The organism is Pseudomonas sp. SD17-1 (genome assembly GCF_029201585.1).
GTDB lineage: Bacteria > Pseudomonadota > Gammaproteobacteria > Pseudomonadales > Pseudomonadaceae > Aquipseudomonas > Aquipseudomonas palmensis.
Genome location: NZ_CP104044.1, coordinates 1,419,543 through 1,473,624 on the forward strand (window position 1 = coordinate 1,419,543; position 54,082 = coordinate 1,473,624).

The 54,082-nt window shown below is 62.5% G+C and carries 61 protein-coding genes and 2 tRNA genes (2 of these 63 only partly in view); 46 read left to right on the forward strand and 17 right to left on the reverse strand.

What is annotated here, in order from left to right:
* On the reverse strand, positions 1 to 466 hold the 5' portion of the coding sequence (gene mutS / locus N0B28_RS06305; protein ID WP_054914991.1) for a DNA mismatch repair protein MutS. 2,102 nt of this gene lie to the left of the window's left edge; only the first 466 of its 2,568 coding nucleotides appear in the window; it begins with the start codon at positions 464 to 466; its stop codon lies beyond the left edge, outside the window.
* 169 nt (positions 467 to 635) lie between these two features.
* Here mutS and N0B28_RS06310 point away from each other — a divergent pair, with 169 nt between their 5' ends.
* From N0B28_RS06310 to recX, 24 genes are all read left to right on the forward strand, one after another.
* Entirely contained in the window at positions 636 to 1,370 is a 735-nt protein-coding gene (locus N0B28_RS06310) for an XRE family transcriptional regulator (RefSeq protein WP_078480062.1), read from the forward strand.
* A 542-nt stretch (positions 1,371 to 1,912) separates the two neighbouring features.
* Positions 1,913 to 2,296: a phage holin family protein gene (locus N0B28_RS06315; protein ID WP_058541493.1), complete on the forward strand. Its 384-nt coding sequence runs from the start codon at positions 1,913 to 1,915 to the stop codon at positions 2,294 to 2,296.
* 58 nt (positions 2,297 to 2,354) lie between these two features.
* Positions 2,355 to 3,374: a hypothetical protein gene (locus N0B28_RS06320; RefSeq protein WP_146094991.1), complete on the forward strand. Its 1,020-nt coding sequence runs from the start codon at positions 2,355 to 2,357 to the stop codon at positions 3,372 to 3,374.
* Positions 3,375 to 3,447: 73 nt separating this feature from the next.
* Complete coding sequence (locus tag N0B28_RS06325) at positions 3,448 to 3,966, forward strand: hypothetical protein (protein WP_100633084.1); 519 nt, start codon at positions 3,448 to 3,450, stop codon at positions 3,964 to 3,966.
* A complete protein-coding gene (locus tag N0B28_RS06330; protein WP_043864286.1) occupies positions 3,963 to 4,523 on the forward strand; it encodes a phage baseplate assembly protein V in 561 nt (186 codons plus the stop codon). Before N0B28_RS06325 ends, N0B28_RS06330 begins: the two co-directional genes overlap by 4 nt.
* A gap of 80 nt (positions 4,524 to 4,603) precedes the next feature.
* The gene (locus tag N0B28_RS06335) at positions 4,604 to 4,930 is read left to right on the forward strand and encodes a GPW/gp25 family protein (RefSeq protein WP_043864285.1); all 327 of its coding nucleotides are present in this window, start codon (positions 4,604 to 4,606) and stop codon (positions 4,928 to 4,930) included.
* A complete protein-coding gene (locus tag N0B28_RS06340; protein ID WP_104572111.1) occupies positions 4,927 to 5,808 on the forward strand; it encodes a baseplate J/gp47 family protein in 882 nt (293 codons plus the stop codon). Before N0B28_RS06335 ends, N0B28_RS06340 begins: the two co-directional genes overlap by 4 nt.
* 1 nt (position 5,809) lies before the next feature.
* Complete coding sequence (locus N0B28_RS06345; protein ID WP_054914988.1) at positions 5,810 to 6,412, forward strand: phage tail protein I; 603 nt, start codon at positions 5,810 to 5,812, stop codon at positions 6,410 to 6,412.
* Positions 6,412 to 8,328, forward strand: a complete 1,917-nt coding sequence (locus tag N0B28_RS06350; protein WP_100633087.1) for a phage tail protein — start codon at positions 6,412 to 6,414, stop codon at positions 8,326 to 8,328. The genes N0B28_RS06345 and N0B28_RS06350 overlap by 1 nt, the downstream gene beginning before the upstream one ends.
* Before the next feature lie 2 nt (positions 8,329 to 8,330).
* On the forward strand, positions 8,331 to 8,768 hold the full coding sequence (locus tag N0B28_RS06355; RefSeq protein ID WP_100633088.1) for a phage tail assembly chaperone: 438 nt from the start codon (positions 8,331 to 8,333) through the stop codon (positions 8,766 to 8,768).
* Between the two features lie 67 nt (positions 8,769 to 8,835).
* Complete coding sequence (locus tag N0B28_RS06360) at positions 8,836 to 9,021, forward strand: Com family DNA-binding transcriptional regulator (RefSeq protein WP_080922947.1); 186 nt, start codon at positions 8,836 to 8,838, stop codon at positions 9,019 to 9,021.
* Positions 9,022 to 9,031: 10 nt separating this feature from the next.
* Positions 9,032 to 9,364 (forward strand): hypothetical protein, encoded by a 333-nt coding sequence (locus N0B28_RS06365; RefSeq protein ID WP_088514470.1) that lies wholly within the window; start codon positions 9,032 to 9,034, stop codon positions 9,362 to 9,364.
* Positions 9,365 to 9,473: 109 nt separating this feature from the next.
* Positions 9,474 to 10,640 (forward strand): phage tail sheath family protein, encoded by a 1,167-nt coding sequence (locus N0B28_RS06370; RefSeq protein ID WP_088514471.1) that lies wholly within the window; start codon positions 9,474 to 9,476, stop codon positions 10,638 to 10,640.
* Between the two features lie 12 nt (positions 10,641 to 10,652).
* Positions 10,653 to 11,162 carry a phage major tail tube protein gene (locus N0B28_RS06375; protein ID WP_123752976.1) on the forward strand — a complete coding sequence of 170 codons (510 nt, stop codon included), beginning with the start codon at positions 10,653 to 10,655 and terminating at the stop codon, positions 11,160 to 11,162.
* A gap of 9 nt (positions 11,163 to 11,171) precedes the next feature.
* The gene (locus tag N0B28_RS06380) at positions 11,172 to 11,471 is read left to right on the forward strand and encodes a phage tail assembly protein (RefSeq protein WP_043864277.1); all 300 of its coding nucleotides are present in this window, start codon (positions 11,172 to 11,174) and stop codon (positions 11,469 to 11,471) included.
* Between the two features lie 140 nt (positions 11,472 to 11,611).
* A complete protein-coding gene (locus tag N0B28_RS06385) occupies positions 11,612 to 12,994 on the forward strand; it encodes a hypothetical protein (RefSeq protein ID WP_123752977.1) in 1,383 nt (460 codons plus the stop codon).
* A gap of 9 nt (positions 12,995 to 13,003) precedes the next feature.
* Positions 13,004 to 13,849: a phage tail protein gene (locus tag N0B28_RS06390; protein ID WP_123752978.1), complete on the forward strand. Its 846-nt coding sequence runs from the start codon at positions 13,004 to 13,006 to the stop codon at positions 13,847 to 13,849.
* A complete protein-coding gene (locus N0B28_RS06395; RefSeq protein WP_078480052.1) occupies positions 13,824 to 14,030 on the forward strand; it encodes a tail protein X in 207 nt (68 codons plus the stop codon). Before N0B28_RS06390 ends, N0B28_RS06395 begins: the two co-directional genes overlap by 26 nt.
* A gap of 63 nt (positions 14,031 to 14,093) precedes the next feature.
* Positions 14,094 to 15,137 (forward strand): contractile injection system protein, VgrG/Pvc8 family, encoded by a 1,044-nt coding sequence (locus tag N0B28_RS06400; protein WP_275730966.1) that lies wholly within the window; start codon positions 14,094 to 14,096, stop codon positions 15,135 to 15,137.
* A gap of 26 nt (positions 15,138 to 15,163) precedes the next feature.
* A complete protein-coding gene (locus N0B28_RS06405; RefSeq protein ID WP_054914982.1) occupies positions 15,164 to 15,715 on the forward strand; it encodes a glycoside hydrolase family 19 protein in 552 nt (183 codons plus the stop codon).
* Positions 15,712 to 16,206: a lysis system i-spanin subunit Rz gene (locus tag N0B28_RS06410; protein WP_104572116.1), complete on the forward strand. Its 495-nt coding sequence runs from the start codon at positions 15,712 to 15,714 to the stop codon at positions 16,204 to 16,206. The genes N0B28_RS06405 and N0B28_RS06410 overlap by 4 nt, the downstream gene beginning before the upstream one ends.
* A gap of 59 nt (positions 16,207 to 16,265) precedes the next feature.
* A complete protein-coding gene (locus N0B28_RS06415; protein ID WP_275730971.1) occupies positions 16,266 to 16,748 on the forward strand; it encodes a nicotinamide-nucleotide amidohydrolase family protein in 483 nt (160 codons plus the stop codon).
* Positions 16,749 to 16,854: 106 nt separating this feature from the next.
* Entirely contained in the window at positions 16,855 to 17,937 is a 1,083-nt protein-coding gene (recA, locus tag N0B28_RS06420; protein WP_043864269.1) for a recombinase RecA, read from the forward strand.
* A 14-nt stretch (positions 17,938 to 17,951) separates the two neighbouring features.
* Entirely contained in the window at positions 17,952 to 18,419 is a 468-nt protein-coding gene (gene recX / locus N0B28_RS06425; RefSeq protein WP_275730975.1) for a recombination regulator RecX, read from the forward strand.
* A 53-nt stretch (positions 18,420 to 18,472) separates the two neighbouring features.
* Here recX and N0B28_RS06430 read toward each other — a convergent pair whose 3' ends face one another.
* Positions 18,473 to 19,591, reverse strand: a complete 1,119-nt coding sequence (locus N0B28_RS06430) for an LOG family protein (protein WP_275730978.1) — start codon at positions 19,589 to 19,591, stop codon at positions 18,473 to 18,475.
* A gap of 345 nt (positions 19,592 to 19,936) precedes the next feature.
* Entirely contained in the window at positions 19,937 to 20,359 is a 423-nt protein-coding gene (locus tag N0B28_RS06435; protein ID WP_275730980.1) for a quorum-sensing-regulated virulence factor family protein, read from the reverse strand.
* A 246-nt stretch (positions 20,360 to 20,605) separates the two neighbouring features.
* On the opposite strand from N0B28_RS06435, the gene N0B28_RS06440 reads away from it, so the two are divergent.
* The 3 genes from N0B28_RS06440 (at position 20,606) to N0B28_RS06450 (ending at position 22,671) form a co-directional block, all read left to right on the forward strand.
* A complete protein-coding gene (locus tag N0B28_RS06440) occupies positions 20,606 to 21,316 on the forward strand; it encodes a tRNA-uridine aminocarboxypropyltransferase (protein ID WP_043864265.1) in 711 nt (236 codons plus the stop codon).
* Positions 21,317 to 21,580: 264 nt separating this feature from the next.
* On the forward strand, positions 21,581 to 22,231 hold the full coding sequence (gene erdR, locus N0B28_RS06445; protein ID WP_043864264.1) for a response regulator transcription factor ErdR: 651 nt from the start codon (positions 21,581 to 21,583) through the stop codon (positions 22,229 to 22,231).
* A 77-nt stretch (positions 22,232 to 22,308) separates the two neighbouring features.
* Positions 22,309 to 22,671, forward strand: a complete 363-nt coding sequence (locus N0B28_RS06450) for a diacylglycerol kinase (RefSeq protein ID WP_054914977.1) — start codon at positions 22,309 to 22,311, stop codon at positions 22,669 to 22,671.
* Here the strand turns inward: N0B28_RS06450 and N0B28_RS06455 are convergent.
* Positions 22,668 to 23,594: a LysR family transcriptional regulator gene (locus N0B28_RS06455; protein WP_043864262.1), complete on the reverse strand. Its 927-nt coding sequence runs from the start codon at positions 23,592 to 23,594 to the stop codon at positions 22,668 to 22,670. The genes N0B28_RS06450 and N0B28_RS06455 overlap by 4 nt on opposite strands.
* Before the next feature lie 120 nt (positions 23,595 to 23,714).
* On the opposite strand from N0B28_RS06455, the gene fpr reads away from it, so the two are divergent.
* Complete coding sequence (gene fpr / locus N0B28_RS06460; protein ID WP_043864261.1) at positions 23,715 to 24,494, forward strand: ferredoxin-NADP reductase; 780 nt, start codon at positions 23,715 to 23,717, stop codon at positions 24,492 to 24,494.
* 111 nt (positions 24,495 to 24,605) lie between these two features.
* Here fpr and tsaA read toward each other — a convergent pair whose 3' ends face one another.
* The 5 genes from tsaA to rimO form a co-directional block, all read right to left on the reverse strand.
* A complete protein-coding gene (tsaA, locus tag N0B28_RS06465; RefSeq protein WP_058541503.1) occupies positions 24,606 to 25,301 on the reverse strand; it encodes a tRNA (N6-threonylcarbamoyladenosine(37)-N6)-methyltransferase TrmO in 696 nt (231 codons plus the stop codon).
* A gap of 7 nt (positions 25,302 to 25,308) precedes the next feature.
* On the reverse strand, positions 25,309 to 25,770 hold the full coding sequence (locus N0B28_RS06470; protein ID WP_043864260.1) for a DUF1456 family protein: 462 nt from the start codon (positions 25,768 to 25,770) through the stop codon (positions 25,309 to 25,311).
* Between the two features lie 41 nt (positions 25,771 to 25,811).
* Complete coding sequence (locus N0B28_RS06475; protein WP_043864303.1) at positions 25,812 to 26,522, reverse strand: rRNA pseudouridine synthase; 711 nt, start codon at positions 26,520 to 26,522, stop codon at positions 25,812 to 25,814.
* A 130-nt stretch (positions 26,523 to 26,652) separates the two neighbouring features.
* Positions 26,653 to 27,120, reverse strand: coding sequence for an acetyltransferase (locus N0B28_RS06480; protein ID WP_054914976.1), 468 nt, complete (start codon positions 27,118 to 27,120; stop codon positions 26,653 to 26,655).
* An 89-nt stretch (positions 27,121 to 27,209) separates the two neighbouring features.
* Complete coding sequence (rimO, locus tag N0B28_RS06485) at positions 27,210 to 28,547, reverse strand: 30S ribosomal protein S12 methylthiotransferase RimO (RefSeq protein WP_275730989.1); 1,338 nt, start codon at positions 28,545 to 28,547, stop codon at positions 27,210 to 27,212.
* Between the two features lie 267 nt (positions 28,548 to 28,814).
* Between rimO and N0B28_RS06490 the strand changes: the two genes are divergently transcribed.
* On the forward strand, positions 28,815 to 30,713 hold the full coding sequence (locus N0B28_RS06490) for a potassium transporter Kup (protein ID WP_275730992.1): 1,899 nt from the start codon (positions 28,815 to 28,817) through the stop codon (positions 30,711 to 30,713).
* A 74-nt stretch (positions 30,714 to 30,787) separates the two neighbouring features.
* On the opposite strand, the gene N0B28_RS06495 is transcribed toward N0B28_RS06490, so the two are convergent.
* From N0B28_RS06495 to N0B28_RS06510, 4 genes are all read right to left on the reverse strand, one after another.
* Complete coding sequence (locus N0B28_RS06495) at positions 30,788 to 32,080, reverse strand: AcvB/VirJ family lysyl-phosphatidylglycerol hydrolase (protein WP_043864256.1); 1,293 nt, start codon at positions 32,078 to 32,080, stop codon at positions 30,788 to 30,790.
* On the reverse strand, positions 32,080 to 34,722 hold the full coding sequence (gene mprF, locus N0B28_RS06500) for a bifunctional lysylphosphatidylglycerol flippase/synthetase MprF (RefSeq protein ID WP_275730996.1): 2,643 nt from the start codon (positions 34,720 to 34,722) through the stop codon (positions 32,080 to 32,082). Before mprF ends, N0B28_RS06495 begins: the two co-directional genes overlap by 1 nt.
* A gap of 224 nt (positions 34,723 to 34,946) precedes the next feature.
* A tRNA-Met gene (locus N0B28_RS06505) sits at positions 34,947 to 35,023 on the reverse strand.
* A gap of 132 nt (positions 35,024 to 35,155) precedes the next feature.
* Positions 35,156 to 35,232: transfer RNA gene (locus tag N0B28_RS06510), tRNA-Met, on the reverse strand.
* A 213-nt stretch (positions 35,233 to 35,445) separates the two neighbouring features.
* Here N0B28_RS06510 and dinB point away from each other — a divergent pair.
* Positions 35,446 to 36,510, forward strand: coding sequence for a DNA polymerase IV (dinB, locus tag N0B28_RS06515; protein ID WP_043864254.1), 1,065 nt, complete (start codon positions 35,446 to 35,448; stop codon positions 36,508 to 36,510).
* 45 nt (positions 36,511 to 36,555) lie between these two features.
* Here the strand turns inward: dinB and N0B28_RS06520 are convergent, their stop codons facing one another.
* The 3 genes from N0B28_RS06520 to N0B28_RS06530 all read right to left on the reverse strand — a co-directional run bounded on the left by N0B28_RS06520 (position 36,556) and on the right by N0B28_RS06530 (position 40,680).
* Complete coding sequence (locus N0B28_RS06520; RefSeq protein ID WP_078480043.1) at positions 36,556 to 37,503, reverse strand: hypothetical protein; 948 nt, start codon at positions 37,501 to 37,503, stop codon at positions 36,556 to 36,558.
* Between the two features lie 20 nt (positions 37,504 to 37,523).
* Positions 37,524 to 39,239: a proline--tRNA ligase gene (locus N0B28_RS06525; RefSeq protein ID WP_043864252.1), complete on the reverse strand. Its 1,716-nt coding sequence runs from the start codon at positions 39,237 to 39,239 to the stop codon at positions 37,524 to 37,526.
* 166 nt (positions 39,240 to 39,405) lie between these two features.
* The gene (locus tag N0B28_RS06530; RefSeq protein WP_043864251.1) at positions 39,406 to 40,680 is read right to left on the reverse strand and encodes an OprD family porin; all 1,275 of its coding nucleotides are present in this window, start codon (positions 40,678 to 40,680) and stop codon (positions 39,406 to 39,408) included.
* 771 nt (positions 40,681 to 41,451) lie between these two features.
* Between N0B28_RS06530 and N0B28_RS06535 the strand changes: the two genes are divergently transcribed.
* Together N0B28_RS06535 and N0B28_RS06540 are read left to right on the forward strand one after the other, a co-directional pair.
* Entirely contained in the window at positions 41,452 to 41,877 is a 426-nt protein-coding gene (locus N0B28_RS06535) for an HIT domain-containing protein (protein WP_078480040.1), read from the forward strand.
* A gap of 3 nt (positions 41,878 to 41,880) precedes the next feature.
* Positions 41,881 to 42,087 carry a SlyX family protein gene (locus N0B28_RS06540; protein WP_043864249.1) on the forward strand — a complete coding sequence of 69 codons (207 nt, stop codon included), beginning with the start codon at positions 41,881 to 41,883 and terminating at the stop codon, positions 42,085 to 42,087.
* 122 nt (positions 42,088 to 42,209) lie between these two features.
* Here the strand turns inward: N0B28_RS06540 and N0B28_RS06545 are convergent, their stop codons facing one another.
* Entirely contained in the window at positions 42,210 to 42,797 is a 588-nt protein-coding gene (locus N0B28_RS06545) for a cold-shock protein (protein WP_043864302.1), read from the reverse strand.
* Positions 42,798 to 43,100: 303 nt separating this feature from the next.
* Between N0B28_RS06545 and N0B28_RS06550 the strand changes: the two genes are divergently transcribed.
* The 14 genes from N0B28_RS06550 to pal all read left to right on the forward strand — a co-directional run.
* Positions 43,101 to 43,571: a Dps family protein gene (locus tag N0B28_RS06550; protein ID WP_043864248.1), complete on the forward strand. Its 471-nt coding sequence runs from the start codon at positions 43,101 to 43,103 to the stop codon at positions 43,569 to 43,571.
* 275 nt (positions 43,572 to 43,846) lie between these two features.
* The gene (locus N0B28_RS06555) at positions 43,847 to 44,176 is read left to right on the forward strand and encodes a ribbon-helix-helix domain-containing protein (protein WP_043864247.1); all 330 of its coding nucleotides are present in this window, start codon (positions 43,847 to 43,849) and stop codon (positions 44,174 to 44,176) included.
* Positions 44,177 to 44,286: 110 nt separating this feature from the next.
* A complete protein-coding gene (locus N0B28_RS06560) occupies positions 44,287 to 44,508 on the forward strand; it encodes a zinc ribbon domain-containing protein (RefSeq protein WP_043864246.1) in 222 nt (73 codons plus the stop codon).
* A 96-nt stretch (positions 44,509 to 44,604) separates the two neighbouring features.
* On the forward strand, positions 44,605 to 46,380 hold the full coding sequence (gene aspS, locus N0B28_RS06565; protein ID WP_043864301.1) for an aspartate--tRNA ligase: 1,776 nt from the start codon (positions 44,605 to 44,607) through the stop codon (positions 46,378 to 46,380).
* Between the two features lie 121 nt (positions 46,381 to 46,501).
* Positions 46,502 to 47,248 (forward strand): YebC/PmpR family DNA-binding transcriptional regulator, encoded by a 747-nt coding sequence (locus N0B28_RS06570; protein WP_043864245.1) that lies wholly within the window; start codon positions 46,502 to 46,504, stop codon positions 47,246 to 47,248.
* Positions 47,249 to 47,364: 116 nt separating this feature from the next.
* The gene (ruvC, locus tag N0B28_RS06575) at positions 47,365 to 47,889 is read left to right on the forward strand and encodes a crossover junction endodeoxyribonuclease RuvC (protein WP_043864244.1); all 525 of its coding nucleotides are present in this window, start codon (positions 47,365 to 47,367) and stop codon (positions 47,887 to 47,889) included.
* Between the two features lie 108 nt (positions 47,890 to 47,997).
* Entirely contained in the window at positions 47,998 to 48,606 is a 609-nt protein-coding gene (gene ruvA / locus N0B28_RS06580; RefSeq protein WP_043864300.1) for a Holliday junction branch migration protein RuvA, read from the forward strand.
* Positions 48,607 to 49,662, forward strand: coding sequence for a Holliday junction branch migration DNA helicase RuvB (ruvB, locus tag N0B28_RS06585; RefSeq protein WP_043864243.1), 1,056 nt, complete (start codon positions 48,607 to 48,609; stop codon positions 49,660 to 49,662). It abuts the gene before it with no gap.
* Positions 49,663 to 49,787: 125 nt separating this feature from the next.
* Positions 49,788 to 50,243, forward strand: coding sequence for a tol-pal system-associated acyl-CoA thioesterase (gene ybgC / locus N0B28_RS06590; RefSeq protein ID WP_043864242.1), 456 nt, complete (start codon positions 49,788 to 49,790; stop codon positions 50,241 to 50,243).
* 2 nt (positions 50,244 to 50,245) lie between these two features.
* A complete protein-coding gene (gene tolQ, locus N0B28_RS06595) occupies positions 50,246 to 50,941 on the forward strand; it encodes a protein TolQ (protein WP_043864241.1) in 696 nt (231 codons plus the stop codon).
* 14 nt (positions 50,942 to 50,955) lie between these two features.
* The gene (gene tolR, locus N0B28_RS06600) at positions 50,956 to 51,408 is read left to right on the forward strand and encodes a protein TolR (RefSeq protein ID WP_043864240.1); all 453 of its coding nucleotides are present in this window, start codon (positions 50,956 to 50,958) and stop codon (positions 51,406 to 51,408) included.
* Positions 51,408 to 52,493 carry a cell envelope integrity protein TolA gene (tolA, locus tag N0B28_RS06605; RefSeq protein WP_043864239.1) on the forward strand — a complete coding sequence of 362 codons (1,086 nt, stop codon included), beginning with the start codon at positions 51,408 to 51,410 and terminating at the stop codon, positions 52,491 to 52,493. The genes tolR and tolA overlap by 1 nt, the downstream gene beginning before the upstream one ends.
* A gap of 47 nt (positions 52,494 to 52,540) precedes the next feature.
* A complete protein-coding gene (tolB, locus tag N0B28_RS06610; protein WP_213085823.1) occupies positions 52,541 to 53,791 on the forward strand; it encodes a Tol-Pal system beta propeller repeat protein TolB in 1,251 nt (416 codons plus the stop codon).
* A 52-nt stretch (positions 53,792 to 53,843) separates the two neighbouring features.
* Positions 53,844 to 54,082 carry the beginning of a peptidoglycan-associated lipoprotein Pal gene (gene pal / locus N0B28_RS06615; protein ID WP_042121796.1) on the forward strand. Its footprint extends 259 nt past the window's final position, so only the first 239 of its 498 coding nucleotides appear in the window; it begins with the start codon at positions 53,844 to 53,846; the stop codon falls past the right edge of the window.

Genomic DNA, 54,082 nt, shown 5'->3' on the forward strand with positions numbered 1-54,082 from the left:
CCTGCACGGTGAAGTTGCCGCTGGTGATATCCAGCACGGCCAGGCCGAACAGGCGTTCGTCACCCAGTACGGCGGCGATCAGGTTGTCGCGGCGCTCGTCGAGCAGGGCTTCGTCGCTGACCGTGCCTGGGGTGATGATGCGCACCACCTGGCGTTCCACCGGGCCCTTGCTGGTGGCCGGGTCGCCGATCTGCTCGCAGATCACCACCGATTCGCCCAGCTTCACCAGCTTGGCCAGGTAGCCTTCGGCGGCGTGGTAGGGGATACCGCACATGGGAATCGACTGGCCCGCTGACTGCCCGCGGGCGGTCAGGGTGATATCCAGCAGTTTGGCGGCCTTCTTCGCGTCTTCGTAGAAGATCTCGTAGAAATCGCCCATGCGGTAGAACATCAGCTGGTCCGGGTGCTGGTTCTTCAGCTTCCAGTACTGCTGCATCATCGGGGTGTGTGCGGAAAGATCGCTCATTACAGAAACTTGGCTCGCAGTGTCGTTTAGACCAAAGGCAGCGGGCAATGGTACAGGGATTTTTTCCCCGTTGCCGGGCCTAACGCTGCGCAGCGACCTTTTGCCCCTGGCATTGTGTTAATGCATATTTGAATTTGCATTTGCGCACGAGATGAGTACTATGCACGTTATGCAAAAACGCAACGTAGCTACCGTCTTGAGAGCATTGCTCGACCGCCACGGGATCTCCCCCACGGAGCTTCACCGTCGCACCGGCGTGCCCCAATCCACCCTGTCGCGGATTCTCAGCGAGAAGATCGTCGATCCTTCCGACAAGCATGTGTCGAAGATCGCCGAGTACTTCGGCGTGAGCACCGATCAGTTGCGCGGCCGTGCCGACCTGGGCGATACCCGCCCGGCGAACGCGCCGCGCGCCGACGTGCAGCTGCAGGACATCAGCCTGTGGGATGACGACACCCCCGTCGAGGACGACGAAGTGTCCATTCCGTTTCTTCGTGAGGTCGAGTTGGCAGCAGGATCAGGACGATTCGTCATCGAGGAAAGCGAGAAGGCCAGCCTGCGCTTCGGCAAGCGCAGCCTGCGTCACAACGGCGTGCAGTTCGACCAGGCCAAGTGCGTGACGGTGCGAGGCAACAGCATGCTGCCGGTGCTGCGTGATGGCGCCACGGTGGGGGTGAATGCGGGCAAGAGCGGCATCGGCGACATTGTCGATGGTGACCTGTATGCCATCAACCACAATGGCCAGTTGCGCGTGAAACAGCTGTATCGCCTGCCCACGGGTATCCGCCTGCGCAGCTTCAACCGCGACGAGCACCCGGACGAGGACTACACCTTCCAGCAGATGCAGGAGGAGCAGATCAGCATCCTCGGGCATGTGTTCTGGTGGGGCATGTACGCCCGCTAGGTTCTGTCGCTACATCAAACCCGCCTCGGCGGGTTTTTTTGTGCCTGCAAATGCCTGCAGGGGACGGCCTTGCCGGCGAATGATCGCACCAAATATTTGCGGCAATCCCACCGAATCCTTCACCGGCAAGGCCGGTTCCTGCAAAAAATCTACCCCTCAAGACAGCACTGCAGCGCAAGCAGGGCAAGGCTTTCATGCGTTAGCGCAAAACTGCGTGCATAAATATTTCCAAAAATGCATTGACTGCATATGCATTGATGCATAACCTTTGTCTCAAGCCGGTCAGACACCGGCAGTGGCAAAGGCAGCGATGAACAGGCCTGAACTGTTCAGAGGGTTGGCAACTGACCCGGGTGTGCAGCGTAAAGCACCGTAAGCAGTTATCCGGCGGGCAGGCGGCCGCGGTCGGAGGAACAATTTGAGGCGGGATCGCACGGCGCACCAGCAGTGGCCGGCGGTCCGACAACGCATTACTGAAAAGCCTGGGCGACCGGGCTTTTTGGAATGCCGAGTGATCGGCTGTTCAACAAGGGAGCACGAGCATGACAAACGAGCAACAGACGTTGCTGGAAATGCCGATCTGGCTGGTGATCGTCCTGGCATTGCTGGGCGGTCTGTCTGGTGAGATGTGGCGCGCAGACAAGGAGGGCGCCCGCGGCTGGGGCCTGTTCAGGCGACTGCTGCTGCGCTCCGGGGCCTGCATGGTCTGCGGCGTATCGACCGTGATGCTGCTGTATGCCAGCGGGCTGTCGATCTGGAGCGCCGCAGCCTTTGGTTGCCTGACCGCCATGGCGGGCGCCGACGTGGCCATCGGGCTTTACGAGCGCTGGGCTGCGAAGCGGCTGGGTGTGGCACAGGGCGTGCCGCCCCTGGCATCGGATGCGCCACTGCATCGCGACCTGCGTGAGCGCGACCAGGAGCAATGATCGTCGCAAACACTATCGAAAGCCGCTTGCAGCGGCTTTTTCATGTCCGGAGAAACCTATGTCTGATAACACCCGCTTGTACGAGAATGCCGGCTACGTCGGCCTAACCCTGGCCCAGGGGCCGCGCGACGCGGTGATCTACGGCTCTGCCACGTCGGTCAGGCTGAGCAGGAGTTTTGTTGCGATGGGCGGTTTTCGCTTTCGCGGCCAATACACACGGGGCATGGTTCCGACCTTCGCGATGGCTGACAAGGTCGCCAGCGTGGCGCCAGCCGGTCTCGGTGCCGAACGCAGCAACTGCAAAGAGAGCTGGTACGCCGCCTTTGCCTGTGCCAATGAAGGTGACGCCAGTGCCGTGGTGAAAACCATGCCGTTCCTGCGCGTGGGCAGTATCAGCGGCAACGTGATCACGCTGAACAAGGCCGGCGAGGGTACCCACGATATCGCTGAAAAAAGCTACGACTGGATGGCCGACAACAATCTTGCCGGTGTGCAGTGCCTGGTCATCAGTGAGGGCGGGCAGTGGTCCGGCCGGGTAGCGACCGTCGTCGCTAACACTGCAACCACCCTTACGCTCGACAATATAGGGGCGCTGTCCTTCGGCGCATTTTTGTTGCCCGCGCCCCCCGGGTTCGCACATTTCTGCTACCTGGCGTCGTTCTATCTGGACACCCATGAGGTGCGCAACATCTACGACACCGGCACCGAGGTGGTGTCCAGAGGCATTTACCTGCTACGACCCGAAACGCCCGGTGCAAGTCCAGGCCCTGTCGGCACCTTGATGGACTGCTCCGGGTATATCGCACCCTTGGCTACCGGCGTTCGAATGGACTCCAGGTGCGTCATGAGCACCTCTGCCACCGGTGACTACGCCGAGTACTTCTCGCCCGACAGCGGAAACCACGATGTACGTACCAATTACGACCTGAAGGACAACAGCGGCTCGCGCAGCTTCGTGTTCGGTGGCGTATCGCTGGCGTTCCTGTACCCGCAGACCTTCAACTTCAAGAATGCCGGCACGCTGGCAGCCAAGCGCTCCGAGGGTCGGATTGCGCCGACCGGCTGGTTCGAGCCGTAGTCGCCGCAGTGAACGCAACGCCTGCTGCAACCGCAGTGGGCGGCTTGTCGAAGAAGACACGAAAGGAGGGCTTGTGAACGAACTCAAGCTATTGAGCCAGGCCATTACCGCAACATTCCAGGCGGGTGTACCTGATTTCGCGACGGTTGAAGCGTTCAGCGCAGTCAACGAGCACACTCCGCAACCGGCACTGTGTCACACCATCACCGCTATGGAGGCAAGCGTTGACCCCGGCGATGGACGCTTGTGCATCCTGGCGCGTTTCGAGGCACGCATCCTGGTGGATGCACAGCAGCAACACGCAGCCCTGCAAGCCGCCACATTGGCGGCGAAATCAACGCTTGTGCTGCACAAGCAGTTCTGGGGCGTGGATTTCGTCGCGGCGACCCTCAATGTGAAGGCGCAGACGGCCATACCTGCCGAAGTACCCGGCACCCTGGAATGGCGGGTGCAATGGCAGCAGCCCGTTTATCTTGGCGACCTGCAGTGGCCCTGGCCAGACCAGCCACCCGGCTCGCTGCTGTTCGCCTTCAGCCCGGACACAGGGCCCGCGCACAAGGACAGCTACCAGGCACCGGAGGACATGGCATGAGTTACGCCAGCTCCATGCATGACCGCATGCTGGCGGCGTTGGTCATTCCATGTCGGGTGGTCGGCATCGACCTGGCAGCAGCGCGGGTACGGGTCTCCGATGGCGCCGGCTGGACCAGCGCCTGGGTGCGCTGGCACAGCCACGCGGCAGGCAAGGCCCGCCACTGGCGTGCGCCGAGCCTGAACGAGCAGGGCGCACTGCTCAGCCCCAGCGGTGAGCCGGCGCAGGGCACCTTCGTACCGGGCCTGTACGGCAATGCCGGCGCGCCACCCGACAACCGCGAGCACGTCGAGGTATGGCGCTTCGATGACGGTGGCTCGCTGGTCTACGACTGGCAGGCCCGCAGCTACAGCATCGAGCTGCCCGGTGGCACCGTCAGCCTAAAGGTGGCCGGCAGCTCGCTGCTGGTCACCGACAACGCAATCACCCTGAACGCCGCCAACATTGCCCTGACCGGTGAGGTGAGCATCAACGGTGGCCTGCGTGTGACCGGTGACATCCTGGGGGCCGGCAAGATCATCGACACCGGCGGCAACACCGCCAATCACAAGCACTGAACCCCGCCCGCCGACGCGGGCTTTTTTATGCCTGGAGACAACATGGCTAGTGAATGCATTCAGGCCAGGGAGGTACCGCGATGATCGGCATGAGCCGCCACGGCGGGCAGACGCTGTCCGGCATCGGGCACCTGCGCCAGTCCATCGAAGACATCCTCACCACCCCGCTGGGCAGCCGGCGCATGCGCCCCGACTACGGCAGCAAGCTGCGCCGTTTCGTCGACCTGCCAGTCAACGAGGGCTGGAAGAGTGCGGTGCAGGCCGAGGTCGCCCGCGCCCTGACCCGCTGGGAACCACGCCTGAAATTGCAGCGGGTGCGCGTGGTGGCGGTAGTGGGCGGGCAGATCAGCCTGCAGCTGAGCGGGCAGTACCTGGGCGACAGCCAACTGCTGGAGATAACGGCATGAGCAACGTGGAACTGTCGGCGCTGCCCGCGCCGCAGGTGCTGGAAGACCTCGACTTCGAGGACATCTTCCAGGATGACCTGGCGGCCTTTCGGTCGCACATGGGCGAGAACTGGGACGCGCTGCTGGAAAGCGACCCGGTGACCAAACTGCTGGAGGTGGGCGCGTACCGCAAGCTGCTCAATCGGGCGCGGGTCAACGATGCCGCCAAGGCGCTGCTGCTGGCCTATGCCCAGGGCAGCGACCTGGACCAGCTGGCAGCCAACGTGCAGCTCAAGCGGCTGGTGGTACAGGCCGAAGACGCGAACAGTGTGCCACCGACCCTCGAAGTGCTTGAGGAAGACGATGCACTGCGCGAGCGGGTGCAACTGGTGTACGAGGGCCTGACCACCGCCGGCCCGCGCAACAGCTACATCCTGCATGCACGCAATGCCTCGGGGCAGGTGGCCGATGCCTCTGCAGAAAGCCCGTCACCGGCAGTGGTGGAGGTGACGGTGCTGAGCCTGGAGGAGAACGGCATCGCCAGTGCGCAGTTGCTGGCCGAAGTGGCCGCCTACCTCAACGACGACGATGTACGCCCGGTGGCGGACCGCCTGGAAGTGCGCAGTGCCGAGGTGATTCCTTATCGCATCGATGCCGTGCTCTACATGGCCGGGACGGGGCCGGAGAACGAAGCGACCCTGGCCGAGTGCCAGCGGCGCCTGCAGGCCTGGGTCAACCCCCGACGACGTCTTGGCGTGGAGGTCTCGCGCTCGGCCATCGATGCGCAACTGCACATCGCCGGTGTGAGCCGGGTGGAGCTGCGCAACTGGACCGACATCCGACCGAGCAAGGCGCAGGCGGCCTGGTGCACCGGGTTCGAACTGACGCGGGGGGGCTGACATGCACAGCCTCCTGCCGCTCAACAGCACGCCGCTGGAACGGGCCGTCGAGGCGGCCTCCAGCGAAGACCTCAAGGTCACCCTGCGCACCCTGTACAACCCCGATACCTGCCCGGCGAACCTGTTGTACCAGCTGGCCTGGGCCTGGTCGGTGGACCGTTGGGACGACACCTGGCCCGAGGCGATCAAGCGCTCGGTGATTCGCTCCTCGTTCTACGTGCATGCCCACAAGGGCACGATCGGCGCATTGCGCCGCGTGGTGGAGCCGTTTGGTTATTTGATCGAAGTGATCGAGTGGTTCAAGGCCACGCCCCCGGCGGTGCCCGGCACGTTCGCGCTGAAGATCGGCGTGTCCGAGGCGGGGATCAGCGAACAGACGTACCAGGAACTGACCTGGCTGATCGACGACGCCAGGCCCGTCAGCCGACACCTGAGTGGCCTGGTCATCAGCCTGGAAACCGCTGGGTCGCTTTACCTCGGCGCCGCGCTGCAAGACGGCGACGAACTTGACATCTACCCGCCTGCGCCGGCCGACCTCACGGTCATGGGGGCCATCGGGCGTGGTGGGCGAGAACACACCATTGACTATCTGGACATTTACTAATGGTTGATCAGAACTCCCAGTTCTACGCGATCCTGACCAAGGTGGGGGCCGCGAAACAGGCCAATGCGGATGCCCTGGGCATTCCTTGGAAAATCACACACATGGCCGTCGGTGACGCCAGTCCGGCAGGGCTGGACAACCCGCCGCTGCCAATGCCCGACGCGAGCTGGACCAGCCTGCTCAACGAGTGGCGGCGGGCGCCGCTGAACCAGCTCAAGGTCGACGAAAAGGACAGTGCGGTCATCGTCGCCGAGCAGGTGATTCCGGCCGAGATCGGCGGTCGCTGGATTCGCGAGGTGGGGCTGTACGACGCCGACGGCGACCTGGTGGCGGTGGCCAACTGTGCGCCTACCTACAAGCCGCTGCTCAACCAGGGCTCGGGTCGTACCCAGGTGGTGCGCATGAACCTGGTGGTCAGCAGCGCCAGCAATGTGCAACTCAAGATCGATCCGGGTGTAGTGCTGGCGACCCGCGAGTTCGTGACCGAGGAACTGGCCAAGCGCGACTTCAAGCACTCGGTGCTGGCTGCGACCACGGCCGCGATCACCTTGAGCGGGTTGCAGACGATGGATGGTGTTGCGCTACAGGCGGGCGCGCGCGTGCTGGTGAAGAACCAGGCCGCTGCCAAGGACAACGGCCTGTATCTGGTTGCCAGTGGAGCGTGGACACGTTGCCCGGATGCGGACAGCAGCGCCAAGGTCACGCCCGGCCTGCTGGTGCTGGTGGAGCGGGGTACGGCCAACGGTGACAGCGCCTGGCAACTGACCACGGATGCCCCCATTACTCTGGGCGTAACGGCGCTGGCGTTTGAAATGGCGTTCGGGCGCAGCGGGGTCGCCGCTGGCACCTATCGCAGCGTCAAGGTGGATGCTTACGGCCGCGTTGTCGCCGCGACGAATCCGACCACGCTGAGCGGGTATGGCATCACCGACAGTTACACCAAAGCGCAGATTGAAGAGATGATCGCCGAGGCCTCGGCGATGCCGGTGGGAGTCATGGCAGCACTGCCGGTGAACAAGATCCCGCCAGGCTGGCTTGAGGTCGATAACAGTGCGAAGAGTATCGCTGCTTATCCCGACTTGGCTGCGTTCCTTGGCGGCGCCTACAACAACGGCACAGAACCGGCGGGTTACTTCCGTTTGCCGGAGTCGCGCGGCGCTGCATTGCGGGGCTGGGATCATGGCCGTGGTATCGACGTCGGCCGTGCGCTGGGTGACGAGCAGCTTGATGCGATGCAGCGGATTACTGGCAAATTTGGCATCCGTGGTGCCTATCAGGGCGGCGTTATGGTTGCCGATCAGGAAGGGGCTTTCAAAGCGTCCTCAACTACTACCGCCGGCTTTTATGTTGCAAATGGCAGCACCAGTGGAGCATTTCAGGGTACTGAGTTCGATACGGGGCTTGTAGCCCGTACTGCCTCTGAAACCCGCATGCGCAACGTTTCTGTGGTCTGGTGCATCAAGGCCTGGAGTGCGCCGATCAATCAAGGAAACATTGATATTGCTGCGTTGGCCGCGTTGGCCGCTCAAGCGACCGAAACCAATTTGGGTATGGTGAGAATCGCCACCCAAGCGCAGGTCAACGCAGGCTTGGCCGATGATGTGCTCGTTACACCAAAAAAACTGCGCTGGGGGCTCACGGCCAGCTTCACTACCAATGGCTACCTGGTTTTCCCTTCCTGGCTTGGTGGGTTCACTGTGCAGTGGGGCGCGCTGTCAGGTAACGCGGGAGTGCGTGACCTCAACTTCCCTCTTGAATTTCCGAGCAGTGTCCTGCAGTTGATGCTCACCGGACAAGCCAGCCAGGCGACCGTCGGCGAGTACAACGACCAGTGGGTGAACTCACTGTCGAAGTCGGGTGCGGTGATCTATGCAGAGGCCGCTCAATCCATACGTTGGCTCGCCCTAGGACGATAAATATGCAGCGCTACTACAGTCTCTCCACCGCTACTACCTACCTGGAGGGCATTCACCTGGAAATGCCACCGGATGCCCGCCCTATCACCGAAGCGCTTTTTCTTGACGTGATCGCCAATCCTGATCCGAGCAAGGTACGCTCCCACGACCCCGATGGGCTGCCCATTCTGATTGAGCCCCCGCCGGTGGTACTGACTTTGGAACAACATTCGGCCCGCGAGCGCGCAGGCCGTGATTCGCAAATAGGTGCTACGGAATGGTTAGTCACTCGCCATAGAGACGAGCTTGACATGCAGTTGACTACCAGCTTGTCAGCCGAGCAGTTCGCCGAGCTGCTGCAGTACCGCCAGGCCCTGCGCGACTGGCCCCAGTCTGAGCTGTTCCCAGTTTCTGAGCACCGGCCGGTACCGCCGCTCTGGTTGGAAAGCATCAGCCCCTGAAGCCCCGCACTGTCGGGGCTTTTTCATTCTTCAAGACCCTTCAGCAGAAAATCACAAGGCTTTGCAGATGTTGAAAGATTGCAGATGCGGCAGATGCAAACGACTGCTTGCCCGTATGGGCGAGTTCACAGAACTCCAGATCAAATGTTCCCGCTGCGGAACGTTGAATCATGTGAAGGCCACGAGCCTCGAACCATCGCCTGTGAGCGACATGAACGCGGAATGTTCCGCTACCCAGCATTCGACTCGATAGGTAAAAAATCATGGAACCAGTAAAAGTAGGCAAGCATTTCTTCAACGCTCACCCGACCACGGTGACTCAAGTCTTCAGCCCGGAAGAAAACAAGGAAGGCGTCTATCTGCGCACCGCCACCATTTGCACCGGCGGCGGCATCATCAACCTGTACAGCGGTCCCAAGGCACCTGCTCGTCTGGGTGACATGACGGTGCACGCTATCATGGGCGGAGTAGCCAGTAGCAACAACTGGCAGTACACCCAACCCTACCCACTGCTTATCCCTGCTGGCTACGGGCTGTGGACCGTCTCGAACAACTCTGTCGCCGCGATCTCGCTGACCTGGGACTTCCTCGCCTGATTTTGGCCACCGCACCTGTACCTGCAACGGGCGGTTCGCCCCGATAGTTGCCGATCCAACCTTACAAGGCCCTGCATTGCAGGGCCTTTTTCATACCCGGAGTTTACCCATGAGTGGTTTCTTTCACGGCGTCACCGTCACCAACGTCGACACCGGCGCCCGCACCATCGCGTTGCCGTCGTCCTCGATCATCGGCCTGGTGGACACCTTCACCGAAGGCCCGACCGCCAGCGCCAAGTTCAACGACCTGGTGCTGATCACCAGCGAGCGTGAAGCCATCGCCGCCTTCGGCGCCGACGCGGCCATCACCCGTGCCTGCCAGGCCATCTACCAGCGCGCCAAGGCGGTCATCGTCGCCTGCGGCGTGGCCAAGGTTGCCGATGCGGCCGAGCAGACCTCGGCCATCATCGGCAGCGTGCTGGCCGACGGCAAGCGTACCGGCCTGCAAGCGCTGCTCGACGGCAAGAGCCGTTTCAACGCCCAGCCGCGCCTGCTAGTCACTCCAAAGCACAGCGCAACTCAAGCCGTCGCCACCGCCCTGGTGGCCCTGGCCGACAAGCTGCGCGGCCTGGCCATCATCGACGGCCCGGCCACCACCGACGAGGCCGCCCTGGCCTACGCCGAAAACTTCGGTGCCAAGCGCGCCTTCCTGGTCGACCCGGGCGTGCAGTACTGGGACACCACCGCCAGCGCCACCGTCGATGCAGCGGCCTCGGCCTGGGTCGCCGGCCTGTTCGCCTGGACCGACAACGAGTACGGCTTCTGGGCCTCGCCCTCGAACAAGGAGTTCGTCGGCATCACCGGCACCACCCGCCCCATCGAGTTCCTCGATGGCGACGAGACCTGCCGCGCCAACCTGCTCAACAACGCCAACATCACCACCATCATCCGCGATGACGGCTATCGCCTGTGGGGCAACCGCACCCTGAGCAGCGACCCGAAGTGGGCCTTCGTCACCCGCGTGCGCACCATGGACATCGTGATGGACGCGATTCTCTACGGGCACAAATGGGCAGTCGACCGCTCGATCACCGCCACCTACGTCAAGGACGTGACCGAAGGCCTGCAGGCGTTCATGCGCGACCTCAAGGCCCAGGGCGCGATCATCAACTTCGAAGTGTTCGCCGACCCGGAACTCAACAGTGCCAGCCAGCTGGAGCAGGGCAAGGTGTACTGGAACATCCGCTTCACCGACGTACCACCGGCCGAAAACCCCAACTTCCGCGTCGAGGTCACCAACCAGTGGCTGACCGAAGTTCTCGATAACGCAGCTTAAGGAGCACTAGCAATGGCAATGATTCCCGAAACCCTGGCGAACTTGAACCTGTTCGTCGATGGCACCAGCTTCCAGGGCGATGTCACCAGCCTGACCCTGCCCAAGCTCACCCTGAAAATGGAAGAGCACCGGGTGGGCGGCATGGACATGCCCATCGAGATGGACATGGGGATGGAGAAGCAGGAAGCCGGCTTCACCACTACCGGCGTGCGCCGTGAGTCGCTGAAGTTCTTCGGCCTGGCCGATGGTTCTGCGTTCAACGGCACCTTCCGCGGTGCCTTCAAGGGCCTCAAGGGCGCTGTCACCCCGGTGATCGTGACCCTGCGCGGCGCGCTCAAGGAAGTCGACATGGGCGATTGGAAGGCCGGTGACAAGGCCGAGGTCAAGCACACCGTCGCCGTCACCTACTACAAGCTGGAAGTCGGCGGACGCCTGATCTACGAGGTCGACCCCATCGGCATGAAGCGCGTGATCGACGGCGTCGACCAGCTCGCGGCACAACGTTCGGCCCTGGGCCTGTAAGGACTTCTCATGACCCAAGCAAAGATCCCCAGCTGGATGAAGCTGAGCGCCGACGGCGTGGTGGTGGCGTTGACCCGGCCGAGCGAAGCCAATGGCATCAAGGTCGACAGCCTGTCGTTGCGCTCGCCTACGGTACGCGACATTCGTGCGGCTCAGTCGGCCGGCAGCGGCGACGACGAGCAGCGTGAGCTGAACCTGTTCGCCTCCCTCGCCGAGGTGGGCATCAAGGACCTGGAGGGCCTCGCGCTCAAGGACTATGGCCGCCTGCAGGCGGGCTATTTTCGCCTGGTGCAAGACGACGAGCTTTGACCCCTCCCTTCAGAAGGTGGCCGCCAGGCGGCTTGCCCGTGAGCTGAATTTTTCTGCCACCGAGATCATGACCATGTCATTCAACGACATGGTCTGGTGGCTCACGGAGTGAGCCGGTTTTGCACGCACAGGGGGACCGTATGGCAAACGCGTTAGCGTTGAAACTGGTTATCGGCGCCTCGGTCAGTTCGACGATCGGCGCATCATTCAAGCTGCTTGAGGCGCGGATCCGGCAACTCAGGCAATTGAGCAGCGAAGGCAAGGGCGACCTGTACCCGCTCGGGCACGAGACGCTGGGCAACGGGATGCTCGACAGCGCTCCTGGTGACCCGCCAGGCGCGAGAACTCAAGCAAAGACCGGGGGCGCCGTACAGGCTGCTGAAACGCAGGGCTCCCGGCACAGGCTGACATTGTTGAAGAGCATCGACGGGCACTTGCAGGTGATCAGTTTCCAGGTCGCCGATGTTGCGCGCCGGCTTTCGCAATCGAAGCCCGCCAGGGTATCCGTAAACATCAGATCGCAAGCGGCACCGCAGGCACCCGCAGGGGCAGCTGCGGCTGCTTCACTGGAGACTGCAGCGCCCGCATCTCTGCCAACCGATGGGGCACCTGCGGCGGGTCGGGTATCCGACCCGCTCAGCAGGAGGATGGCGGGGAGCGATGATACCGGGCCCCCGGCAAAGGGGCCGCAGCCCATAGGTATCATCGCTGTTGCCAGTGATTTCAGGGCAGGGCCACGGAAGGCTGGCGTGCTGGGTGGCGACGCTCCCAAAGGCGCAAGGGCGCCGCAACGCGTGTTTGTCGTCAATGCCCAGGACTTTTGCTGCGGCGCGATAACTTCGAGAAGGGGTAGAGGGGGAAGAAAGAACAGCCCCTCCAGGCGCCGACTTTCATCTGCTCCGGTTGGGCGCTGGGAAAGCATCAAAGGTTACCTCGGCAAGGCTGTTCCGGCGATCAAGGCCGCTCGAGCGCCCGCAGCCGTCGAGGCCATCTACAAGTTCGGCAAGACCTTCCTCACTGCAGAAACCACCGAGCAGAAGGCCGAGGGATATGGTGGGGCAGTGGGCGGTTTTGGTGGCGCACTGGCCGGGGCTGCGCTGGGCGCTTTCGTTCCTGTCATCGGTCCTGCGATCGGTTCGCTGATCGGGGGTATTGTGTTCAGCGAGTGGGGCTCCTCGTTAGCCAAGAAGTGGTTTGCAGACGACGATGCTGCCAAGCCTCCTGCTGGCGAACCCACTCACTTGTCCAAGTCGCTGGGCGATGTCGCTCGTTCGATGAATCCCGGCGCTGGCGAGCCGATGACAATTCTGTCGTTGCCGCCTGCGCCACCTTCGATCAGCCCTGCGCCGCAGCCGATTGCCCAACAGATCACCTTCGCCCCGAACATGCCCATCACCGTGCAGGGCAGTGTCACCGACCCGGCCCAGTTGGCGATGAACATCGAGCCGATCATTCGACGTCAGTTCCTCGAACTGACCCGTCAGGCTTCGATGCGGCAACTGGCCGACCCCACATTTGTATAAGGAGCTGCCATGACCTACATGGACCAGTTGCACTCGGCCCTGCGAGCGCTGATCGCAGCGGGGGAGGCGGGCCGGCGCAGTGCCGACGAGATGCTGGAGCCCATGACCGGCGCCATCAGCGATATCGCCGAAGCCGCTGCGGCGCTCGAGGACATCCCCTACGTCGGGCCGCTGATCGGCGCCAGGCTGCAACGCACGATGCGCGCCATCAACCGGGCGCAGCGGGGCGTCGAGAAGGTGCTGGGCCGTTACAGCCGCGCCGTGGCCAAGGTCGCGCTGGTGCAGGAGCGCATCGTCATCTTCGAGCAGAAGGCGGCCAAGGCTGCCGCAGCCATCAACAAGGTGGCGGGTCGCATCAGCCCGTCGCTGGGCACGTTGCTGCCCACCGGCAGTTTCGCGCCGTCGGTCACGCCGGCAGCCGAGGTGGTCAAGCCGTTCCCGCACCTGCTCATTCTGCAGTCGTTGCAGGCGCAGGCGCAGCCTTACTACTTCAACCTCGACACCGCGACCTTCGATGAACTGCGTCGCCAGAGCGGCTTTCGCTGGGCGGGCCAGGAGCGCCTGAGCCGCCACCCGGCGCAGCAGGCGGTGGGGCTGGGCGAAGAGCGCATCACCCTCAAGGGCACGATCTTTCCCGGTGCCAAAAGCGGGCTCGGCCAGTTGCAGGCGCTGCGCAGCATCGGTCGGCAATTGCAGCCACTGAGCCTGACCACCGGCTACGGCGAGGTACTGGGCAACTGGTGCCTGACCAGCATCGAGGAGGACCAGAGCAGCCTGGTGGCTGGCGGCATTCCTCGCAAACAAGGCTTTTCATTGGAGTTCGTGAGCTATGGCGACGATCTGCAGAACCTCTGACGGCGATCTGCTCGACAGCCTCTGCCAGCACTACTACGGGCACCTCAACGGCAGCGTCGAAGCGGTACTCGATGCCAACCAGGGCCTGGCCGACCAGGCGCAGCCGTTTGGTGCCGGGGTGCTCATCAGGCTGCCCGCGTTGACGCCCGCCCGCCAGGCCCTGGTGCAGTTATGGGACTGAGCTGGCGCGCCCCCCTGCCTGCCAGCGCTGCGTGCGCGGGCAGGCCCTTCTGGAGCAGCAACCATGCAACCTGTGTTTCGCATCGTGGCCGATGGCAAGGACATCACCGCGCTGATCAATGATCGCCTGCTGTCGCTGCGTACCACCGACAAGCCGGGCATGGACTCGGACGAGTTCGAACTGCGTATCGACGATCGCGACGGCGAGGTGGCATTGCCGGCACGCGGTGCCTTCATCGAGGTGCATCTGGGCTACGCCGGCCAGGCATTGACCCGCCTGGGGCGCTACGCCGTGGATGAGGTGGAGCTGTCCGGGCCGCCTGACAGCATCGTGATCCGAGGCAAGGCCAGCGACATGCGCGGCAGCGGCAAGACCACCCGCAGCGGCAGCTGGGAGAACGTCACCCTGCAGCAGATCGTGCGCGACATCGCCGCGCGCAATGGCTGGCAGCCAGCGTGCCCGGTGACGCTGCGCATACCGCGCATTGACCAGTTCAACGAGTCGGACTTCAACTTCATCACCCGTCTGGGGCGCCTGTTCGACTGCACCGCCAAGGTAGCGAACGGCGCGCTGCTGGTGATGCCGCGCCAGGCCGGCAAGAGCGCCAGCGGCAAGGCCCTTGGCAACGTCATGATCAGCCGTGGCGACGTGCGCAGCTGGCAGTTTCGCATGACCGACAAAGGCACCCACAAGGCCGTGCAGACCCGTCATCTGGACAGCAAGACCGGCCAGCAGAGCGTGGTCGACCTGCCTAACGACGACGCGCCCGACGGCCTGTCGCCTGTGCACACCGACCGCCACCTGTACCCCAACCGTAGCGCTGCCGAGCAGGCCGCCAAGGCCCGCCTGGCGGCGCTCAACCGCAGCACCGCCAGCCTGCGCCTGGAAATGCCGGGCCGCACCGACCTGTTCGTCGAACGCACCCTCGACGCCCAGGGCTTCAAGCCCGGCCTCGATGGCGAGTACCTGATCGAGTCGATCGAGCAGGTGTTCAGCGCGTCCGGGTGGAGCACCACGGTCGAGTGCAATGGCGGCAAGCAAGGCAAGGCCAGGGCCAAGGGCGGGCAGGGTAATGCCGGTCGTTCGCTCAAGGCCGGACAGGCCTGAACCCCTATGCATTTTGGAGAATGATGATGGTCATCACTCAGCAGAACTTGATGCAGATTCTTCCCGGTGCCGGCGCCAATGCCGGCATTTTTGTACCCGCCCTGAACACTGCCATGGCCCGTTGGGAAATCGACAACCCCCGACGCATTGCCGCCTTCCTCGCGCAGATCGGCCACGAGTCGGGCCACCTGCGTTATGTGAAGGAGCTGGGCAGCGATCGCTACCTGTCCCGTTACGACACCGGCGCCCTGGCCCTGCGCCTGGGCAACACGCCGGAGGCGGACGGAGACGGTCAGCGGTACTGCGGCAGGGGGCTGATCCAGGTTACAGGGCGCAACAACTACCGCGCCTGCAGCATGGCGCTGTTTGGCGACGAGCGTCTGCTGGAGTTGCCGCAGTTGCTCGAGCAACCGCGTTGGGCGGCCGAGTCGGCTGCCTGGTTCTGGCACTCGCGCGGGCTTAACGCGTTGGCCGACCGCGGTGAGTTCAACCGCATCACGCGGCATATCAACGGTGGCCTCAATGGCCTGGAGGATCGCCTCAAACTCTGGGCCCGCGCCCGCGAGGTGCTGTGTTGAACCGCTTGCACGCTGGCGTGCTGCTGAGCCTGGCGCTGCTGGCCTGCGTATTGACCTGGCAGGTCCAGGGCTGGCGCCTGGGCCGCCAGCTGGCGCAGCAGCAACAGGCCTGGGCATTCGAACGCCAGCAACTGGCCGAGCGTGCTGCCGCCGAGCTGCAGGGCGAACGCCAGCAACGCCATGTGCTGGAGCGCCAGCTGGACTTGAACGACAACACCCATTATCAGGAGCTTCTCGATGCACAACAGGCTCAGGCACGCTTGCGTGATCGGCTGGCTACTGCTGATCTGCGGTTGTCGGTCCTTCTCGACCGCGACGCCACCCCCGACCTGCCTGCCGCCCCCGGCGCCGGCAGCCTGGATCATGGCGCCCCACGCGCCCGACTTGACCCGGCGCATGCTCGACGAATTATCGCCATCACCGATGCCGGTGACGCCGGACTGATCGCCCTGCGCGCCTGCCAGGGTTACATACGCGCGCTCACACCTTGAGTGTTCAGCCACGCCGATAGCTGGTGTAGGGTAGGCGCCAGACCTTCAAGGAGCCTGCCATGGACCCGATCACCGCACTTTCTGCCCGGCTGGGGGAACACCTGCGCCGTTACAATGCCCAAGTCACCACGGCCGAGTCCTGCACCGGCGGTGGTATCGCCGAGGCCATCACGCGTATTCCTGGCAGTTCGGCCTGGTTCGAAGCGGGCTACGTGACCTACTCCAACGCCCAGAAGACTCGCCAGCTGGGGGTAGACCAGGCACTGTTCCCGCAGGTCGGTGCGGTCAGCCAGGAAGTGGTCGAAGCCATGGTGCGCGGCGCCCAGGCTGCCAGCGGGGCACGCTTTGCCGTGGCGGTCAGCGGTGTGGCAGGGCCCGATGGCGGCTCGCCGGCCAAACCGGTGGGCACTGTATGGCTGGCCTGGGGCGACGGTGCGCGTGTGGCCAGCGAGCGCCGGCACTTCGATGGCGACCGCGATGCGGTGCGCCGACAGACGGTAATCGCCGCCCTAGAGGGCTTGTTACAGCTTGGCGCAGAGTAAATCGCAAATCGGGGGTAGGCGGAAAGAAAACCCTGTGGAATAATACTGGCTACTTATACAGGTGTTGTGGCCGTCAGGCCCTATCGATGATTACGTGAGGACTTCAATGGACGACAACAAGAAGCGTGCCTTGGCTGCGGCCCTGGGTCAGATCGAACGTCAATTCGGTAAAGGCGCGGTCATGCGCATGGGCGATCACGATCGCCAGGCGATTCCGGCAATCTCGACCGGCTCGCTGGGTCTGGACATTGCTCTGGGCATCGGCGGCCTGCCAAAGGGCCGTATCGTCGAAATCTACGGTCCTGAGTCGTCGGGTAAGACCACGCTGACCCTGTCGGTGATCGCCCAGGCACAAAAAGCCGGTGCCACCTGCGCATTCGTCGACGCCGAACACGCCCTCGACCCCGAGTACGCCGGCAAGCTGGGCGTCAATGTCGACGACCTGCTGGTCTCGCAGCCGGACACCGGTGAGCAGGCCCTGGAAATCACCGACATGCTGGTGCGCTCCAACGCCGTCGACGTGATCATCGTCGACTCCGTGGCGGCCCTGGTACCCAAGGCCGAGATCGAAGGCGAAATGGGCGACATGCACGTGGGCCTGCAGGCTCGCCTGATGTCCCAGGCACTGCGCAAGATCACCGGCAACATCAAGAACGCCAACTGCCTGGTGATCTTCATCAACCAGATCCGCATGAAAATCGGCGTGATGTTCGGCAGCCCGGAAACCACCACCGGTGGTAACGCGCTGAAGTTCTACGCTTCGGTACGTCTGGACATCCGCCGTACCGGCGCGGTGAAGGAAGGCGACGAAGTGGTCGGCAGCGAAACCCGCGTCAAAATCGTCAAGAACAAGGTGGCGCCGCCGTTCCGCCAGGCCGAGTTCCAGATTCTGTATGGCAAGGGCATCTACCGCAACGGTGAGATCATCGACCTGGGCGTGCTGCACGGCTTCCTCGAAAAAGCCGGTGCCTGGTACAGCTACCAGGGCAGCAAGATCGGTCAGGGTAAAGCCAACTCCGCCAAGTTCCTGGCAGAGAACCCGGAAATCGCCGCGACCCTCGAGAAGCAGATCCGCGACAAGCTGCTGACCGGTGGTGTTGAAGCTGCAGCTGCTGCGGCTGCTGGTAAAACGGCTGCTGCAGAACCTGAAGATGATCTGGTCGACGCTGACGCCGACGCCAACTTCTGATTTGCAGATAGACCATGTCCGTCGTACTCGATACCCCCGTCGCCGTAAGGCGGACAGCTATGGACCTGCTCGCGCGACGCGAGCATGGTCGTGTCGAGCTGACGCGCAAGTTGCGTCAGCGCGGCGCTGAGCCCGAATTGATCGACCAGGAACTCGACCGTCTGACGGAAGAGGGCCTGCTCAGCGAAGCGCGCTATCTCGAAAGTTTCATCAATTACCGCTCCCGTTCGGGCTATGGCCCTGCGCGTATCCGTGAAGAGCTCAGTCAGCGCGGTTTGCAGCGTAGTGATATCGAACAGGCCTTGCGTGAATGCGGCATCGACTGGCAAAGCCTGCTGATCGATGTATGGCAACGCAAGTTTTCCGGGCAACTGCCCTCCGATCCGCGCAGTCGCGCACAGCAAACCCGTTTTCTGGTCTACCGTGGTTTTTCCATGGAGATGGTCGGTCGTGTGCTGAGTGGTCGCAGCCTGGACGATTGAGCGATGGCCGACCCCGAAAGGGGGTAGGCCAGGCATGTTCACGGTGTGGCTTTTCAGGTGACCTTGAGGGGTTCACGTGCCCGTTGCGGGGTTTCATTGTGCTGAGGCTTTGCCCAGTTTTCCGAGCGGTTGATGAAGTCCACCAGCTCTCTCAGGCGGCCCTGATCGCGTCCATTGAAGGCAAAAGCCAGGCGTGACAAGTGGCTGAACTGTGCCTCGTCATGCTCCTCGCCTGCATAGGCGTGCTGATGGAAGTCGCCACTCAGGCGCAGGTCGGCGAAGGACTGCTGGATGTCGAGCAGGGCCGCTTCGCTGAGCGGGTGGTGTGTGCGAATCACGAACTGGTTCTTCAGCCAGCGGCTGGAGTGGTAGTTGCTGTAGAACTGGTTGATTTCCGCTACCGCATCGTCGGCGTTGTTCACCAGGCGCACCAGCTTCAGATCGTTCGGCAGGATGTAGCGATTGCCTTCGAGCTGGCGGGTAATGAAGTCCAGTGCATCCTGCCAGAAGGTCCCCCCCGGTGAGTCGAGCAGTACCACCGGTACCAGCGGGCTCTTGCCGGTCTGGATCAGGGTCAGCACTTCCAGGGCCTCGTCCAGGGTGCCGAAACCGCCCGGGCACAGTACCAGCGCGTCAGCTTCCTTGACGAAGAACAGCTTGCGAATGAAAAAGAAGTGGAACGGCAGCAACTTGTCCGTTCCATCCACCGTGGCATTGGCGTGCTGCTCGAAGGGCAGGGTGATGTTGAAGCCCAGGCAGTTGTCGACGCCCGCGCCTTCGTGAGCCGCAGCCATGATGCCGCCCCCGGCCCCGGTGATCACCATCAGGTCCGAGCGCGCCAGGGTCGCACCGAGCTCGCGGGCCAGGGCATACATGGGGTGTTCGACCGGGGTGCGTGCCGAGCCGAACACGGTGACCTTGCGTCGCCCCTTGTACTGGTGCAGCACACGGAAGGCGTGGTCGAGTTCACGCAGTGCCTGCAGGGTGATCTTGGCGCTCCAGCGGTCGCTGTCATCGTGCGCCATGCGCAACACGGTCAGCATCATGTCCCGGTACAGTGGCAGGTTGGGGCTGTTGGGGGCGACCAGGTTGAGCTGTTGTTCGAGGTGGGTCAGGTCGATTGCATTGTTCTTGAAATGGTTGGCTAGCAATTCGTTGGTCTGGTACGGCATTCAACTTCTCCTTTTGCAGCAAAACCTTCGGCCTGGCCGCACATCGGTCAGGCCCCTCTGCTTGTCCGCAAAGTGAAAGGTCCTGGCTATAAATCTAGACCTTGTCGCAGGGTTATGCCGGTGTCGATCATGGGCTCGCGAGGACGCGGCAGGCACTGGGCTGTACATGATGTTCAGGTGGGAGCCGGGCGGGCAAGCCGGGCCCGAACTGCGCAGTACAGGCCAACAACCGGGGCCTGAAGTGACAAGGCCTGTAGTGACCGTGCGTAGAGTACGCGTCACATTCAGGCCTTGATCGCTGAGCTGCGCGCCGATGGCGAGCAGCGGCGCAACAGAGAACGCTGGTTACTTCTTCTTCTTCTGCCCGGAAACGCAACTGGCCTTGTTGAACGACTGGTCGATCACCGGGCGGTTGGTCTTGTACTCGGTGAAACGGTAGGTCAGCACGGCACCGCGGTCCATCAACTGGCGAAAGCCGGTGTTACGGCACACGCTGTCTCCCAGTTGGCCGCGCATGACTTCCGGGTTTTGCTGCATTTTTTGTGCATGGCCGGCGCGAACGCTGAGGTGGTTGATCAACTGGTTGCCTTCGACAGTGTAGCCCTGATCGAGGATGTCTTCGTTGATTGCCCGAGGGGTACCCACGCTGCTTTCCTTGGCGACTTCTTGAAGCTTCTGGTTCAGGGCGTACTCTTGCTTGGAGACGGCATGCGCGCCCAACGGCAGGGCAAGCAACAGGCTCAAGGATGGGGCAATGAAACGCAGCATGAATCTCTCCTGGTTCGATAACTGGCGATTTGACCGGTCATTGCGCGCAGTGTTCCGTCACAGGCGCGATGGCAGTACTGGCAGGTCTGTACAGGCTGGAGATTATAAGGGAGTAGCGCGCAACGCTGCACGGCAAATACGGCCAGTGGAGGCGGGCTCTGGTAAACTGCCGGGGTTTTAGTCTCGCTGAGCCTGCGTCGTGCCCTGCCTTTATTGCCATCCCCATTGCCACCGTTGCGCCCTGTCATGAGCCATGCCGTCTCGCGCCTGCGCGCCGAGCGCCTGGCGCGCAGTGTCAAACCCTTCGTCGCGCGCGGCTCGCGTGCGCCACGCTGTCCCGGCTGCCGGGTAATCCCCGAATACTGTCTGTGTGCCTGGCGCCCGCGGGTGCAGGCGCACTCGGGCATTTGCCTGCTCATGCATGACACCGAACCACTCAAGCCTACGAACACGGGCTGGCTGATTGCCGACGTGATCGGTGACACCACGGCGTTTGCCTGGGAACGCAAGGCGGTGGATGCACAGTTGCAGGCGCTGCTCGATGATCCACAGTGGCAGCCCTACATCGTTTTCCCGGGTGAATTCGTGGCGCCGGAGCGAGTGGTCAGCAGCGTCGCCCCAGCGTCGGGCAAGCGCCCGCTGTTCATTCTGCTGGATGCCACGTGGCCCGAAGCCCGCAAGATGTTTCGCAAAAGCCCGTACCTGGAACGGTTCCCGGTGCTCAATCTGCAGCCTGAACAGATCTCGCGCTACACATTGCGCCGCTCGCGGCGCGACGACCATTTCTGTACCGCTGAAGTGGCAGCCATGTGTCTGGAACTGGCCGATGACCAGCAGGCCTCGCAGGCACTGGATGCCTATCTGGACGTATTCAGCACCCATTATCTGGGCGCCAAGAACAGGCTTGTGCTGGATGAAGACGATGCCGTGCACCAAAAACTGCGGCCCTTCCTATAGTTCAAGGGGCAAGTACGCCACTTTGCTTCATAATGTGTGCACTGGCGCCATGGGCTACGAGACAACCACCGGGCTTTGAACTTGACCACCCGGTCCGGGCTCGGCATCCTTGGCGCCGATTCGGGCACGACGAAGGCTTGAATGCTGTTTTCCTGGCCCCGACGTGCCTTTTTGGCTTCCGGCACTGCCGCCCGATGCCCTTGAGCTGCCCCGCCAGGCGCCCCCACGCTGGCTGCGCCTGCACAGAACAGGATCATTAGATCGATGGCCACATACGAAATCCTGATTGCCGATGACCACCCGCTGTTTCGCAGTGCGCTGCGCCAGGCCGTTACCCTGGGCCTTGGTCCGGACGTTCGACTGGTTGAGGTGGCAAGCATCGCCGAACTGGAAACCCGCCTGGCCGAGAAAAACGACTGGGACCTTGTGCTGCTGGACCTGAACATGCCCGGTGCCTATGGTTTCTCGGGGCTGGTGCTGCTGCGCGGTCAGTATCCGCAAATCCCGGTGGTGATGGTCTCGGCCCAGGAAGAGGCGGCCGTGGTGGTAAAGTCCCGAGAATTCGGTGCCAGTGGCTTTATCCCAAAATCCAGCCCGCTGGAGCAGATTCAGGACGCGGTCAAGAAAGTGCTCGATGGCGATGTCTGGTGGCCGCCGCAAGCCTTCGAGAAGATCGATGTGTCCGCTGAAGCCAAGGCCGCCAGCGAGGGCCTGGCCAGCCTTACCCCACAGCAATTCCGCGTGTTGACCATGGTGTGCGAAGGCCTGCTGAACAAGCAGATTGCCTATGAGCTGAGCGTGTCGGAGGCCACCATCAAGGCCCACGTCACCGCGATCTTCCGCAAGCTGGGCGTGCGTACGCGCACCCAGGCCGCGTTGTTGCTGCAACAATTGGAATCGGTTTCAACGAGTTAAGGCCACTGGCCTTCACGCTTTTTTGACTCGGCGTGCACTAGCCTGCATCGCTCCTCATTGGGTTCAAGTGGCTTTCTATGTCGCCTTTCAAGGGCCAGACCGGCCTTAAACGAGTGTTCAACGCCGCCGGCTATTCGTTCGACGGCCTGCGCGCCGCCTTTACCGGCGAAGCGGCGTTTCGTCAGTTGGTGCTGCTCAACGTGGTGCTGATCCCGGTCGCCTTCTGGCTGGATGTAAGCCGTGCCGAACGCGCGATCCTGATCGCGGTGTGCCTGCTGGGGCTGATCGTCGAGCTGCTCAACTCTGCCGTGGAAGCCGCGATCGATCGTATTTCCCTGGACCGCCACCCGTTGTCCAAGAACGCCAAGGACATGGGCAGTGCTGCCCAGTTCGTGGCGTTGAGCATCGTGGCGGTGGTGTGGGCGGTGATTCTGCTCTAGGCAATGTGCGGCAGCACGATTTCGTCGCTGCGTCGTACCCCGGCGGTAAAGTTGCGGCACAACTCCAGAAACTCGCGCATCGCCGAGGTCTGGTACTTCTGCTTGTGCCAGATGAAGTAGAACTGCCGCGCCAGGTCCAGGTCGGGGGTTTCCACCGCCACCAGGCTGCCGCGACGAAACGCATCGCGCAGCGCCAGACGTGAAATGCAGCCGATCCCGAGCCCTGATTCCACCGCGCGCTTGATCGCTTCGGTATGTTCCAGTTCCAGGCGGATGTTGAGTGTCGAGCGATGGTGGCGCATCGCCTGGTCAAAGGTCAGGCGCGTGCCTGAACCCTGCTCGCGCAGAATCCAGGCTTCATGGGTCAGTTCCTCAAGGCTGGCGCGACCCTTGAGCGCCAAGGGGTGCTGCGGCGCGCAGAACACCACCAGTTCGTCCTCGACCCAGGGCTGAACCTCCAGGTCGGGGTGGTTGCAATCGCCTTCTATAAGACCCAGATCAATTTCATAGTGCGCGACCTGATGCACGATATGGGCGGTGTTCTGTACATGCAGTTTGACCTGGCTTTCCGGGTGAACCTGCATGAAGCTGCCGATCAGCAAGGTGGCCAGGTAGTTGCCGATGGTCAGTGTGGCGCCCACTGCCAGAGAGCCGAAGCCGGACTTGCCGTTGAGCAGGTCCTCGATTTCCTTGGCCTGGTCGAGCAGGGCCACGGCCTGGGGCAGCAACTGGTGCCCCAGTGCATTGAGGCTCAGGCGCTTGCCGGCACGATCGAACAGCTGACAGCTGGATTGCCGTTCAAGCTCGGTGATGGAGGTGCTCGCAGCCGACTGCGACAGCGCCAGTATCCCGGCCGCACGGGAGACGCTCTGGTGTTGCGCGACGGCCACGAAGACCTGAAGTTGACGCAGTGTAAATCGCATATCTATATAACCGATAAGACATATCTTGATAATTCATTTAACAGATATTGTCGCTCGCACTAAACTATCGCGCAATCGCGCTCACGGTCAGCGCTGCGTTATTTTTCAGGAGCCCCGTACATGAGCAACATGAACCACGAACGTGTCCTCAGTGTTCATCACTGGAACGACACCCTGTTCAGCTTCAAGTGCACCCGCGACCCGGGCCTGCGCTTCGAGAACGGTCAGTTCGTGATGATCGGCCTGCAACAGCCTAACGGCCGCCCGCTCATGCGCGCCTATTCGATCGCCAGCCCTAACTGGGAAGAGCATCTGGAGTTCTTCAGCATCAAGGTGCCGGACGGCCCGCTGACCTCGCAGTTGCAGCACCTGAAGGAAGGCGACGAGATCATCATCAGCAAGAAGCCTACCGGCACCCTGGTGCTGGATGACCTGAACCCGGGCAAGCACCTGTACCTGCTGAGCACCGGCACTGGCCTGGCACCGTTCATGAGCGTCATCCAGGACCCGGAAACCTACGAGCGCTTCGAGAAAGTGATCCTGGTCCACGGTGTGCGCTACGTCAACGAAGTGGCCTATCGCGAGTTCATCACCGAGCACCTGCCGCAGAACGAGTTCTTCGGTGAGGCGCTGCGTGAAAAACTGATCTACTACCCCACCGTCACCCGCGAGCCGTTCGAGAACCAGGGACGCCTGACTGACCTGATGCGCAGCGGCAAACTGTTCAGCGACATCGGCCTGCCGCCGATCAACCCGCAGGACGATCGTGCGATGATCTGCGGTAGCCCGAGCATGCTGGATGAAACCAGCGAAGTCCTGAACAGCTTCGGCCTGAAAGTCTCCGCGCGCATGCGCGAGCCAGGTGACTATCTGATCGAGCGTGCGTTCGTCGAGAAGTAAGCAGACAGCACCAATAAAAAACGCAGACCTTGGTCTGCGTTTTTTTTTGCCCGGGATTTGTGGTGTGGCATTCGCCGGCGCGGCGTTCCTGCGACCTCGCGGGCGCCGGCCCTACGCCTCGCGCACCACCTCCAGCACCCGGATCGTATCCAGCTGAGGGTAGTGCCAGCGTACCTGCACGTCCCAGAACCTGACCCCGTACACGCGCTCGACCGGGGGCACCTGATAGGCCGGGCGTGGATCCTGTGCCAGGCATTGTTCTATCAGCTCCACCAACGGCTCTGCGAGACGCAGCGCATGCGCATGGGCCTGCTGCAGTGCCGAGTCGCTCCACTGCACCGTGATCGGCGCAGGCGGGGCGCTGGCCATGTGATTGACCGCCCCGGCTACGCTGTCGGCATAGGGTACATAGGGCTTGATATCGATGACCGGCGTGCCGTCCAGCAGGTCGATGCCCGACAGCAGCAGTCGCCCGGCCTCGACGCCCTCCAGCTTCACCACCGACTGCCCGATGCCGTTTGGCCGGTGGGTGGCGCGGGTGGCGAACACGCCCATCGACGTGTTGCCGCCCAGGCGCGGTGGGCGCACCTTCAGGCGCGGCTTCTCTTCCAGGGCCTGATGAAACAGGAACAGCAGCCACACGTGGCTGACCTGCTCTAGCCCGGCAACCGCTTCCCCCTGGTCGAAAGGCGATACCAGCTCCAGCACCCCGCGCGCAGCCGGAGCCAGCTGCGGTTGGCGCGGGATGGCGAACTTCTCCTTGAAGCAGGAGCGCACGTAGCCGACCGGCTCGACACTGTAGGCCATGATCGAATCAGCCACGCACTCGCAGGGTCAGGCCCTTGAGGAAGTTGCGCAGCAACTGGTCGCCACAGGGGCGGTAGTTGCTGTTGCCGACCTTGCGGAACAGGGCGCTGAGTTCAGGCTTGGATACCGAAAAATCCGCCGCCTTGAGAATGGCATGCAGGTCGTCTTCCTTGAGCTCGAAGGCCACCCGCAGTTTTTTCAGGATGATGTTGTTGGTGACCGGCAGTTCGACCGGCAGAGGTGGGCGGCTCTCGTCGCGACCACGCTTGAACACCACCAGGCCATCGAGAAAATGCGCGATGACCTCGTCCGGGCAGCGCACAAAGCCTTCTTCCTCGTCTTTTTTCAGGTAGCTGGCAATGTCGGCATCGCTGACGTCAAAACCGTTGATGCGGGTGATCTCTGCCAGTTTGGCATCGCTGATATCCAGCATGTAGCGCAGGCTGCGCAGCACATCGTTGTGAATCATTGGACAATCCTGATCAAGTGGCAACGCCCGAGTGGCGAGGCCTAGAATTTTTCTTTGCTGGACAGGTAGCGCCACTGGCCCAGCGGCAGCTTGCTCATGGCCACGCCGCCCAGGCGGATACGGCGCATGCTGACCACGCTGACACCGACACTGCGGCACAGCAGTTCGATCAGCCCCGGCGCCGGGTTTTTCAGCACCATGCGCAGGCGCGTCTCGTTCTGCCAGCTGGCCTTGATGCGGGGCAATTCCTGGCCCTTCCAGGTGAAACCGCGGTTAAGGCGTTCGAGTCCATGGGCGACCATCTCGCCGCTGACCTCGACCACATACTCCTGCTCCAGCTTGGCCAGGTCCGAGGTGACCTTGCGCACGGCACGCCAGTCCTGGCTGTACACCTGCAGGCCGCTGGCGCCCTGTTGCAGCTCGGCGACGCAGGTCAGCCGGGCAAAGTGGCCCTTGAGCGGGCGATGCCCTTCGGCGTGGGCCTCGGACAAGGTGGCCGGGGTCATGCTCAGGCGAGCGCTTTCGCTGTCCTGGTCGGCGGCCTGGTGCAGCAGCAGGGTTACCGGTTCCAGGGCTTCGGCCTTGGCGCCCGGCAGCAGGGCGACGACCTGGCCGTCGACCTTGAGCTGTGGCTCGTCGACGACGTTGCCGTCAACGGTCACCCAACCGCCTTCGATATAGAGTTCGGCCTCCCGTCGGGAGCAGCCGACCAGTTCGATAAGGCGTTTGGAAAGACGAATGGGTTCAGACATGACGGCGGCCGTGGCACAGGGAAAGGCGCCCATTGTAACCGCCCGGGCGGGCGAAGGCCCTGCTACATTCGTGCCGGGCGGCTATTAATGCCGTGAGGGGATGATTTTCGGATCGGCCTTACAGCGTCCTTCAGCCCGTGCTCGCAGACTGTGTACGACCTAGCCTGAGGTGAAGCAGGGGGTAGGGTTTGCCCATGCCGTCCTTTTCCGAGCGCCCGATGACTTCGAAGCCTTGGCTGGCATAGAAGCCGATGGCCTGGGGATTCTGCTCGTTGACGTCGAGCTCATCGGCGTTCAGCTCATTGATGGCATGCCGCAGCAACTGCTTGCCGATGCCCTGACCGCGATACTGCGGGTCGACGAACAGCATTTCGACACGCCCGGCCGCTACACCGGCAAAGCCGGTGATGCGTTGCTGGCTGTCTTTGCAGCAGATCAGCATCACTGCATCCAGGTACTTGGGCACCAGTTCACGCAGCAGCACGATGTAGCTTTCGGGGAGAAAATCGTGGGTGGCACGTACCGAGGCTTCCCATACCTGCAGCAGGCGAGGGTAGTCGTGGGGGCTAGGGGTTTGCACGGTGGAATGCGCGCGCATCGCAGGGTCTCCTGGAGTGTCCGTACTGGACACGATAGTCCAATAAAAAGCCCCGCCATGATGGCAGGGCTTTTCCAGGCCGCAAAGCGTCAGACAGGCTCGGCCCACATGTCGTATTCGTCGGCATCGGTGACGACGCACCAGACCTTGTCCCCCGGCTTGAAGCCGTGGTCGCCGTCGATGAACACATTGCCGTCGATCTCCGGGGCGTCGAAGAAGCTGCGGCCCACCGAGCCCTGCTCCTCCACTTCGTCGATCAGCACTTCGATGCGCTTGCCGATGCGCAGTTGCAGGCGTGCGCTGCTGATGGCCTGCTGGTGGGCCATGAAGCGATCCCAGCGGTCCTGCTTGACGTCATCAGGAACCACGGGCAGGTCCAGGTCGTTGGCCGGTGCGCCTTCGACGGGCGAGTACTGGAAGCAGCCGACGCGGTCGAGCTGGGCTTCGGTGAGCCAGTCGAGCAGGTACTGGAAGTCTTCCTCGGTCTCGCCGGGGAAGCCGACGATGAAGGTGGAGCGGATGATCAGCTCCGGGCACTGTTCGCGCCATTTCTTGATGCGTGCCAGGGTCTTGTCTTCGAAGGCAGGGCGCTTCATCGACTTGAGCACCTTGGGGCTGGCGTGCTGGAACGGGATGTCCAGGTACGGCAGCAGCTTGCCGGCGGCCATCAGCGGGATCACGTCATCGACGTTCGGGTACGGGTACACATAGTGCAGGCGCACCCACACGCCCAGGCTGCCGAGCGCTTCGCACAGCTCGAGCATGCGCGTCTTGACCGGCCGGCCGTTCCAGAAGTCGGTCTTGTACTTGACGTCGACGCCGTAGGCGCTGGTGTCCTGGGAGATCACCAGCAGCTCCTTGACGCCGGCCTTGACCAGGCGCTCGGCCTCGCTCAGCACCTCGCCCACCGGGCGGCTGACCAGCTTGCCACGCATCGACGGAATGATGCAGAAGCTGCAGGTGTGGTTGCAGCCTTCGGAAATCTTCAGGTAGGCGTAGTGACGCGGGGTCAGCTTGACACCCTGGGGCGGCACCAGATCGATCAGCGGATTGTGGTCCTGACGTGGTGGCACCACTTCGTGCACGGCGTTGACCACCTGCTCGTACTGCTGCGGCCCGGACACCGACAACACGCTGGGGTGCACGTCGCGAATGTTGTTGGCGTCGACACCCATGCAGCCGGTAACGATGACCTTGCCGTTTTCCTTGATGGCCTCGCCGATCACTTCCAGCGATTCGGCCTTGGCCGAGTCGATGAAGCCACAGGTGTTGACCACCACCACGTCGGCATCCTCGTAGGTGGGCACGACTTCATAGCCTTCCATGCGCAGCTGGGTCAGGATGCGCTCGGAATCGACCAGGGCTTTGGGGCAACCCAGGGAAACGAAGCCGACCTTTGGCGTGGTGGGCGTGGCGGTGGTGGACATGGTTAACCTCGGTGTAGAGGGGCTGCTTGGCACGCGAAGGTGGCAGCCCTGACGGGCGCTTTGGGGCGCCTCTGATCAAAAAGTGCGCAATTCTAGCGAGGCACAACGCGCTTGACTAGCAGAAATGCGACGAACGCTGCGCTATGCTTCGCGCCATCGCTCCCGCGTCGTTCAGCGCTGCGTTCGGCACGCTGCGACGGGTTGCAAAAATGATAGCGCCTGGCGCGAATTTCGCCGGCCTCTGGGTCTTGGTTGCGGGAGTGGTTGATGGTTCAGGCAAGCAGTCAGGCCAATGCCGGGCATACGGCGGCAAAGCCGCTGAGCCTGCTGGTGGCGGCAGTCGGGGTGGTATACGGCGATATCGGTACCAGCCCCTTGTATACCCTCAAGGAAGTCTTCTCCGGCAGCTACGGGGTGCCGGTCAACCATGATGGTGTGCTGGGCATCCTGGCGTTGATCCTGTGGTCGCTGATCTGGGTGGTGTCGATCAAGTACGTGCTGTTCATCCTGCGCGCGGACAACCAGGGGGAGGGTGGCATCATGGCCCTGACCGCGCTGGCCCGACGAGCGGCTGCACCTTATCCCAGATTGCGTGCGCTGCTGGTGGTGTTCGGCTTGTTCGGTGCGGCGCTGTTCTATGGCGACAGCATGATCACCCCGGCGATTTCGGTGCTGTCGGCGGTCGAAGGCATGCAACTGGCGTTCGATGGCATCGATCACTGGGTGATACCGGTGGCGCTGGTCGTGCTGGTGGCGCTGTTTCTGATCCAGAAGCACGGTACCGCGCGCATCGGCATTCTGTTCGGGCCGGTGATGGTGGCCTGGTTCGTGGTGCTGGCGGCCCTGGGCGTGCACGGCATCGTCCAGCGCCCCGAAGTGCTGCAGGCGCTCAACCCGATCTGGGCCGTGCGCTTCTTCATCGTCCACCCCGGCATGGGCGTGGCGATTCTGGGCGCCGTGGTGCTGGCGCTGACCGGGGCCGAGGCCTTGTACGCCGACATGGGGCATTTTGGCCGCAAACCGATCGCGCGGGCCTGGTTCGCGCTGGTGCTGCCGGCGCTGGTGCTCAACTATTTCGGTCAGGGCGCATTGCTGCTGGAGAACCCCGAAGCGGCACGCAACCCGTTCTACCTGCTGGCCCCCGGCTGGGCGCTGGTGCCGCTGGTCGGGCTGGCCACCCTGGCCACCGTGATCGCTTCCCAGGCGGTGATTTCCGGGGCCTTCTCCCTCACCCGCCAGGCCATCCAGCTTGGTTATGTGCCGCGCATGCAGATCCAGCACACCTCCAGCGACGAGCAGGGGCAGATCTACATCGGGGCGGTCAACTGGTCGCTGATGGTCGGGGTGATCCTGCTGGTGCTGGGCTTCGAGTCCTCCGGTGCGCTGGCGTCGGCCTATGGCGTCGCGGTAACCGGGACCATGCTGATCACCACCATCCTGGTGTCGGCGGTGATGTTGCTGCTGTGGAAGTGGCCACCGCTGCTGGCGGTACCGGTGCTGCTGGGCTTTCTGTTCGTCGACGGGCTGTTCTTTGCCGCCAACGTGCCCAAGGTGCTGCAGGGTGGGGCATTCCCGGTGCTGGCAGGGATTGCGCTGTTCATCCTGATGACCACCTGGAAGCGCGGCAAGCAGATCCTGGTGGAGCGCCTGGATGAGGGCGCGTTGCCATTGCCGGTGTTCATCGCCAGCATCCGCGTGCAGCCGCCGCACCGTGTGGAAGGTACGGCGGTGTTCCTGACCGCGCGTTCGGACGCGGTGCCCCATGCGCTGCTGCACAACATGCTGCACAACCAGGTGCTGCACCGCCAGGTGGTGTTGCTCACCGTGGTCAACGAGGATTCACCGCGGGTACCGCCACAGCGGCGTTTCGAGGTGGAGGGGTATGGCGAGGGGTTCTACCGGGTGATCCTGCATTTCGGCTTCATGGACGAGCCGGACGTGCCGGCGGCGTTGAAGCTGTGTCACCTGGACGAGCTGGATTTCAGCCCCATGCGCACCACCTACTTCCTCAGCCGCGAGACGGTGATCGCATCCAAGCTGGTGGGCATGTCGCGCTGGCGTGGGGTGCTGTTTGCCTTCCTGCTGAAGAATGCCAACGGCAACCTGAGGTTCTTCAACCTGCCATTGAACCGGGTGATCGAGCTGGGTACGCAGGTGGAGATCTAGCGGGGCCTTTCGCCGCCAAGGCGGCTCCTGCAGGATGCGATCCGTTGCAGGAGCCGGCCTTGCCGGCGAGGCTTCTACTGTTCAGCGACGCTGGACTTTCCCTGGCGCGTTTCGATCTCGCTGATCAGGCGCTTGGCCAGGGCCGGGTAGTTTTCGTCGAAGTGGTGCCCGCCAGGCAGCTTCACGCGCTCACCCACGGCGGTATGGTCGGTGCAGCCGCTTTCATCGGCCTCTTCTTCACCATAGATGCACAGCACCTTGCTCGGCGGCATCCTGGCCATCTCAGGCCCGGTTGGCGCCTCTTTGCCGGCATTGCCCAGCCAGCCCTCGACCTCGATCTCGAAACTGCCACTGCGCGCGAACGCCAGCAGAATCACCGCATCGATGCGCTTCTGGTCTTCGGGTGGCAAGCGGTTGTAGATCGCCGGCAGCACGTCGGCACCGAATGAATAGCCGGTCAGTACGAAGCGTTTGGTGCCCCACTTCTGGCGGTAGTGCTGCATCAGCTCGGACAGGTCGACTGCGCTCTGCTCCGGTGTCTTGTGCTGCCAGTAGTAGCGCAGGGTATCGATGCCCACCACCGGGTAGCCCAGCTTGGCCATCTCGCCCGCCACGTCGCGGTCAAGGTCGCGCCAGCCGCCATCGCCGGACAGGAACAGCGTCACGGTGTCGGTGGTCTGGCCGGCCGGTACCTCCACCACCGGAATGCTCAATGCATTGCCATCCACGCCCAGCAGGGCCTGGGTCAGTTGGGCCTTGAGCACCTGGGGCAGGTGGATGTCGTAATCGCTGATGCTGGTCTGTGCATTGGCCTGGTCGCGCACGAAGGCGGCGCTGGCGTCATCCGGGTTGTCGTTCCAGGCCACGTTCCAGTGACCATGGGCGGCCGACTTGGGCAGCGCGGCGCTGCAGCCGGGCTGCTCGATGCTGAACCCCACGGAGATGGCCTGGGCCTTGTCGTTGGTCTGCCCGGCCAGCCAGCTCCAGGCCAGCCCGGCTCCCGGGCCGATGCCGGCAACCAGCGTCGGCGTGCCCTGCAACTGTTGCAAGGCCTGCTGCAGCGCCTGCTGCTGCAGGTTGCAGTCGCTCGGCGGCAGGATCACCTGTACCAGCTGGGCGCGGGCACTCTGGCTCAGGTCGATCAGTTGCTTGTCGCTCAGGGCCTGGTCCTGCGGCACGGCCACGGCCACCAGGTCCTTGCCTCGCGTGCTTGGGGTAACCCGCACCAGGCTGCTGCCATCGGCCAGGGTCAAATGTTCAAGGTGTGGTTGCGGGGCAGGGCGGGCCCACAGCCAGAAGCCCAGGGCCGCCGCGAGCAGGGCCAGCACCAGGGCGGCCAGTACATGAAGCCAGTAGCGTCGAATCATCAGCGTTTCACCAATCCGGTCAGGCCGCCTGCAATCAGGGCGGCGGTATCGGCCAGGGCCACCAGGGGATCGAGCCCGGCGGGTACGGCCATGTAACGGGGTTCCCAGTCAGGCTGGAACTTGTCTTTGAAGCGGCGCAGGCCCTGGAAGTTGTACAGTTGCTCGCCGCGCTGGAACACCATCGAGCCCAGGCGCTGGGTCAGAGGTGCGCCGCGACGCGGCTGCAGCCCGGACAACGGCACCATGCCGAGGCTGAAGCGCGCATATCCATGCGTCTTGTAGTGTTGGATCAGGCCGATCATCAGAAACTCCATGGTCAGCTTCGGTGCTTGCGGGTGCGCGCGCATCAGGTCCAGGCTGGCCAGCTCGCGGCTGTGGGTTTCGAGCAGGTTGGCAAAGGCCACCGGCTGGCCCTGGAAGCGAATCAGCGCGATGCGGAAGTGCTGCAGGTACTCTGCGCTGAAGCGGCCCAGCGAAAAGCCTTTTTCGCGCACGTTCTTGCCTTCGAGCCAGGCATCGGAAATCACCTTCAGTTCCTCGAGCGGGGCTTGCCCGGGCTCGTGGATCTCCAGGCTCAGGCCGTCGCGCCCGCCGCGGTTCCAGGTATAGCGCAGGTCTTTCATCTCCTTGCCCTTGGCGTCGAGGTCGAAGCGCACCAGGTCCACGCGGGCCTCTTCGCCCAGCTTGATCGCGGTCAGGCCGATGTCCATGTAGAAGGGCAGGTTCTCGGCACGCACCTGGTAGAACACCGGTCGAGCGTGGTGGATATCGCACAGGTCGCGAAACTGCCAGATCATCTCGGCGCGGCGCTGGGCCGGGCCGATCGGGTCGTACAGCGCCACCAGGCTGCGCCCGCGGCGGGCGTACATCAGGAAGGCGTCATCCTGAGGGTGGAACAGCAACGCCTTGTCGCCGGTCAGCGCCAGGCCGCCATCGGGCTGGTCGGAGCTCTGCAGGATGCGGTTGGCCCGTTGCAGCTCGTCACCTGTAGGCAGGTGGATGGTCGGGCGTGCGGTACGCAGCAGCCAGGTCAGTGCAACGATCACCAGCAGTACCGCGCTACCGAGCAATGAGCGCAGCCCGCGCGGGGCATCGGCGTCCAGGGTGAACTGCCACCACAGCTGGTGGCTGTAGGGCACGTCCTGGTAGGCGAACAGCAGCAGCCACACCGACGCGCCGATCACACAGGCACTGGCCACCACGTAGACCGGCGAGAAGGGCAGCTCGAGCAGTCGACTGGGCCGGTAGAATGAACCGCGGAACACTGCCAGCAGGCAGGCGGTAAGCGTCAGCAGGCTGGCCTCTTCCCAGTCGAAGCCCTTGAGCAGCGACAGCAGGGCGCCGACCAGCAGCAGCACGGTGGTGAGTATCCAGGCTGCCGACAGGCGCCGCCGCAGGCCCTGGGCCAGCAGCAGGCACAGCACGCCGATCAGGCTGGCGCCGAAGTGCGAGGCATCGATCAAGCGGTGCGGAACCAGGAAACCCAGGTGCTCCAGGCGCGTGTCGATTTCGGGCGTGGCCCCGGAGAACAACAGCACCACGCCCGACAGGAACACCAGAATCGCCAGTACCGGTGCGGCAAGCCCGGAGGCCACCTTCATGGCCTGGCGCGCGAACAGAAAGCGCTTGGCTTCACTGGCCAGCAGGACCACGCAGGCCACCAGCAGCGGCAGCACGACATAGATCAGGCGGTACAGCAGCAGCGCAGCGGCAAGTGGCGCAGCCCCCAGCTGGTCGGCGAAGGCGGCCAGCAGGATGGCCTCAAAGACCCCGACCCCGCCGGGCACGTGGCTGAGCACACCGGCAGCCAGGGCCAGCAGGTACACCAGCAGGAACGCACCGAAGGGCGGAGCCTCGGGCAGCAGCAGGTACAGCACCGTGGCGGCGGCGGCCACGTCCAGTGCGGTGATCAGCAGCTGCAGCAAGGTCAGGCGCGCGCCCGGCAGGCGCAGTGTGCGTCGGCGTATGCGTACCAGCAGGTTGTCGGCCAGCGGCTGTTCCGGCAGTCGACGCCGGTACAGCCCGTAGGCCAGGGCCATGCTCAGGCCCAGTACCGCGACGGCGATGGCGGCCAGTACCGGGGCCGGCGTGCGCAGCGCCATGGCCGCGGCGGGCAGGTTGCTCAGGGTGGCCAGCGCTGCCAGCGGCGGCAGCGCGCAGCCCAGCGACAGGCTGGCAAACAGCGTCATGCGGGCCACTTCGGCACCGCCTATGCCGTGGCGGGCGTACAACCGGTAACGCACCGAGCCGCCGGACAGCAGCGACAACCCGATCGCGTTGCCGATGGCGAATGCACAGAAGCCGCCCATGGCCAGGGTGGCTGAAGGCAGCCGGACCCCGGCATAACGGCTGGCTGACCATTCATAGCCCAGCAGGATGACAAAGCCTGCGACCGTGGCCAGCAGTGCACCGGCCAGGGCGGGCTTGGGCACACTCAGCAGCGAGTCGTGCAGGGCATAGATATCCAGCTCGCTGAGCAGATGGCGACAGGCAATCAGGGCGATGCCGAACAGTAGCAGGGTGACCGCCAGGCCGATCGGCTGACGATACCGGCTGAGCAGTTCCAGCCAGCGCAGGCGATGCGGGGCGATGGGCTGGGCGGCGCTAACGGGGGTTTCTGCTTCGGGCGTTTGTGGGCGCATCAATCACCTTTTTGGATTGCGCGCGACTGGACGATGTATCCGACCAAGTTACCAATCCCTATGGAAAAATAATGTCTGAATCTTACTCGCGATCATGCCGATCCGCGCCCATCAGGATAGTTAAAGAAGTTTCATGCTGCCGCAAGGGCATGGAGAGGAGGGGAAGGTATTTTTCGCCAGACGCAAAAAAGGCCACTTTTTTCAAAGTGGCCTTTTCTGTTGTTTGGTTGCGGGAGCCGGATTTGAACCGACGACCTTCGGGTTATGAGCCCGACGAGCTACCAGACTGCTCCATCCCGCGTCTGTGGGGCGGATTCTACAGCGTATGGAGATGCTGTCAATGCTTAATTGTTGATTTACAACAAAAACCTGCTATGGGCCAAACAGCGCCCAACAAAAAAGGCCACTTTTTCAAGTGGCCTTCTCTGATGTTTGGTTGCGGGAGCCGGATTTGAACCGACGACCTTCGGGTTATGAGCCCGACGAGCTACCAGACTGCTCCATCCCGCGTCTGTGGAGTGGATTCTACAGATATCTCAGAACGTGTCAACCGCTAAAATCCAGAAATCCTTTTTTGTTCAATTGCTTAGCGTTTGTGATCTGGCTGCGGGCGCGCTAAGGCGGGGGCTGCAGGGCATTTGCCCGGGGTGACGGGTGCAGGGTGCAGCCGGTGGTGACGAGTGAGATACTGCGCGTACGAATCAACGGTGTTAACGGTCATCCATGTCCCAACGCAAGATCATCCACATCGATTGCGACTGTTTCTACGCAGCCATCGAGATGCGCGACGACCCGCGGCTGGCCGGCAAGCCTCTGGCCGTGGGTGGCTCGGCCGACCGGCGCGGGGTGATTGCTACCTGCAACTACGAAGCGCGGGCCTTTGGCGTACGCTCTGCGATGTCGTCGCACCACGCGTTGAAGCTGTGCCCCGACCTGACCATCGTCAAGCCGCGCATGGATGCCTATAAGGAAGCCTCGCGGGAGATTCACAACATCTTCCGCGAGTACACCGAGCTGATCGAGCCATTGTCGCTGGATGAAGCCTATCTGGACGTATCCGACAGCCCGAAGTTTTCCGGCAGTGCCACGCGCATTGCCGACGACATTCGCCGGCGGGTGTCCCAGCGCCTGCACATCACGGTATCGGCGGGGGTGGCGCCCAACAAGTTCCTGGCCAAGATTGCCAGTGACTGGCGCAAACCCAACGGCTTGTTCGTGATTACCCCGGCACAGGTGCAAGACTTCGTCGCCTGCTTGCCAGTGACCAAGCTGCATGGGGTTGGCAAGGTCACGGCTGACAAGCTGGGGCGCCTGGGCATTGTCGATTGCAAGGATCTGCGCGAGTGGGACCGCCTGGCCCTGGTCCGCGAGTTCGGCAGTTTCGGCGAGCGTCTTTACGGGCTGGCGCGCGGCATTGACGAGCGGGTGGTGCACAACGACAGCCGGCGCCAGTCGGTGAGCGTCGAGAACACCTACGACAGCGACCTGCCGGACCTGGCCAGCTGCCTTGAAAAACTGCCTGAACTGCTGGAATCGCTGGGCGGTCGCATGGCCCGGATCGACGACAGTTACCGGCCGGGCAAGCCGTTCGTCAAGGTCAAGTTCCATGACTTCACCCAGACCACCCTGGAGCAGGCGGGGGCGGGGCGTGATCTTGAAAGCTACCGGCAACTGCTCAGCCAGGCTTTCGCGCGTGGCGCCAAGCCGGTCAGGTTGCTGGGAATTGGCGTGCGGTTGCACGACTTGCGCGGGGCGCATGTTCAGCTGGAGCTGTTCACGCCCGAGTGAAACGCCAGGCATCGTGGTCGATGCCTGGCGTTCATGGTGCTGGAGCTACTTCGCGCCGGGGTCTGCCACCAGGCGGCCGGCATCCCTGGTCAGCGCCTTGAGAAACTCCTGTTGCAGCTCCGGATCATTGCGGGTCAGCTCGATCAGGCTCTGTTCCAGCTCGCTGGCTTCCTCTTCCAGGCCCAGTTCGGACAAGCGCTTGACCCGGTGCACCCACTCGCTCACCTCGTCGTCTTCAAGGTCGTCGTAGATCAGCTCATGGGCTTCGACCAGTTTGCCGCGCAGCGTTGGGCTGAGCAGCAGGCTGGCGGCGGCACGCACGTTGTTTTCTTCATCGGCCACGGCCAGGTGCAAGGTGCCCACCTGGGTCAGGTTCTGTTCGGTGAACGGGCTGTCGAGCAGGTTCAGGCGCAACACACCATTGCGGTCGGTGGTCAGCTCGTGGGTGAGCTTGCCAGCCTTGACCTCGACCGGGCGTTCGCCCCACGGCAGGCTGGTGTACTCCTGGCGTTTGTCCTTCTGCACTTCGCTGATACTGGCCAGGTTCTGTTGTGCGCGGCCGTTGGACTGCACGTTCATGAACGGGTTGAGCCCGGCCACGCCATAGCTGAGCCAGTCATGGGTCACGCTGTCGGGCAGGTTGCCCAGTGCGAACACATTGACCACATTGGCGCCGATACCGGCAACCACGGCCACTGCGCCCAGCGGGATCTCGTAGATTTCGCGCCAGGGTTGGTAGGGCGTGTAGCGATCATAACGACGGGTCACTTCGAATTCGGTGACTTCGAAGTTCTTCTGTTCGTGAACGCGCACGCGCCGTTGCGGCAGCTCGAGTACCTTGGGCTCTCCGACATCGATCTGCAGGCTGTGCTCGAGCAGCTTGCGCTCGATCCGCTCCTCATGCTCGCTGCGCTGGGACATCTGGTTGGCGCAGCCGCTGAGCAGCACGGCGCCGCACAGGGCGGCGCCTCCGAAGGTGATTCGCTTGAACATGGCTACTCTTGTGTTGGCTATCAGCGACGAATACGGGCTTGCAGGAACGACAGCACCTCGGCCACGGGCAAGGCCTGGGCCTCGCTGTCCTTGCGGTACTTGTATTCCAGGTTGCCTTCGGCCAGGCCCCGGTCGCTGACCACGATGCGGTGCGGGATGCCGATCAGTTCCATGTCGGCGAACTTGATCCCCGGGCTGGTTTTCTTGTCACGGTCGTCCAGCAGCACTTCGAAACCGGCGGCGGTCAGTTCGGCGTAGAGCTTGTCGGTGGCTTCGCGCACTTCGGCGGTTTCGTAGCGCAGCGGTACCAGGGCGATCTGGAATGGCGCGAGGCTATCGCTCCAGATGATGCCCTTGTCGTCGTAGTTCTGCTCGATGGCAGCGGCAACCACGCGCGAAACACCAATGCCGTAGCAGCCCATGGCCAGGGTCACCGGCTTGCCGTTCTCGCCCAGCACCTGGCACTTGAGTGCTTCACTGTACTTGGTGCCCAGCTGGAAGATGTGCCCGACTTCGATGCCGCGCTTGATCATCAGCGTACCCTTGCCGTCCGGGCTCGGGTCGCCGGCTACCACGTTGCGCAGGTCGGCGATTTCCGGTACGGGCAGGTCGCGCTCCCAGTTCACGCCGAAGTAGTGCTTGTCGTCGATGTTGGCACCGATGCCGAAGTCGCTCATGAAGGCCACGGAACGGTCGATGATGCACGGCAGCGGCAGGTTCAGCGGGCCCAGGGAGCCGGCGCCGGCGCCGATGGCGTCGCGCAGTTCGGCGTCGCTGGCCATCACCAGCGGGCTGGCCACCTGTGGCAGGTTGGCAGCCTTGATTTCGTTGAGTTCGTGGTCGCCACGGACGATCAGGGCAATCAGCTTGCCTTCTTCGGCGGCATGCACGATCAGGGTCTTGACGGTGCGCTCGATCGGCACGCCGTAGTTTTCGACCAGGGCGGCGATGGTTTTCGCGTCCGGGGTATCGACCAGGCGCAGCTCCTCGGTGGGGGCAGGGCGCACGGTTTCCCGCGGGATCGCTTCGGCCTTCTCGATGTTGGCGGCGTAGTCGGAGCTGTCGCTGAAGATCACGTCGTCTTCACCGGACTCGGCCAGCACGTGGAATTCGTGGGACCAGCTGCCACCGATCGAGCCGGTGTCGGCCTGCACGGGGCGGAAATCCAGGCCCAGGCGGGTGAACACATTGCAGTACGCCTGGTGCATGCGGTCATAGGTTTGTTGCAGGGACGCCTGGTCGGCATGGAAGGAGTAGGCATCCTTCATGATGAACTCGCGACCGCGCATCAGGCCGAAGCGCGGACGGATCTCGTCGCGGAACTTGGTCTGGATCTGGTACATGTTCAGTGGCAGCTGTTTATAGCTGCTCAGCTCGTTGCGCGCGAGATCGGTGATGACCTCTTCGTGGGTAGGCCCCACGCAGAACTCGCGACCATGGCGGTCCTTCAAGCGCAGCAGCTCGGGGCCGTACTGCTCCCAGCGGCCGGACTCCTGCCACAGTTCAGCGGGCTGAATGGCCGGCATCAGCACTTCCAGGGCGCCTGCGGCGTTCATTTCCTCGCGTACCACGGCTTCGACCTTGCGCATCACGCGAAGGCCCATCGGCAGCCAGGTATAAAGGCCGGATGCGAGCTTGCGGATCATGCCGGCACGCAGCATGAGCTGGTGGCTGATGACGACCGCGTCGGAAGGGGTTTCTTTCTGTGTGGCGAGCAAATATTGACTGGTGCGCATGGTAGGCCGTTGTCGGTTGCTTAACTGAAATGACCCCGCATTGTACGGGGGCGATTCGGTGACGTATAGGATGGTGGCGCGGGAAACTGCGCCAAGTGCATCAACACAAAAGAAAAAGCCCGGCAGGGCCGGGCTTTTTCGAGCTGGGGTCCGTGAGCCGGAAGGCTTACAGGATGCTCAGCGGGTACTCGACGATCAGGCGCAGTTCGTCGATCGAAGGCGACGAGTTGTTGTACACCGCATCGCTGGAGCGGTAGGTGGCCTGGCGAACGCGGAAGCTCAGGTCTTTGGCCGGGCCTTCCTGCAGTACGTACTTGGCTTCGATGTCGCGTTCCCACTCTTTGCCGTTGTTGCCGGAGGAAACGTTGGCATCGGTACCACGGATGTAGCGGGTCATGAAGCTCAGGCCCGGTACGCCGAAGGTGGCCATGTTGATGTCGTAGCGAGCCTGCCAGGATTTCTCGTCTTCGGAGTTGAAGTCCGAACGTGCCACCGAGTTGGCCAGGAACACGGTACCGCCGCCGTCGACGCCGTAGGCGTAGCCGCCGTCGCCGCTGATGCGCTGGTGCGCCAGGGTGAAGGTGTGCGCGCCGATGGTGTAGGCGGCGGACAGGCTGAATGCACGGCTGTCGATCTTGTCGCCGTCGTAGGCTTTTTCCAGCGCGGCGCCGGTGCTCTTGGTGTTGTAGAAGTTGAAGTCGAACACCAGGCCCTGCTCGTCGTTGATCGGCAGGCTCCAGTTCACGTTGGCGTAGTATTTGCGCCAGTAGTCTTCGACCTTGGAGTAGTAGAGGCTGGTGCTGAGCTCGTCGCTGAACGCGTAGGTGCCGCCCAGTACGTCGGCCTTGGTCAGGTGGATGCCGCCGTCACGGTTGGTCTGGTCTTGTGCGGTGATGCTGGTGAAGCGACCGGCGTTGAGCGTCAGCCCCTTGATTTCGTTGCTGGTGATCAACGCGCCCTGGGCCATTTCAGGCAGCAGGCGGCTGTCGTCGGTGGCCAGCACTGGCAGCGAGGTGAACTGGTCACCCACTTTCAGGACGGTGTCGGAAATCCGGAACTTGATGGCTGCGCCGCCTTTGGAGTAGTCGTCCTGCGAGCGTTCGTCGGAGCCGGTCGGGAACAGGCCGGTGCCGGCAGTGCCCTTGCCGCCGTCCAGTTTCAGACCCAGCATGCCGATTGCGTCGACGCCGACGCCGATGGTGCCTTGGGTGAAGCCCGACTCGAAGGTGCCGATGAAGCCTTGGCCCCACTCTGCAGCGCGGCTCTGCTCGGTGTTGGGGACGTTGCGGTAGTCACGGCTGAAGTACAGGTTGCGAAGTTTGACGTTCAAGCTGCTGTCTTCTACAAACCCCTTGGATTCATCCTGAGAAGACGCCATGGCCAGCTGCGAGGTGCCTGCCGCTACGGCCAGGGCGATTATGCTCCACTTCATCACGCGCATCGTGATTTGCTCCTTTGGTTTTGGAAGATTACGGCCTTGCCCCCTGGTTTTTTTATGGGGCGGCTCTTTCTTTTTTGAGTCGGCGAAATGTATATCACGCTGACTGTCGTTGGCGATACTTGCGAAGGGAACCTTTCATTAACTTTATGGTCCCGTCGCAAACGGTTAAATCCCTGTCGCAAATTACGCCCCGGCATGACCGGTGCGTTCAACTACAGCGCTGTTTCGCAGAGCAGCAAAGGCAGTGCAATCACGCCAAGCCTTTGATGCCAAAACTCCCTGGTTGCCCTTGCAGCTGTTGTTATTTGTCGCACTTGGCTTGCTTATGCAGGCGCCATGCCGACGTTGGGCAGAGATGAATGCAACAAGCGTGCTCAATTGCGCGGTGCGTTGATGAAATTTTCACATTTCGTCGGCCGAAGGGCGCGTGGTGCCCGAAAACCGGGGGTGTACAGATCTTTTGGTTTGAGGGTCGATGCCGTCGCGGAATAAGCAAAAAATCGACTTTGAAGTCAAAACGTTACCGGCTTGTAGGACAAGTGAGTAGTTTTCGGTAGGAGGCGGTGCTGATTGTGTTCGCGAGGCGCTATTTTGGTGCGAAAAGTAGCGTTTTGTTACCGGCGTGAGCGGACCTCCTGCGTGCAGTGTGGTCTGCCTGCCCCGGGATGGAGCGCCATGTACTCATGCCTGTGACTCCAATCGGGAGTATCCTTGCGTCAATCACCTGCCGGGTGCAGGTATCGGGATTGAAAGGTGCGAGGAGATTGTTCTGTGTTTGCTCTTGATTCACGTTTGCAACAAGACACGATTGCGCTGGGGGACTTTCCTCTTTGTCGCTTGTTACTTAGTAAGGATGCTAACTATCCGTGGTTCATTCTGGTGCCGCGGCGTCCTGCTGTCAGCGAAGTATTCGAACTTGATGAAGAGGCGCAGCAGCAACTCTGGCAAGAGACCACGTTGCTGGCCAAGTTGCTCGACGGGCTGTTCGATGCCGACAAGATGAATGTCGCGACCCTGGGCAACGTCGTGAGCCAGTTGCACATGCATGTGATCGTGCGACGCCAGAGCGATGTGGCATGGCCTGGCCCGGTGTGGGGGCGCGTGCCGGCGCTGGTTTATACCGCCGAGGCGCTGGCTCATGTGCGCCGCATCGTCGAGCGTGAGCTTGGTGATTATCTTCAACCGATCGAGGCTTGAATCATGACCCTGGAAGCACGGGTAACCGAGTTGGAGAGTCGTCTGGCATTTCAGGACGATACGCTGCTGGCGCTGAACGATGTGCTGGTGGAGCAGCAGCGGGTGGTTGAGCGGCTGCAGCTGCAGATGGGCGCGCTGCTCAAGCGTTATGAGGAGATGGTGGGGCAGTACGAGTCCAACGAGGAAGAAGCGCCGCCCCCGCACTATTGATGCATGCGCCTCGCGCAGCGGGCCTAAAGGCTCAGTGCAGATCGACAGCAGAGCAGGGCGGGTGAGTAGGCGTAAAAAAACCGCGATCGGCCGAGTGGCCGTCGCGGTTCTTCACGCTAGGATCAGCGACGCGGTGCCGCAATCACATCCTCGGCCTGCAGGCCCTTGTCCCGGTTCATCACCGAAAACTCCACGCGCTGACCCTCCACCAGCACCCGGTGACCCTCGCCACGAATGGCCCGGAAGTGCACGAAGATGTCATCGCCGGAATCCCGCGAAATGAATCCAAAGCCCTTGGACGTGTTGAACCACTTCACGGTGCCCGTGTCGCGGTTGCTCATGTCGTAGGCAGGTGCCTGGCTGCGCGCACGGCCAACCTTGGCCAGGCCCGCCACCAGATGCAGCAGCACGGCCAGCAGGGCGCAGACCATGGCCGCGACATTGCCCAGCTCCGGGCGCAGCAGCACAGTGACCGCTTGCAATACCACTGCAAGCACCAGCAGCGCGCTGGCAGTGTGTTGCAGGTACTGGCGCGCGCCGCGGTAGTGCATTGGCAGCACAGGCACCAGGATCAGGTTGAGCAGCCCGAACAGCGCCAGGTAGATGGCATCGGGTTGTTGCAGGAAAGGGACAGCTTCGCCCCTCAGGCTAGGAATCAGGGACAGCAGCAAGGCAGCTGCGCCCGTCAACAGGTGAACGATCTTGAACATGGTGGTTTGGCTCACATTTTATTCAGGCATATCACAGGAAGAGCTGAACCCACGGTGCGCGGTTACCGATGAGGCGCCAAAGCGTGGCTGCAGCCTATGCGCCATTGCACAAAAAATGCGCAATGACGGCACGGTGCCTATTTAACAGCAAAGCCGGGTGCTTCTCAAATCAGCGGGCCAAACGGGCCGCGCGGCTGCAGCCCTGTGTCGCACGCCAGACCGGCAATCGGAGCTGCAGGCACGCGCAACTCTTGGTACAGTGCTTCCAGCATGTTGAACTGACATCACAGGAAGGAAATGTACATGGCAATTGATATTGGTATCAGTGAAGAAGATCGCAAGTCCATTGTTGACGGCTTGTCGCATCTGTTATCGGATACATATGTACTGTACTTGAAGACCCATAACTTCCACTGGAACGTGACCGGGCCGATGTTCAATACACTGCACTTGATGTTCGAAGGCCAGTACAACGAACTGGCCCTGGCAGTCGATGCCATCGCCGAGCGAATTCGTGCACTGGGCTTCCCGGCGCCGGGTACTTATTCCACCTACGCCAAGTTGTCCTCGATCAAGGAGGAGCCAGGTGTGCCGGCGGCCGAAGAGATGATCAAGCAACTGGTCGATGGCCAGGAAGCCGTGGTGCGTACCGCGCGCAGCCTGTTCCCGTTGCTGGACAAGGTCAGCGACGAGCCGACCGCCGACCTGTTGACCCAGCGCATGCAGGCCCATGAAAAGACTGCCTGGATGCTGCGCTCGCTGTTGGCCAAGTGAGTGTTCGGCGCCTGTAAAGGCGCCTGTTGAAAGACGCAAGCCCGATTCTTCTTTAGAGGAATCGGGCTTTTTTAATGGGTACTTCCTGCGTGCTGCGGCCGGCGTGGAACAGTTTCAGCAGGTGTGGTACATGAACTCAACTAAAAGGTTATTCCTACGCTGCGCAGGCTCGCGGTCTGCTGGTTGCAATACGATGAACAGCGCTTCATAGGCAGGTACCTGGATAGCAAGTATCCCGGTGATGAACTTCCTGTCAGTCAATGCGTGGGATGAATATGTCGCGAGTCGTGAATGAACGTGCATGCACCGCCGAGCAACTTCGTATGGCCCCTGGTGATCCTTTTCAGGCAGATTTCAATATGGGCCTGGCGCGCCCGCTGTCGCGTTCGGTGCGACTCAACGGCTTCGCCACCTGCTTGCGCCTGGAAGAGGTCTACTGGAAAATCCTCGAGCGCATTGCCGCCGCCAACCGGTGTACGGTCAATGCGGTGCTGTCCCATGTGGACCGCGAAGTCCACCTTCGCCACGGCGGCGTCAAGAATTTCAGCGGCCTGGTGCGGGTGATCTGCGTGGTCTACGTGCTGAGGGGCGGCGCCAAGCCCTGAACCATTCGTGCGCTGGCACGGCGGGCGGGCTGCACAGCCCCGGTTAACCATATATAATCCCGCTTTTTGCTGCGTGGCGCGGCCCGCGCAGTGGTCAACGAGATACGCCAATGCCCCTGTACGACTATCAATGCGGTTCCTGCAGCCACCAGATGGAAGTTCTGCAGAAGATCAGCGCAGCGCCGCTGACCGATTGCCCGGCCTGCCAGGCACCTGCCCTGAAGAAGCTGATTTCTGCCCCGGGCTTCCGCCTGGGCGGCACCGGCTGGTATGAAACCGACTTCAAGACCGGCACCAAAAAGAACCTGGCGGGCGCCGACAAGGCCGACTGAGTTGAACTGTACTGCCAGGGTCTTGCACTATGGGCCCCCTGGGGCCGGCAAGGTCCACACCCGAATTCACGAATGACGAGAAGCGAAACCACCATCATGATGCGCAGCCACTATTGCGGCCAACTGAACGAGAGCCTGGAAGGTCAGGAAATTACCCTTTGCGGCTGGGTCCATCGTCGTCGCGACCACGGCGGGGTGATCTTCCTCGACATCCGTGATCGCGAAGGCATGGCTCAGGTCGTGTTCGACCCGGACCGCGCAGAAAGCTTTGCCGCCGCCGACCGCGTGCGCAGCGAGTACGTGGTGAAAATCACCGGCAAGGTGCGTCCGCGCCCTGCAGGCGCAGTCAACGCCAACATGGCCTCGGGCGCCATCGAAGTGCTGGGCTACGAGCTCGAAGTGCTGAACGAAGCGGAAACCCCGCCGTTCCCGCTCAACGAGTACTCCGACGTGGGTGAAGAGACCCGCCTGCGCTATCGCTTCATCGACCTGCGTCGTCCGGAGATGGCCGAGAAGCTGCGTCTGCGCTCGCGCATCACCACCAGCATCCGTCGCTTCCTCGACGAAAACGGCTTCCTCGACGTCGAGACGCCGATCCTGACCCGCGCTACCCCGGAAGGCGCGCGTGACTACCTGGTGCCAAGCCGTACCCACGCCGGCAGCTTCTTTGCCCTGCCGCAATCGCCGCAGCTGTTCAAGCAACTGCTGATGGTGGCCGGTTTCGATCGCTACTACCAGATCGCCAAGTGCTTCCGCGACGAAGACCTGCGCGCCGACCGCCAGCCGGAATTCACCCAGATCGACATCGAGACCAGCTTCCTGGACGAGACCGAGATCATGGGCCTGACCGAAAGCATGATCCGCAAACTGTTCAAGGAAGTCCTGGACCTGGAGTTCGGCGAATTCCCGCACATGACCTTCGAAGAGGCCATGCGCCGCTACGGTTCGGACAAGCCTGACCTGCGCAACCCGCTGGAACTGGTGGATGTGGCCGACCAGCTGCAAGCGGTCGACTTCAAGGTGTTCAGCGGCCCGGCCAACGACCCGAAATGCCGCGTTGCCGCACTGCGTGTACCGGGCGGGGCGAGCATGCCGCGCAGCCGTATCGACGAGTACACCAAGTTCGTCGGCATCTACGGTGCCAAGGGCCTGGCGTACATCAAGGTCAACGAGCGCGCCAAGGGCGTCGAGGGCCTGCAGTCGCCAATCGTCAAGAACATCCCCGAGGCCAACCTGAACGTGATCCTCGATCGCGTGGGCGCGGTCGATGGCGACATCGTGTTCTTCGGTGCCGACAAGTCCAAGATCGTCAGCGAAGCCCTGGGCGCGCTGCGCATCAAGGTCGGCAACGACTTCAACCTGCTGACCTGCGAATGGGCACCGATGTGGGTTGTCGACTTCCCGATGTTCGAAGAGAACGACGACGGCAGCTTCACGGCGCTGCACCACCCGTTCACCGCGCCAAAATGCTCCCCTGAAGAGCTGGAGGCCAACCCGGCCACCGCGCTGTCGCGTGCCTATGACATGGTGCTCAACGGCACCGAGCTGGGTGGCGGTTCGATCCGTATCCACCGCAAAGAGATGCAGCAGGCCGTGTTCCGCCTGTTGGGCATCGAGGCGGCGGAACAGGAAGAGAAGTTCGGCTTCCTGCTCGACGCGCTGAAGTTCGGTGCACCGCCGCACGGTGGCCTGGCCTTCGGTCTGGACCGCCTGGTGATGCTGATGACCGGCGCCCAGTCGATTCGTGAAGTGATCGCCTTCCCGAAAACCCAGAGCGCTGCGTGCGTCATGACCCAGGCCCCAGGCCTGGTCGATGCCAAGGCACTGCGTGAGCTGCACATCCGTCTGCGCGAACAGCCCAAGGCTGAGTAAGCGGGCCCGGGGCGCATCCACTTGGATGCGCCTTTGCGTTACGGCATACCGAATTGATTGCCCACGCCAGGTTTTTCCGGGCGGGGGCGTGGTTTTGTTTCAAGGATTTCTGGAGTCAGTTATGGCGGGTCATTCCAAGTGGGCGAACATCAAGCACCGCAAAGAGCGCCAGGATGCCAAGAGAGGCAAGATCTTCACCAAGTGGATTCGTGAGCTGACCGTCGCCGCCAAGCAGGGCGGTGGCGACCCGAATTCCAACCCGCGCCTGCGCCTGGCGCTGGACAAGGCCTTGGGCGCGAACATGAGCCGCGACATCATCGATCGCGCCGTGGCCCGTGGTGCAGGCGCAACCGAAGCCGACAATGTCGAAGAGCTCAGCTACGAAGGCTACGGCCCGGGCGGCGTGGCGATCATGGTCGAGGCCATGACCGACAACCGCAACCGCACCGCCGCGGCCGTGCGCCATGCCTTCAGCAAGTGCGGTGGCAACCTGGGCACCGATGGCTCGGTGGCCTATCTGTTCGAGCGCAAGGGGCAGATCAGCTTTGCCGCCGGTGTCGATGAAGACGCGCTGATGGAAGCGGCGATGGAGGCCGATGCCGACGACGTGGTCAGCAACGAAGATGGCTCGTTCGACGTGTTCACCTCGTTTGCCAGCTTCTACGCGGTGCGTACTGCCCTGGAGGCTGCCGGCTTCAAGGCTGCGGATGCGGAAATCGTCATGCAGCCGACCACCAGCGCCGAACTCGACCTGGAGGGCGCACAGAAGGTGCTCAAGCTGATCGACATGCTTGAAGACCTGGACGATGTGCAGAATGTGTATTCCAACGCCGAAATTCCTGACGAAGTCATGGAACAACTCGGCTAAGGTTCAGTTCTGGCGTACTCGAGGCCGGATTCGTCCGCAGGCACCTTGTGCCCGTGACGGGTCCGGCTTCTGTCTTTTTAATGGCGCCCCGGTGCGCCACTGGTTGCGCAGGCGATATGACTCTGATTCTTGGTATTGACCCCGGCTCGCGGATTACCGGCTATGGTGTGGTGCGCCACACGGCGCGCGGGTGCGAGTACGTGGCCTCCGGTTGCATCCGTACCGGCAGCGGCGAGCTGCCCGAGCGCCTGCAGGTGGTATACCGCAGCGTGCGCGAAATCATCCAGTTGCACGGGCCGGTGACCATGGGTATCGAGCGGGTGTTCATGGCGCGCAACGCCGACTCGGCGCTCAAGCTCGGCCAGGCGCGCGGCGCCGCCATCGTCGCCGGGGTCGAAGAGGGCCTGGAGATCGCCGAGTACAGTGCCACCCAGGTCAAGCAGGCGGTCGCCGGTACGGGCGGGGCAAACAAGGAACAGGTGCAGATGATGGTCATGCACCTGCTCAAGCTCACCCAGAAGCCGCAGATAGACGCCTCCGATGCCCTGGCCATCGCCCTGTGCCATGCCCATACCCGTTCCAGCCTGGTGCCGCACGGGCTGGGCGCTGCACGCAGCCGCAGTGGCCGCCTAAGGCTCTGATAGCATCATCGGTTAACACAATTTCGCTTGCCGGCCACCGCCGGCTTGCAATCATGGCGGCTGATGGCGGGCTCGATCGCCCCGGCGCCCTGGATAAAGGACCTGAACGTGATTGGACGTTTGCGCGGTACCCTGGCTGAAAAGCAGCCGCCGCACCTGATTGTCGATGTCAACGGCCTGGGCTACGAGCTCGAGGTGCCGATGACCACCCTGTATCGCCTACCCAAGGTTGGCGAGGCAGTGACGCTGCACACCCACCTGGTGGTACGTGAAGACGCGCACCTGCTGTATGGCTTTCACGAAAAGCGCGAGCGCGAGCTGTTCCGCGAGCTGATCCGCCTCAACGGCGTAGGGCCCAAGCTGGCCCTGGCATTGATGTCGGGCCTGGAGGTCGACGACCTGATACGCTGCGTGCAGGCCCAGGACACCTCGGCGCTGGTCAAGGTGCCGGGGGTGGGCAAGAAGACCGCCGAGCGCCTGCTGGTCGAACTCAAGGACCGCTTCAAGGCCTGGGAAACCGCGCCAAGCCTGTTTACCCTGGTGTCCGACGGCCCGCAGCCGGTGGCAAGTGCCTCCACTGCCGAAACCGATGCGGTCAGCGCGCTGATCTCGCTGGGCTACAAGCCGCAGGAAGCCAGCCGCGCCGTGGCGGCCATCGATGCCAAGGGCCTGAGCAGCGAAGAGCTGATCCGGCGCAGCCTCAAGGGGATGATTTAAGTGATCGAAGCCGACCGACTCATAGCCGCTACTGGGCGCGACCGCGAAGAGGTCCAGGACCGGGCGATCCGGCCATTGCGCCTGGACGAGTACATCGGGCAGCCAGTGGTGCGCGAGCAGATGGCGCTTTTCATCCAGGCGGCACGTGGGCGCAGCGAGTCGCTGGACCATACGCTGATCTTCGGCCCGCCGGGCCTGGGCAAGACCACCCTGGCCAACATCATCGCGCAGGAGATGGGCGTTTCGATCAAGAGCACCTCCGGGCCGATCCTCGAGCGTCCGGGCGATCTGGCGGCGCTGCTGACCAACCTGGAACCCCACGATGTACTGTTCATCGACGAGATTCACCGGCTTTCGCCGATCGTCGAAGAGGTGCTGTACCCGGCCATGGAAGACTTCCAGCTGGATATCATGATCGGCGAGGGGCCGGCCGCACGTTCGATCAAGCTCGATTTGCCGCCGTTCACTCTGGTCGGGGCAACCACCCGCGCCGGCATGCTGACCAATCCGCTGCGCGACCGTTTCGGTATCGTGCAGCGCCTGGAGTTCTACAACACCGCAGACCTGGCCACCATCGTCAGCCGCTCGGGCGGGATTCTGGGCCTGCCGATCGAGGACGAGGGCGCCTTCGAGATCGCCCGGCGCGCCCGCGGCACCCCGCGTATCGCCAATCGTCTGCTGCGTCGTGTACGCGACTACGCCGAGGTGCGTGGCAAAGGTGACATCACCAAGGCCATCGCCGACCTGGCGCTGAACCTGCTGGACGTGGACGAGCGTGGTTTCGATCACCAGGACCGGCGCCTGCTGCTGACCATGATCGAGAAGTTCGACGGTGGCCCGGTGGGTGTTGACAGCCTGGCGGCGGCGATCAGCGAAGAACGTCACACCATCGAGGACGTGCTGGAGCCCTACCTGATCCAGCAGGGCTACATCATGCGCACACCCCGTGGGCGCGTGGTGACCCGGCACGCCTACCTGCACTTTGGCCTGAACATTCCGGGCCGCATGGGCGAGTCGGTCAACGGCGAGGGTTTTTCCGACCTGGCCGATGAATGACAGACTTATCCGGCGTTTTCGTGGTCCTATCGGCGGACACGCATGAGTCGCGCTGGCAATACGACATAATCCGTTAAAAACAGTTGGTGGGGCGGATTGGCAAGCTGAGGAGTTAGCACTAGAGTATGCGCGCGCAAAATGGGGTTGAGTCGTTCGCACATCGCTGTCGCGTCTATTACGAGGACACCGATGCGGGCGGCGTGGTGTATTACGTCAATTATCTGAAATTCATGGAGCGTGCCCGCACCGAGCGGTTGCGCGAGCTGGGCTTTGCCCAGTCTGCGATGGCAGAACAGAACACCTTGTTCGTCGTTCATTCCAGCGAGGCGCGCTACCACGCGCCGGCCCGCCTGGACGATGAATTGCGGGTCACCGCACAAGTGCTTGAATTGAATCGTGCCAGCCTGCGCTTCGTGCAGCAGGTCTGGCGCGAGCGTGATGCAACGCTGCTCTGCGAGGGGCAGTTCCTGGTGGCCTGTGTGCGCGCCGATACGTTCAAACCCCGGGCCATTCCTTCCGAGCTGCGTGCAGCCTTTGTGGCGGCGGATGGTGCGGGTAACCAAACAATTGCAGGAGATTAAGCGTGGAAGCTAACGTCGTCGACCATACCTCCATGTGGAGCCTGGTCAGTAATGCCAGCATCGTGGTGCAGCTGGTCATGCTGATTCTGGTGGCCGCATCGGTGACCTCGTGGATCATGATTTTTCAGCGCAGCACCATGCTGCGTGCCGGTCGTCGTGCGCTGGAAAGCTTCGAGGAGCGCTTCTGGTCGGGCATCGACCTGTCCAAGCTGTACCGCCAGGCCGGCAGCAACCCGGACCCGGACTCGGGCGTGGAGCAGGTCTTCCGTGCCGGCTTCAAGGAATTCTCGCGCCTGCGCCAGCAACCGGGCGTCGACCCTGACGCCGTGATGGAAGGCGTTGGCCGGGCCATGCGCGTGGCCATCTCGCGTGAAGAAGAGAAGCTCGAACAGAGCCTGCCGTTCCTCGCCACCGTCGGTTCCACCAGCCCGTACATCGGTCTGTTCGGTACCGTATGGGGCATCATGAACTCCTTCCGCGGCCTGGCTTCGGCCCAGCAGGCGACCCTGGCCACTGTGGCTCCGGGTATCGCCGAGGCACTGATCGCCACCGCGATCGGCCTGTTCGCCGCAATCCCGGCAGTTATTGCCTACAACCGTTTCGCTGCACGCAGTGAAGTCTTGATCGGCCGCTACTACACGTTCGCCGACGAGTTCCAGGCCATCCTGCACCGTAAAGTGCACACCAGCGAAGAGTGATCAGGTAAAAGCCCATGGCTCGAGTTCGACACAAACGCAAGCCGGTCGCGGAGATGAACGTGGTGCCCTACATCGATGTGATGTTGGTACTGCTGGTCATCTTCATGGTGACCGCACCGATGCTCAACCAGGGCGTGAAGGTCGACCTGCCCAAGGTTTCCAGCGAAGCCTTGCCGCAGGACAACAACGTCCAGATCCTTACCATTTCGATCAAGGCCGACAAGACCTATTTCTGGAACCTTGGCAGCGAAGTCGACACCGAAAAGCAGATGGACAAGGCCATGACCTTGCCGCAAATGACCGACGCGGTGACCAAGATCATCGCGGCCGGACGTGACCAGGGCAAACAGACCCAGGTGTTCATCCGTGGCGACAAGGCCGTCGACTATGGCGCGGTGATGGGCGCCATGGGCGGGTTGCAGAAGGCCGGTGTCGGTAACGTTGGCCTGATTACCGAGGCGCCCTGATGCAACAGCGAGAGCCATCCGCCTCGGAAAGCTATTTCTGGCCCAGCGTCTGGGCCATCGCGCTGCACGTTCTGGTGTTCGGCATGCTGTTCGTCAGCTTTGCCATGACCCCGGAACTGCCGCCGGCCAAGCCTATTGTCCAGGCGACCCTGTACCAGCTGAAGTCCAAAAGTCAGGCCACCACCCAGACCAATCAGAAGATTGCGGGTGAAGCGAAGAAAACCGCTGCGCGCCAGACCGAAGTCGAGCAGATGGAACAGAAGAAGGTCGAGCAGCAGAAGCAGGAAGCGGTGAAGGCTGCGGAACAAAAGAAAGAAGAGGCGGCTCAAAAGGCCGAAGAAGCCCGCGAGGCGGCCGAAGCCAAGAAGGCCGACGAGGCCAAGAAAGCCGACGAGGCCAAAAAGGCCGACGCGGCCAAGAAAGCCGAGGAAGCCAAGAAGGTCGAAGAGAAACAGCAGGCCGACCTCGCCAAGAAGAAAGCCGAGGAAGAGGCCAAGAAACAGGCAGCAGAAGAGGCCAAGAAGCAGGCCGCTGAAGACGCCAAGAAGAAAGCCGCCGAGGATGCCAAGAAAAAGGCAGCCGAGGATGCGAAGAAAAAAGCGGCAGCCGAAGAGGCCAAGAAAAAGGCCGCCGAGGACGCCAAGAAGAAAGCCGCAGCCGATGCGGCCAAGAAGAAGTCAGCAGAAGCGGCGCGCAAGGCGGCGGAAGACAAGAAAGCCCAGGCCCTGGCCGAGCTGTTGTCCGACTCCACCGAACGGCAGCAGGCGCTGGCCGACGAGCAGGGTGACCAGGTGGCCGGCGACTTCGACGACCTGATTCGTGCCCGCGCAGCCGAAGGCTGGGCGCGCCCACCTTCTGCACGCAAGAACATGACGGTGGTCCTGCAGATTGGCATGTTGCCCGATGGCACCGTGACCACGGTGAGCGTTGCACGCTCCAGTGGTGATGGTCCGTTCGATGCCTCTGCGGTAGCAGCGGTCAAGAACATTGGCCGCCTGACCGAAATGCAGGGCTTGAAACCGAGCGAATTCAATCCCTATCGTTCATTCAAGATGACATTCACACCTGAGGATCTAGCCTTGTGATTAACCTTCTTAGAGGACTGCTGGTCGTTCTCTGCTGCGCAGCAGGGATGGCCGTTGCAGAAGAAAAGAACATCCTGGTCACCAGCGGCAGTGACCGTGCCACGCCGATCGCGGTCGTGCCGTTCGCCCTGCAGGGTGGCAGTGTGCTGCCCGAGGACATGGCCGATATCATTGGCAATGACCTGCGCAACTCCGGCTACTATGCGCCGATTCCGCGCCAGAACATGATCAGCCAGCCTAGCCAGGCCAGCGAAGTCATCTTCCGCGACTGGAAGGCCCTGGGCGCCCAGTACGTGATGGTAGGCAGCATCGTGCCAGCGGGCGGTCGCCTGCAGGTGCAATATGCGCTGTTCAACGTCGCCACCGAGCAGCAAGTGCTGACCGGCAGCGTCTCGGGCACTACCGACCAGCTGCGTGACATGTCGCACTACATTGCCGACCAGTCGTTCGAGAAACTCACCGGCATCAAGGGTGCGTTCTCCACGCGCATGCTGTACGTCACCGCCGAACGCTTCTCCAAGGACAACACTCGTTACACGTTGCAGCGTTCGGACTACGACGGCGCCCGCGCCGTGACCCTGCTGCAGTCGCGCGAGCCGATCCTGTCGCCGCGCTTCGCGCCAGACGGCAAGCGCATTGCCTATGTGTCGTTCGAACAGCGTCGTCCGCGTATCTTCGTACAGCACATCGACACTGGCCGTCGTGAGCAGATCACCAACTTCGAAGGCCTCAACGGTGCACCAGCCTGGTCGCCCGATGGTTCGCGCCTGGCGTTCGTGCTGTCCAAGGACGGCAACCCTGACATCTATGTGATGAACATGGCTTCGCGCCAGATGTCGCGTGTCACGGCCGGCCCGGGTATCAACACCGAGCCGTTCTGGGGCAAGGATGGTTCGACCATCTATTTCACGTCGGATCGTGGCGGCAAGCCGCAGATCTACAAAACCAACGTTTCGGGTGGTGGTGCCGAGCGTGTAACTTTCGTGGGTAACTACAACGCCAACCCTAAACTGTCGGCGGATGAAAAGACCCTGGTAATGATTCATCGCCAGCAAGGTTTCACCAACTTCAAGGTGGCCGCGCAGGATTTGCAGCGAGGAAGTGTAAAAATCCTCTCTGAAACAAGTCTTGATGAGTCACCCACTGTTGCGCCCAACGGCACCATGCTAATCTACGCCACCCGCCAGCAGGGCCGGGGAGTCTTGATGCTCGTCTCTCTCAACGGACGCGTGAGGCTCCCGCTTCCTACCGCTCAAGGCGAAGTCAGAGAACCGTCCTGGTCCCCTTACCTGAACTGACGCGGCGCTTTACGTAACACTTAACACATTGGGGTTCATTAGGAGTTTCACGATGGAAATGCTGAAGTTTGGTAAGTTTGCTGCGCTGGCTCTGGCCATGGCTGTAGCTGTAGGTTGCTCCTCCAAGGGCGGCGACAACGCTGGTGAAGGCGCTGTTGATCCAAACGCTGGTTACGGCGCTAACACCGGTGCTGTTGACGGTTCCCTGAGCGAAGAAGCCGCTCTGCGCGCAATCACCACCTTCTACTTCGAATACGACAGCTCGGACCTGAAGCCAGAAGCCATGCGCGC

What these genes read in the sequence shown, in the direction of transcription:
- N0B28_RS06310 (WP_078480062.1), top strand. Translation starts at nt 636, where the DNA reads ATGCAAAAACGCAACGTAGCTACCGTCTTGAGAGCATTGCTCGACCGC.
- N0B28_RS06315 (WP_058541493.1), top strand. Translation starts at nt 1,913, where the DNA reads ATGACAAACGAGCAACAGACGTTGCTGGAAATGCCGATCTGGCTGGTG.
- N0B28_RS06320 (WP_146094991.1), top strand. Translation starts at nt 2,355, where the DNA reads ATGTCTGATAACACCCGCTTGTACGAGAATGCCGGCTACGTCGGCCTA.
- N0B28_RS06330 (WP_043864286.1), top strand. Translation starts at nt 3,963, where the DNA reads ATGAGTTACGCCAGCTCCATGCATGACCGCATGCTGGCGGCGTTGGTC.
- N0B28_RS06335 (WP_043864285.1), top strand. Translation starts at nt 4,604, where the DNA reads ATGATCGGCATGAGCCGCCACGGCGGGCAGACGCTGTCCGGCATCGGG.
- N0B28_RS06340 (WP_104572111.1), top strand. Translation starts at nt 4,927, where the DNA reads ATGAGCAACGTGGAACTGTCGGCGCTGCCCGCGCCGCAGGTGCTGGAA.
- N0B28_RS06345 (WP_054914988.1), top strand. Translation starts at nt 5,810, where the DNA reads ATGCACAGCCTCCTGCCGCTCAACAGCACGCCGCTGGAACGGGCCGTC.
- N0B28_RS06350 (WP_100633087.1), top strand. Translation starts at nt 6,412, where the DNA reads ATGGTTGATCAGAACTCCCAGTTCTACGCGATCCTGACCAAGGTGGGG.
- N0B28_RS06355 (WP_100633088.1), top strand. Translation starts at nt 8,331, where the DNA reads ATGCAGCGCTACTACAGTCTCTCCACCGCTACTACCTACCTGGAGGGC.
- N0B28_RS06360 (WP_080922947.1), top strand. Translation starts at nt 8,836, where the DNA reads ATGTTGAAAGATTGCAGATGCGGCAGATGCAAACGACTGCTTGCCCGT.
- N0B28_RS06365 (WP_088514470.1), top strand. Translation starts at nt 9,032, where the DNA reads ATGGAACCAGTAAAAGTAGGCAAGCATTTCTTCAACGCTCACCCGACC.
- N0B28_RS06370 (WP_088514471.1), top strand. Translation starts at nt 9,474, where the DNA reads ATGAGTGGTTTCTTTCACGGCGTCACCGTCACCAACGTCGACACCGGC.
- N0B28_RS06375 (WP_123752976.1), top strand. Translation starts at nt 10,653, where the DNA reads ATGGCAATGATTCCCGAAACCCTGGCGAACTTGAACCTGTTCGTCGAT.
- N0B28_RS06380 (WP_043864277.1), top strand. Translation starts at nt 11,172, where the DNA reads ATGACCCAAGCAAAGATCCCCAGCTGGATGAAGCTGAGCGCCGACGGC.
- N0B28_RS06385 (WP_123752977.1), top strand. Translation starts at nt 11,612, where the DNA reads ATGGCAAACGCGTTAGCGTTGAAACTGGTTATCGGCGCCTCGGTCAGT.
- N0B28_RS06390 (WP_123752978.1), top strand. Translation starts at nt 13,004, where the DNA reads ATGACCTACATGGACCAGTTGCACTCGGCCCTGCGAGCGCTGATCGCA.
- N0B28_RS06395 (WP_078480052.1), top strand. Translation starts at nt 13,824, where the DNA reads ATGGCGACGATCTGCAGAACCTCTGACGGCGATCTGCTCGACAGCCTC.
- N0B28_RS06400 (WP_275730966.1), top strand. Translation starts at nt 14,094, where the DNA reads ATGCAACCTGTGTTTCGCATCGTGGCCGATGGCAAGGACATCACCGCG.
- N0B28_RS06405 (WP_054914982.1), top strand. Translation starts at nt 15,164, where the DNA reads ATGGTCATCACTCAGCAGAACTTGATGCAGATTCTTCCCGGTGCCGGC.
- N0B28_RS06415 (WP_275730971.1), top strand. Translation starts at nt 16,266, where the DNA reads ATGGACCCGATCACCGCACTTTCTGCCCGGCTGGGGGAACACCTGCGC.
- recA (WP_043864269.1), top strand. Translation starts at nt 16,855, where the DNA reads ATGGACGACAACAAGAAGCGTGCCTTGGCTGCGGCCCTGGGTCAGATC.
- recX (WP_275730975.1), top strand. Translation starts at nt 17,952, where the DNA reads ATGTCCGTCGTACTCGATACCCCCGTCGCCGTAAGGCGGACAGCTATG.
- N0B28_RS06430 (WP_275730978.1), bottom strand. Translation starts at nt 19,591, where the DNA reads ATGCCGTACCAGACCAACGAATTGCTAGCCAACCATTTCAAGAACAAT.
- N0B28_RS06435 (WP_275730980.1), bottom strand. Translation starts at nt 20,359, where the DNA reads ATGCTGCGTTTCATTGCCCCATCCTTGAGCCTGTTGCTTGCCCTGCCG.
- N0B28_RS06440 (WP_043864265.1), top strand. Translation starts at nt 20,606, where the DNA reads ATGAGCCATGCCGTCTCGCGCCTGCGCGCCGAGCGCCTGGCGCGCAGT.
- erdR (WP_043864264.1), top strand. Translation starts at nt 21,581, where the DNA reads ATGGCCACATACGAAATCCTGATTGCCGATGACCACCCGCTGTTTCGC.
- N0B28_RS06450 (WP_054914977.1), top strand. Translation starts at nt 22,309, where the DNA reads ATGTCGCCTTTCAAGGGCCAGACCGGCCTTAAACGAGTGTTCAACGCC.
- N0B28_RS06455 (WP_043864262.1), bottom strand. Translation starts at nt 23,594, where the DNA reads ATGCGATTTACACTGCGTCAACTTCAGGTCTTCGTGGCCGTCGCGCAA.
- fpr (WP_043864261.1), top strand. Translation starts at nt 23,715, where the DNA reads ATGAGCAACATGAACCACGAACGTGTCCTCAGTGTTCATCACTGGAAC.
- tsaA (WP_058541503.1), bottom strand. Translation starts at nt 25,301, where the DNA reads ATGGCCTACAGTGTCGAGCCGGTCGGCTACGTGCGCTCCTGCTTCAAG.
- N0B28_RS06470 (WP_043864260.1), bottom strand. Translation starts at nt 25,770, where the DNA reads ATGATTCACAACGATGTGCTGCGCAGCCTGCGCTACATGCTGGATATC.
- N0B28_RS06475 (WP_043864303.1), bottom strand. Translation starts at nt 26,522, where the DNA reads ATGTCTGAACCCATTCGTCTTTCCAAACGCCTTATCGAACTGGTCGGC.
- N0B28_RS06480 (WP_054914976.1), bottom strand. Translation starts at nt 27,120, where the DNA reads ATGCGCGCGCATTCCACCGTGCAAACCCCTAGCCCCCACGACTACCCT.
- rimO (WP_275730989.1), bottom strand. Translation starts at nt 28,547, where the DNA reads ATGTCCACCACCGCCACGCCCACCACGCCAAAGGTCGGCTTCGTTTCC.
- N0B28_RS06490 (WP_275730992.1), top strand. Translation starts at nt 28,815, where the DNA reads ATGGTTCAGGCAAGCAGTCAGGCCAATGCCGGGCATACGGCGGCAAAG.
- N0B28_RS06495 (WP_043864256.1), bottom strand. Translation starts at nt 32,080, where the DNA reads ATGATTCGACGCTACTGGCTTCATGTACTGGCCGCCCTGGTGCTGGCC.
- mprF (WP_275730996.1), bottom strand. Translation starts at nt 34,722, where the DNA reads ATGCGCCCACAAACGCCCGAAGCAGAAACCCCCGTTAGCGCCGCCCAG.
- dinB (WP_043864254.1), top strand. Translation starts at nt 35,446, where the DNA reads ATGTCCCAACGCAAGATCATCCACATCGATTGCGACTGTTTCTACGCA.
- N0B28_RS06520 (WP_078480043.1), bottom strand. Translation starts at nt 37,503, where the DNA reads ATGTTCAAGCGAATCACCTTCGGAGGCGCCGCCCTGTGCGGCGCCGTG.
- N0B28_RS06525 (WP_043864252.1), bottom strand. Translation starts at nt 39,239, where the DNA reads ATGCGCACCAGTCAATATTTGCTCGCCACACAGAAAGAAACCCCTTCC.
- N0B28_RS06530 (WP_043864251.1), bottom strand. Translation starts at nt 40,680, where the DNA reads ATGCGCGTGATGAAGTGGAGCATAATCGCCCTGGCCGTAGCGGCAGGC.
- N0B28_RS06540 (WP_043864249.1), top strand. Translation starts at nt 41,881, where the DNA reads ATGACCCTGGAAGCACGGGTAACCGAGTTGGAGAGTCGTCTGGCATTT.
- N0B28_RS06545 (WP_043864302.1), bottom strand. Translation starts at nt 42,797, where the DNA reads ATGTTCAAGATCGTTCACCTGTTGACGGGCGCAGCTGCCTTGCTGCTG.
- N0B28_RS06550 (WP_043864248.1), top strand. Translation starts at nt 43,101, where the DNA reads ATGGCAATTGATATTGGTATCAGTGAAGAAGATCGCAAGTCCATTGTT.
- N0B28_RS06555 (WP_043864247.1), top strand. Translation starts at nt 43,847, where the DNA reads ATGTCGCGAGTCGTGAATGAACGTGCATGCACCGCCGAGCAACTTCGT.
- N0B28_RS06560 (WP_043864246.1), top strand. Translation starts at nt 44,287, where the DNA reads ATGCCCCTGTACGACTATCAATGCGGTTCCTGCAGCCACCAGATGGAA.
- aspS (WP_043864301.1), top strand. Translation starts at nt 44,605, where the DNA reads ATGATGCGCAGCCACTATTGCGGCCAACTGAACGAGAGCCTGGAAGGT.
- N0B28_RS06570 (WP_043864245.1), top strand. Translation starts at nt 46,502, where the DNA reads ATGGCGGGTCATTCCAAGTGGGCGAACATCAAGCACCGCAAAGAGCGC.
- ruvC (WP_043864244.1), top strand. Translation starts at nt 47,365, where the DNA reads ATGACTCTGATTCTTGGTATTGACCCCGGCTCGCGGATTACCGGCTAT.
- ybgC (WP_043864242.1), top strand. Translation starts at nt 49,788, where the DNA reads ATGCGCGCGCAAAATGGGGTTGAGTCGTTCGCACATCGCTGTCGCGTC.
- tolR (WP_043864240.1), top strand. Translation starts at nt 50,956, where the DNA reads ATGGCTCGAGTTCGACACAAACGCAAGCCGGTCGCGGAGATGAACGTG.
- tolA (WP_043864239.1), top strand. Translation starts at nt 51,408, where the DNA reads ATGCAACAGCGAGAGCCATCCGCCTCGGAAAGCTATTTCTGGCCCAGC.
- tolB (WP_213085823.1), top strand. Translation starts at nt 52,541, where the DNA reads ATGGCCGTTGCAGAAGAAAAGAACATCCTGGTCACCAGCGGCAGTGAC.